51 protein-coding genes (1 of these 51 running past the window's edge) are annotated in these 57,671 nt (G+C 40.7%); 16 read left to right on the plus strand and 35 right to left on the minus strand.

Going from position 1 to position 57,671, the window contains the following annotated elements; genetic code table 11:
• Window positions 1-329: 329 nt before the first annotated feature.
• From RIC88_RS14980 to RIC88_RS15000, 5 genes are all read right to left on the minus strand, one after another.
• Window positions 330-1,220 (minus strand): hypothetical protein, encoded by an 891-nt coding sequence (locus RIC88_RS14980; protein ID WP_350218370.1) that lies wholly within the window; start codon window positions 1,218-1,220, stop codon window positions 330-332.
• Between the two features lie 50 nt (window positions 1,221-1,270).
• Window positions 1,271-2,392: a molecular chaperone DnaJ gene (gene dnaJ, locus RIC88_RS14985; protein WP_350218371.1), complete on the minus strand. Its 1,122-nt coding sequence runs from the start codon at window positions 2,390-2,392 to the stop codon at window positions 1,271-1,273.
• A gap of 1 nt (window position 2,393) precedes the next feature.
• Complete coding sequence (locus RIC88_RS14990) at window positions 2,394-2,984, minus strand: nucleotide exchange factor GrpE (protein ID WP_350218372.1); 591 nt, start codon at window positions 2,982-2,984, stop codon at window positions 2,394-2,396.
• Between the two features lie 71 nt (window positions 2,985-3,055).
• Window positions 3,056-4,042 (minus strand): GTPase ObgE, encoded by a 987-nt coding sequence (obgE, locus tag RIC88_RS14995; protein ID WP_350218373.1) that lies wholly within the window; start codon window positions 4,040-4,042, stop codon window positions 3,056-3,058.
• A 5-nt stretch (window positions 4,043-4,047) separates the two neighbouring features.
• Window positions 4,048-4,623, minus strand: a complete 576-nt coding sequence (locus RIC88_RS15000) for an adenylate kinase (protein WP_350218374.1) — start codon at window positions 4,621-4,623, stop codon at window positions 4,048-4,050.
• A gap of 91 nt (window positions 4,624-4,714) precedes the next feature.
• Here RIC88_RS15000 and RIC88_RS15005 point away from each other — a divergent pair, with 91 nt between their 5' ends.
• A complete protein-coding gene (locus RIC88_RS15005; RefSeq protein WP_350218375.1) occupies window positions 4,715-5,164 on the plus strand; it encodes a hypothetical protein in 450 nt (149 codons plus the stop codon).
• Here the strand turns inward: RIC88_RS15005 and sdaAA are convergent, their stop codons facing one another.
• Window positions 5,165-6,073 carry an L-serine ammonia-lyase, iron-sulfur-dependent, subunit alpha gene (sdaAA, locus tag RIC88_RS15010; protein ID WP_350218376.1) on the minus strand — a complete coding sequence of 303 codons (909 nt, stop codon included), beginning with the start codon at window positions 6,071-6,073 and terminating at the stop codon, window positions 5,165-5,167.
• A 79-nt stretch (window positions 6,074-6,152) separates the two neighbouring features.
• On the opposite strand from sdaAA, the gene hemE reads away from it, so the two are divergent.
• A complete protein-coding gene (hemE, locus tag RIC88_RS15015) occupies window positions 6,153-7,175 on the plus strand; it encodes a uroporphyrinogen decarboxylase (RefSeq protein ID WP_350218482.1) in 1,023 nt (340 codons plus the stop codon).
• Here hemE and RIC88_RS15020 read toward each other — a convergent pair.
• The 7 genes from RIC88_RS15020 to RIC88_RS15050 form a co-directional block, all read right to left on the minus strand.
• On the minus strand, window positions 7,169-9,508 hold the full coding sequence (locus tag RIC88_RS15020; protein WP_350218377.1) for a response regulator: 2,340 nt from the start codon (window positions 9,506-9,508) through the stop codon (window positions 7,169-7,171). The genes hemE and RIC88_RS15020 overlap by 7 nt on opposite strands.
• Before the next feature lie 17 nt (window positions 9,509-9,525).
• The gene (locus tag RIC88_RS15025) at window positions 9,526-10,524 is read right to left on the minus strand and encodes a bifunctional heptose 7-phosphate kinase/heptose 1-phosphate adenyltransferase (protein ID WP_350218378.1); all 999 of its coding nucleotides are present in this window, start codon (window positions 10,522-10,524) and stop codon (window positions 9,526-9,528) included.
• 2 nt (window positions 10,525-10,526) lie between these two features.
• Window positions 10,527-11,723 carry a pyridoxal phosphate-dependent aminotransferase gene (locus tag RIC88_RS15030; RefSeq protein ID WP_350218379.1) on the minus strand — a complete coding sequence of 399 codons (1,197 nt, stop codon included), beginning with the start codon at window positions 11,721-11,723 and terminating at the stop codon, window positions 10,527-10,529.
• 89 nt (window positions 11,724-11,812) lie between these two features.
• Window positions 11,813-13,021, minus strand: coding sequence for a type IX secretion system outer membrane channel protein PorV (gene porV / locus RIC88_RS15035; RefSeq protein WP_350218380.1), 1,209 nt, complete (start codon window positions 13,019-13,021; stop codon window positions 11,813-11,815).
• Between the two features lie 98 nt (window positions 13,022-13,119).
• Window positions 13,120-16,455 (minus strand): type IX secretion system sortase PorU, encoded by a 3,336-nt coding sequence (porU, locus tag RIC88_RS15040; protein ID WP_350218381.1) that lies wholly within the window; start codon window positions 16,453-16,455, stop codon window positions 13,120-13,122.
• A 34-nt stretch (window positions 16,456-16,489) separates the two neighbouring features.
• On the minus strand, window positions 16,490-17,146 hold the full coding sequence (gene pssA / locus RIC88_RS15045; protein ID WP_350218382.1) for a CDP-diacylglycerol--serine O-phosphatidyltransferase: 657 nt from the start codon (window positions 17,144-17,146) through the stop codon (window positions 16,490-16,492).
• Between the two features lies 1 nt (window position 17,147).
• The gene (locus RIC88_RS15050) at window positions 17,148-17,786 is read right to left on the minus strand and encodes an MBL fold metallo-hydrolase (RefSeq protein ID WP_350218383.1); all 639 of its coding nucleotides are present in this window, start codon (window positions 17,784-17,786) and stop codon (window positions 17,148-17,150) included.
• 36 nt (window positions 17,787-17,822) lie between these two features.
• Here RIC88_RS15050 and RIC88_RS15055 point away from each other — a divergent pair, with 36 nt between their 5' ends.
• The 3 genes from RIC88_RS15055 to RIC88_RS15065 are packed head-to-tail and all read left to right on the plus strand — an operon-like array spanning window position 17,823 to window position 22,960.
• Window positions 17,823-18,869, plus strand: a complete 1,047-nt coding sequence (locus RIC88_RS15055; RefSeq protein WP_350218384.1) for an NAD(P)/FAD-dependent oxidoreductase — start codon at window positions 17,823-17,825, stop codon at window positions 18,867-18,869.
• Window positions 18,850-22,062: a translocation protein TolB gene (locus RIC88_RS15060; protein WP_350218385.1), complete on the plus strand. Its 3,213-nt coding sequence runs from the start codon at window positions 18,850-18,852 to the stop codon at window positions 22,060-22,062. Before RIC88_RS15055 ends, RIC88_RS15060 begins: the two co-directional genes overlap by 20 nt.
• Before the next feature lie 22 nt (window positions 22,063-22,084).
• On the plus strand, window positions 22,085-22,960 hold the full coding sequence (locus RIC88_RS15065; RefSeq protein ID WP_350218386.1) for a YicC/YloC family endoribonuclease: 876 nt from the start codon (window positions 22,085-22,087) through the stop codon (window positions 22,958-22,960).
• A gap of 43 nt (window positions 22,961-23,003) precedes the next feature.
• On the opposite strand, the gene RIC88_RS15070 is transcribed toward RIC88_RS15065, so the two are convergent.
• Complete coding sequence (locus RIC88_RS15070) at window positions 23,004-23,522, minus strand: DUF2911 domain-containing protein (RefSeq protein ID WP_350218387.1); 519 nt, start codon at window positions 23,520-23,522, stop codon at window positions 23,004-23,006.
• Between the two features lie 224 nt (window positions 23,523-23,746).
• On the opposite strand from RIC88_RS15070, the gene RIC88_RS15075 reads away from it, so the two are divergent.
• Window positions 23,747-24,328 (plus strand): hypothetical protein, encoded by a 582-nt coding sequence (locus RIC88_RS15075; protein ID WP_350218388.1) that lies wholly within the window; start codon window positions 23,747-23,749, stop codon window positions 24,326-24,328.
• Complete coding sequence (locus tag RIC88_RS15080; RefSeq protein ID WP_350218389.1) at window positions 24,325-24,651, plus strand: nucleotide pyrophosphohydrolase; 327 nt, start codon at window positions 24,325-24,327, stop codon at window positions 24,649-24,651. Before RIC88_RS15075 ends, RIC88_RS15080 begins: the two co-directional genes overlap by 4 nt.
• A gap of 524 nt (window positions 24,652-25,175) precedes the next feature.
• On the opposite strand, the gene RIC88_RS15085 is transcribed toward RIC88_RS15080, so the two are convergent.
• The 12 genes from RIC88_RS15085 to RIC88_RS15140 form a co-directional block, all read right to left on the minus strand.
• Window positions 25,176-25,397, minus strand: a complete 222-nt coding sequence (locus RIC88_RS15085) for a hypothetical protein (protein ID WP_350218390.1) — start codon at window positions 25,395-25,397, stop codon at window positions 25,176-25,178.
• Window positions 25,394-26,209, minus strand: a complete 816-nt coding sequence (locus RIC88_RS15090; protein WP_350218391.1) for a hypothetical protein — start codon at window positions 26,207-26,209, stop codon at window positions 25,394-25,396. The genes RIC88_RS15085 and RIC88_RS15090 overlap by 4 nt, the downstream gene beginning before the upstream one ends.
• A gap of 4 nt (window positions 26,210-26,213) precedes the next feature.
• Entirely contained in the window at window positions 26,214-26,915 is a 702-nt protein-coding gene (locus RIC88_RS15095) for a 2-phosphosulfolactate phosphatase (RefSeq protein ID WP_350218392.1), read from the minus strand.
• 74 nt (window positions 26,916-26,989) lie between these two features.
• The gene (gene gcvT, locus RIC88_RS15100; RefSeq protein ID WP_350218393.1) at window positions 26,990-28,072 is read right to left on the minus strand and encodes a glycine cleavage system aminomethyltransferase GcvT; all 1,083 of its coding nucleotides are present in this window, start codon (window positions 28,070-28,072) and stop codon (window positions 26,990-26,992) included.
• 5 nt (window positions 28,073-28,077) lie between these two features.
• A complete protein-coding gene (locus RIC88_RS15105) occupies window positions 28,078-28,854 on the minus strand; it encodes an exodeoxyribonuclease III (RefSeq protein ID WP_350218394.1) in 777 nt (258 codons plus the stop codon).
• Between the two features lie 50 nt (window positions 28,855-28,904).
• Window positions 28,905-29,237: a tRNA-binding protein gene (locus tag RIC88_RS15110; protein ID WP_350218395.1), complete on the minus strand. Its 333-nt coding sequence runs from the start codon at window positions 29,235-29,237 to the stop codon at window positions 28,905-28,907.
• Entirely contained in the window at window positions 29,234-29,869 is a 636-nt protein-coding gene (locus tag RIC88_RS15115; RefSeq protein ID WP_350218396.1) for a hypothetical protein, read from the minus strand. The genes RIC88_RS15110 and RIC88_RS15115 overlap by 4 nt, the downstream gene beginning before the upstream one ends.
• Before the next feature lie 61 nt (window positions 29,870-29,930).
• A complete protein-coding gene (locus tag RIC88_RS15120; protein WP_350218397.1) occupies window positions 29,931-30,803 on the minus strand; it encodes a sigma-70 family RNA polymerase sigma factor in 873 nt (290 codons plus the stop codon).
• A gap of 184 nt (window positions 30,804-30,987) precedes the next feature.
• Window positions 30,988-31,377 carry a hypothetical protein gene (locus tag RIC88_RS15125; protein ID WP_350218398.1) on the minus strand — a complete coding sequence of 130 codons (390 nt, stop codon included), beginning with the start codon at window positions 31,375-31,377 and terminating at the stop codon, window positions 30,988-30,990.
• A complete protein-coding gene (locus tag RIC88_RS15130; RefSeq protein ID WP_350218399.1) occupies window positions 31,374-32,258 on the minus strand; it encodes a M28 family metallopeptidase in 885 nt (294 codons plus the stop codon). Before RIC88_RS15130 ends, RIC88_RS15125 begins: the two co-directional genes overlap by 4 nt.
• The gene (locus RIC88_RS15135) at window positions 32,255-34,885 is read right to left on the minus strand and encodes an ABC transporter permease (protein ID WP_350218400.1); all 2,631 of its coding nucleotides are present in this window, start codon (window positions 34,883-34,885) and stop codon (window positions 32,255-32,257) included. Before RIC88_RS15135 ends, RIC88_RS15130 begins: the two co-directional genes overlap by 4 nt.
• 1 nt (window position 34,886) lies before the next feature.
• Window positions 34,887-35,216, minus strand: coding sequence for a PadR family transcriptional regulator (locus tag RIC88_RS15140; RefSeq protein ID WP_350218401.1), 330 nt, complete (start codon window positions 35,214-35,216; stop codon window positions 34,887-34,889).
• Window positions 35,217-35,413: 197 nt separating this feature from the next.
• Here RIC88_RS15140 and RIC88_RS15145 point away from each other — a divergent pair, with 197 nt between their 5' ends.
• Window positions 35,414-35,758, plus strand: coding sequence for a PadR family transcriptional regulator (locus RIC88_RS15145; protein ID WP_350218402.1), 345 nt, complete (start codon window positions 35,414-35,416; stop codon window positions 35,756-35,758).
• Window positions 35,755-38,361: an ABC transporter permease gene (locus RIC88_RS15150; RefSeq protein ID WP_350218403.1), complete on the plus strand. Its 2,607-nt coding sequence runs from the start codon at window positions 35,755-35,757 to the stop codon at window positions 38,359-38,361. The genes RIC88_RS15145 and RIC88_RS15150 overlap by 4 nt, the downstream gene beginning before the upstream one ends.
• Window positions 38,362-38,716: 355 nt before the next feature.
• On the opposite strand, the gene RIC88_RS15155 is transcribed toward RIC88_RS15150, so the two are convergent.
• Together RIC88_RS15155 and RIC88_RS15160 are read right to left on the minus strand one after the other, a co-directional pair.
• Complete coding sequence (locus RIC88_RS15155; protein ID WP_350218404.1) at window positions 38,717-41,470, minus strand: tetratricopeptide repeat protein; 2,754 nt, start codon at window positions 41,468-41,470, stop codon at window positions 38,717-38,719.
• A gap of 784 nt (window positions 41,471-42,254) precedes the next feature.
• A complete protein-coding gene (locus tag RIC88_RS15160) occupies window positions 42,255-42,899 on the minus strand; it encodes a DUF6503 family protein (RefSeq protein WP_350218405.1) in 645 nt (214 codons plus the stop codon).
• A gap of 178 nt (window positions 42,900-43,077) precedes the next feature.
• On the opposite strand from RIC88_RS15160, the gene RIC88_RS15165 reads away from it, so the two are divergent.
• The 3 genes from RIC88_RS15165 (at window position 43,078) to RIC88_RS15175 (ending at window position 46,559) form a co-directional block, all read left to right on the plus strand.
• A complete protein-coding gene (locus RIC88_RS15165) occupies window positions 43,078-43,437 on the plus strand; it encodes a hypothetical protein (RefSeq protein WP_350218406.1) in 360 nt (119 codons plus the stop codon).
• Between the two features lie 198 nt (window positions 43,438-43,635).
• The gene (locus RIC88_RS15170) at window positions 43,636-43,962 is read left to right on the plus strand and encodes a PadR family transcriptional regulator (RefSeq protein WP_350218407.1); all 327 of its coding nucleotides are present in this window, start codon (window positions 43,636-43,638) and stop codon (window positions 43,960-43,962) included.
• On the plus strand, window positions 43,959-46,559 hold the full coding sequence (locus RIC88_RS15175; RefSeq protein ID WP_350218408.1) for an ABC transporter permease: 2,601 nt from the start codon (window positions 43,959-43,961) through the stop codon (window positions 46,557-46,559). The genes RIC88_RS15170 and RIC88_RS15175 overlap by 4 nt, the downstream gene beginning before the upstream one ends.
• A gap of 17 nt (window positions 46,560-46,576) precedes the next feature.
• On the opposite strand, the gene RIC88_RS15180 is transcribed toward RIC88_RS15175, so the two are convergent.
• Window positions 46,577-47,818, minus strand: coding sequence for a TCR/Tet family MFS transporter (locus RIC88_RS15180; protein ID WP_350218409.1), 1,242 nt, complete (start codon window positions 47,816-47,818; stop codon window positions 46,577-46,579).
• A gap of 55 nt (window positions 47,819-47,873) precedes the next feature.
• Complete coding sequence (locus tag RIC88_RS15185; protein ID WP_350218410.1) at window positions 47,874-49,184, minus strand: MATE family efflux transporter; 1,311 nt, start codon at window positions 49,182-49,184, stop codon at window positions 47,874-47,876.
• Between the two features lie 323 nt (window positions 49,185-49,507).
• Here RIC88_RS15185 and RIC88_RS15190 point away from each other — a divergent pair, with 323 nt between their 5' ends.
• Together RIC88_RS15190 and RIC88_RS15195 are read left to right on the plus strand one after the other, a co-directional pair.
• The gene (locus tag RIC88_RS15190) at window positions 49,508-50,065 is read left to right on the plus strand and encodes a hypothetical protein (RefSeq protein WP_350218411.1); all 558 of its coding nucleotides are present in this window, start codon (window positions 49,508-49,510) and stop codon (window positions 50,063-50,065) included.
• Window positions 50,066-50,083: 18 nt separating this feature from the next.
• Complete coding sequence (locus tag RIC88_RS15195) at window positions 50,084-51,985, plus strand: ATP-binding protein (RefSeq protein ID WP_350218412.1); 1,902 nt, start codon at window positions 50,084-50,086, stop codon at window positions 51,983-51,985.
• On the opposite strand, the gene RIC88_RS15200 is transcribed toward RIC88_RS15195, so the two are convergent.
• From RIC88_RS15200 to RIC88_RS15220, 5 genes are all read right to left on the minus strand, one after another.
• Window positions 51,982-52,530 carry an NUDIX domain-containing protein gene (locus RIC88_RS15200; RefSeq protein WP_350218413.1) on the minus strand — a complete coding sequence of 183 codons (549 nt, stop codon included), beginning with the start codon at window positions 52,528-52,530 and terminating at the stop codon, window positions 51,982-51,984. The two genes, RIC88_RS15195 and RIC88_RS15200, sit on opposite strands and share 4 nt — an antisense overlap.
• A complete protein-coding gene (locus RIC88_RS15205; RefSeq protein ID WP_350218414.1) occupies window positions 52,527-52,925 on the minus strand; it encodes a hypothetical protein in 399 nt (132 codons plus the stop codon). The genes RIC88_RS15200 and RIC88_RS15205 overlap by 4 nt, the downstream gene beginning before the upstream one ends.
• 69 nt (window positions 52,926-52,994) lie before the next feature.
• Window positions 52,995-53,222, minus strand: a complete 228-nt coding sequence (brnA, locus tag RIC88_RS15210; protein WP_350218415.1) for a type II toxin-antitoxin system BrnA family antitoxin — start codon at window positions 53,220-53,222, stop codon at window positions 52,995-52,997.
• Window positions 53,209-53,472 carry a BrnT family toxin gene (locus RIC88_RS15215; RefSeq protein WP_350218416.1) on the minus strand — a complete coding sequence of 88 codons (264 nt, stop codon included), beginning with the start codon at window positions 53,470-53,472 and terminating at the stop codon, window positions 53,209-53,211. The genes brnA and RIC88_RS15215 overlap by 14 nt, the downstream gene beginning before the upstream one ends.
• A 35-nt stretch (window positions 53,473-53,507) precedes the next feature.
• On the minus strand, window positions 53,508-54,446 hold the full coding sequence (locus RIC88_RS15220; protein WP_350218417.1) for a hypothetical protein: 939 nt from the start codon (window positions 54,444-54,446) through the stop codon (window positions 53,508-53,510).
• Window positions 54,447-54,507: 61 nt separating this feature from the next.
• Between RIC88_RS15220 and RIC88_RS15225 the strand changes: the two genes are divergently transcribed.
• Both RIC88_RS15225 and RIC88_RS15230 read left to right on the plus strand, forming a co-directional pair.
• Window positions 54,508-56,397: an ABC-F family ATP-binding cassette domain-containing protein gene (locus RIC88_RS15225; RefSeq protein ID WP_350218418.1), complete on the plus strand. Its 1,890-nt coding sequence runs from the start codon at window positions 54,508-54,510 to the stop codon at window positions 56,395-56,397.
• Window positions 56,398-56,619: 222 nt separating this feature from the next.
• Window positions 56,620-57,671: the beginning of a TonB-dependent receptor gene (locus tag RIC88_RS15230; protein WP_350218419.1), read on the plus strand. 1,171 nt of this gene lie beyond the right edge of the window; the window shows 1,052 of its 2,223 coding nt (coding positions 1-1,052); the start codon lies at window positions 56,620-56,622; its stop codon lies beyond the right edge, outside the window.

A 57,671-nucleotide genomic window follows, 5' to 3' on the forward strand; every position in this document is an offset into this window, starting at 1 on the left:
GGCTGATAGTGGGTTGGAAGCCGTGGAATCTCTTCGAATAAGAAAGACTCCACGCCTTTTTTCCCTCGCACTTCCAACTAAAAAAGGCTCTGAGTGACCTTAGGGTAGGTTTTTTATTGGTTTTATATCGAACTGAGGTTAGAGTTAAGCTCAGATAAAGGGCTTGATTACTAAGGGACTTCCTTTAGATTATCAGTTTCTCATCATAGACTCCCTGCGGGAGTGACTTGCTTCAGTAAAGTTGAGAATAAACCACTAACGTCACAGGGGAAATTGGAAAGACTCAAGGTTCTCTGTTGAAAACTCAATTATCTCTGTGGTAAAAAAGATTAATCGGTATATCTGAATCGTACCATACCCATCGCAACATCTATATCAAAGGATAGCAGATTTTCAGCATTCGCTGAGTAGCTCATATTCACAAACACATTTTTTTCCACTTCTTCAAATCCATCGGCAATTTTTACGGCACAAAGTGGTGAGTCTCTGATTTGAATTCTGACAGGCGTACCATCGCGAGGTAGCAAAATCTCCAGATTCCCAGCACCTACTGATGCATCCACACTGCATTTCTCATTCATCTGCTGATCGAAATCCAGTAGTACATTTCCGAAACCTATTTTCGTAATTACCTTCTTAGCTCGCGTGAGTTCCATTCGTTTGGCTACAATGGATCCAAAATCTGCTTTCACGAAGAAAGTATCCATCTGAATGGGATTCATGTTGCCATCATCATAGCCAACCACAATATCAGCACTACCTGACTTAATTTTTAGTCTTTGGACGGAAGATCCTGTAAGATTAACATCCGCATTTCCAAACCCGTAGATCAGGTTTAGACGATAAATCTTCTTGGCACCTAAGTTGACCTTCCAGAAATCATTGTCTTTGTCGCTTCGGGAAACCGCCATAGAAAAGCTGTCTCCAAACCCGGAAGAGTTATACTCATCCAATACTAGTTTCGAATAGCAGGTGTTGTTTTTGATTTTGCTGGCAAACGAAGGATTGATCTTTTCAAGATCCGGACTACCATAAATAGTTAGAGGGTTGCGATCTGTATCTGATTGTTTAAGTAAACAATTTGCAGCTGTAGCTTTAAGATAAAAGTCAACGGTATCAAACTCCGGTGACTCCTTTATTGTATAGAATTTTGAAAGCTGTGCAAACGCACTCAGACTCATTAGCAGGGACGTGCCTGCTATCATTACCAACCGCAACATGGATTGTTATTACGCAAAGGCTATCGGGATGTTACGTTTCTTCGATCGAATCAGAAAAATTCTTTCATCCGCTCGAAAAAGCTTTTATCTGACTTGCTGGGATCAGGCTGGAAGTTTGGAGAATCTCTTAGCGCTTCCAGCGCTTCTTTTTCCTCAGAGCTTAGCTTTTTAGGTGTCCATACATTCACATGAACGAGCTGATCTCCCTGGCCATATCCTTCCACAGATTTTATCCCTTTACCACGCAAGCGAAGAATTTTTCCACTTTGCGTTCCCGGATCAATCTTAATTTTCACTTTACCGTCTATTGTAGGAACTTCAATTGAAGTTCCTAGTGCCGCATCAATGAAGTTGATATACAGATCGTAAATGACATTGTTGCCATCTCTTTTCAGCGTATCATCTTCTACCTCCTCAACCAATATTAAAAGGTCTCCCGGTATACCACCAGCTACTTCATTTCCTTTTCCGGACATGGACAATTGCATACCGTCGGTAACACCGGCAGGAATCTTAATTGGAATAACTTCTTCCTGTCTTTTTAAACCAGAGCTGTCTACACCGGTCGCTCGGCTTTCTACCGTTTGACCACTGCCTCCACAAGAAGGACATGTAGATGTACTCATCATCTGGCCGAGCATCGTATTCATCACCTTTCGAACCTGACCAGTACCGTTACAGCTAGAGCATGTCTGGAATTTGGTGTCCGGATCAACAACAAGACGATTTACCTTAATTTTTTTCTCAACCCCATGAGCTACCTCTTCGAGGGTCAGCTTCAACTTAATCCGAAGGTTCGTTCCTTTTCTGGTTCTTCTACCACCACGGCCACCACCGCCAAAAAAGCTATCGAAAGGGCTTCCGCCACCACCGCCGAAGATATCGCCAAATTGAGAGAATATGTCCTCCATATTCATACCTCCGCCACTGAAGCCGCCACTGGCTCCACCTACGCCTTGATGACCAAAGCGATCATATCGTTGACGCTTCTCGTCATTGTTCAAAACCTCATAGGCTTCCGCAGCTTCTTTGAACTTCTCCTCTGCTTCCTTATCATCCGGATTTTTGTCAGGGTGATACTTGATGGCAATCTTTCGGTATGCCTTTTTCAGTTCATCCTTACTTGCCGAACGATCAACTCCTAATATTTCGTAATAGTCTCTCTTTGCCATGTTATTGCTTCGCTCCTACAACCACTTTTGCAAATCTCACCACGGATTCTCCGAGGGTATATCCCGGCTCTACCACATCTACAATCTTGCCTTCCAGGTCTTTCTCTGCCGGAATTTGAGTGATCGCCTCATGCATTTCATCATCAAACTCATCACCTTTCTTAACCTCCATTTTCTTAAGGCCTCTATTTTCTAGCGATTTATTGAGCTTGTTTTGGATTAATATCATCCCCTCTCGCAATGCTTTGATATCCTCACTTGAGTCTGATGCCGCCATTGCTCGCTCAAAATCATCCAATACAGGAATGAGGTCTGCCATTAGATCTTTATTAGCAGTGCTTATTAGACCTAGTTTTTCTTTTGAGGTTCTTCTTCTGAAATTTTCGAATTCAGAGTACAGTCGTAGGTATTTATCTTTCGCTTCTCCTAATTGCTCTTCGAGAGTGGGTTCTACAGATTCATCAGAAGTTTCTTTTTCAGACTCTTCCTGATTACTTTCCTCGTCCTTTACTTCACTATCCTTTACCTGAGCGTCCTGCTCCTCTACCACTTCTTCTTGTTCTTTATTCACTTTTTCTTTTGTTTCCTTCATTCTTTCAACATGCTTAAAGACGATCTGAGATTGACAATTTCTTTGCCAATGACCTGTGGTGTGCCAATATGTCAGTCAGTTAACGTGCTCCAGATTTTATCCTTCAACTCCTGAATGCCAAATCCTGTTACACTGGAAATGAATAAGGTCTCAATTTCCGGCAACTCATTCTTCATTTCCTGCATCAATTCATCATCCAGTAAATCAGATTTAGATACAGCTAATAACCTATCCTTATCCATTAATTCAGGATTGTGCTTTTGAAGTTCGCCCATCAGGATATCAAATTCCTTTCGTATATCAGCAGCATCGGCAGGGATTAGAAACAACAAAATAGAGTTTCTTTCGATGTGCCTGAGAAAGCGATTTCCCAGTCCTTTGCCTTCTGCGGCTCCCTCTATGATTCCGGGGATATCCGCCATTACAAACGACTTGTAGTCACGATAGGGCACTACCCCCAGATTTGGAACCAACGTGGTGAAAGGATAATCCGCAATTTCCGGTTTAGCTTCAGAAACCACTGATAGCAGAGTTGATTTACCCGCATTCGGAAAGCCAACTAGCCCAACATCTGCCAGAATTTTTAACTCAAGGATAATCCAGGCTTCTTTTCCTTCAATACCTGGCTGAGCATACCTTGGTGTTTGATTGGTCGGAGTTTTATAGTGAACATTTCCTCTACCACCCATTCCACCGGGAAGAAGTATTTTTTCTTCCCCTTCCTCTAAAATTTCAAGCAATTTCTGGTTGGTTTCCGGGTCCCTGGCTATAGTACCGATCGGCACCTCCAGAATGATGTCTTCTCCGTCTTTGCCGAATTTTCTATTTCCTTCTCCACGTCCTCCATTGTTTGCTGTGATATGTTTTCTGTATTTCAAATGCAGCAAGGTCCACAGCTGGCTATTTCCACGCAGGATGATGTTCCCGCCATGACCTCCGTCACCTCCGTCCGGACCACCTTTAGGAACATGTTTCTCTCTTCGGAAATGTACGGAACCAGCTCCGCCATCACCCGATTTGGCGTAGAATTTTACGTAATCAATGAAGTTGGAATCCATGGCCTTTATACCGCAAGAGCGGAGACCGTTTTGTCAATTTCCTTGGAGATATTTTCAATGTCTCCTATGCCATTAACCGTAACCAGTCGGTCTTGACTCTTATAAAAAGGCAATACATGTACTGTCTTATTGAAATATTCACTAATTCTTTTGTCAAGCTTGTCAGAGGCATCATCCACTCGGTTTTCGAGCTGTTTTCTTTTCGCAATTCGTTGGCGAACTTCGTCTTCCGTAACCTTCAGTTCGATTACCGCATGGATACTGGAATCCAAAGATTCCATCAGATTATCCAAAGCTATTGCCTGATCCACTGTTCGTGGAAAACCGTCGAATAAAAAGCCACTAGCCTCAGGATTTTTTTCAACCTCTTCCTTGAGCATTGCAATGGTAATGTCATCTGAAACCAGCTCGCCATTATTGATAATTTCTTTTACCCTCTGGCCGAGTTCAGTATCGTTTTTTGTATGCCATCTGAAAAGATCGCCGGTCGAGATATGATACAGGTTGTATTTCTCGATAAGTCTTTCACTCTGAGTACCCTTCCCCGCCCCCGGAGGACCAAATAAAATAATATTAAGCATACCTTCAATTTGTAAAAAGCGACAAAGATAAGGGCAAAAATGTTTCGAGCAGTCAGAATTTAAACTAGTATCTGTAAGTTAGCCAACTATTATGGCCACAGCTCTAAAATACTTTACTGTTTACTTCCTGAGTGGGTTAAAATTTGTTTTCGGACCTACGTTTGGGGTGGCTAATGACCTCCCGGTAATAGCTATTATCATTCTAACTGCTTTGGGTATGATGACAACCATCTACCTGTTTACTTTTTTTGGGGATGAGATAAGAGGTTTTATTGGAAGGTTTCGTAAAAACAAAAAGGTATTCTCAAAGAAAAGTCGTCGGTTCGTAAGGATCTGGAGGAAATTTGGTCTTAAAGGCATGTGCCTGCTCACACCACTGATTCTCACCCCTCCGGGTGGTGGTCTGCTTGTGAACTTACTTGGATCAAAGAAAAAATTAATTTTGAAATGGATGTGGATCAGTGCCCTCCTTTGGAGCACCATTATCACATTGGTTATTAAGTATGCCTTCTGGCTTATCGAAGATTTTATTCCGTCCTAATCATTCCGGGTCCGGCTCGTCATCCATGACTTCTATGTCCTGAATTAATACTCGCTTTGAAATAGCTCTTCCTGTTGGAGTTGCCGCCAAGCCTCCCTCAGCAGTTTCTTTATAACGTGCTTCCATGCTTTGACCAACCTCTCCCATCGCATCCACACATTCATCTACAGGGATCACCGGGCTAACATCAGCAATGGCTATCTGAGCGGATGAGTTGGCAATTGCAGCTGCACTTGCATTTCTAACAACACATGGTATCTCGACCAAACCGGCAACCGGATCACAAACCAAACCAAGCATACATTGTATGGTGATAGCTACCGCATTAAACACTTGATCAATATTTCCTCCTAAACAATATGTGATCCCCGCTGAAGCCATTGCTGCTGCAGCCCCCGTTTCGGCCTGACATCCACCAACTGCTCCGGCGATGGAGGCTCTTTTTTCTAATATGAGTGCAACACCCGCTCCAATCAAGAGCGCTTCATAAATCTTTCGATCCTCAATGTGATGAATTTCCTGAAGTGTAACAAGCGTTCCAGGAAGGATTCCGCTTGCTCCCGCAGTTGGTGCTGCCACGACCCGACCCATGCAAGAGTTCACTTCTTTTGCTGCAAGTGCTCTGGCTACTAATTTTTGAAATTCCAGCGATAAAACTGTCGTTGGAAAATTCATCACTTTCTTAGCTCCGTTATTGATCATCCCTGAGTAGGAACTCATTTCCTCGCTTAGTCCGGATTGAACGGCTTCTTTCATTACCTGATATGCCTGATCAATACCAGACCAGATATCTTCTTCTTTCTTGCCTTTTTGATTGATCTCAAAATCAAGAACCGGCTGGTAGAGCGGCATATTATTATCCTCACACTCCTTTTTCCAAGCCTCGAAACTGTTAAATAAAACTGCCATACTCAAAGATACTACTTGTTTGAGCCAATAACTGAAGCTTTTCTACTTGAGTTTCCTTATCGTGCCTATTTTTGCGGCCATGTTGAAAAATGACCTTATTCTAAGAGCAGCCAGAGGTGAGCAGACGGAACGTACTCCAGTGTGGTTGATGAGACAAGCGGGACGAATTCTTCCTGAGTACAGAGCTGTCAGAAATAGCCTCTCCGGGTTTAAGGAGTTGGTAGAAACACCTGAGTTAGCTGCAGAGGTCACTATTCAACCGGTAGATATTTTGGGCGTAGATGCCGCCATCATTTTTTCGGATATTTTGGTTATTCCTGAAGCCATGGGACTTACCTATGAAATGGTGGAGAAAAAGGGGCCTCACTTTCCGAAAACGATAGAAAAAGCCAGCGATTTAGACAAATTGAGAGTTGCTGATTCTAATGACCTCAGCTATGTTTATGAGGCTCTCAAAATCACCAAGAAGGAACTTGCTGGTAAAGTACCATTAATTGGATTCGCAGGAGCTCCGTGGACGATATTTTCTTACATGATTGAAGGTGGTGGGAGTAAGACATTTTCAAAAGCGAGAAGACTACTCTACTCCGATCCTGCAATGGCGGAAAGATTGCTGGATATGATCACCCAATCCACCATTGGCTATCTGAAAAAGCAAGTGGAAGCCGGAGCTGACATGCTTCAAATATTTGATTCCTGGGCAGGAGTACTACCTCCGGAGCATTATTCCAGATTCTCACTCAAATACATTTCACGAATTTGCGATTCAATCGATGAAGTTCCAATAACTGTTTTTGCTAAAGGTGCGTGGTGGGCTCTTCCGGAAATGGCTAACATGAATTGCAGAACTGTAGGTTTAGATTGGAACATGAACGCAGCAGACGCCAGAAAAATACTTACCACCAAAACCCTTCAGGGGAACCTAGATCCATGTGCTTTATATGGAAGTGAAGAGGCTATCAGGAAGGCGACTCAAAATATGCTTGATGATTTTGGTGATCACCCTCATATTGCAAATCTTGGGCATGGTGTTTATCCTGATACAGATCCGGGTAAAGTCAAGTACTTCATAGATTGTGTTAAAGAGCTATCTGCTCACTGATATTTGATATAGACTGCAATCTTTCTTCTTAGCTCACTGGGATCGAAAGGTTTGGTAATATAATCGTTCATTCCGGCAGCAATAACGTCTTGTCTTACTTTCAATAATGCGGATGCTGTCAGTGCTATAATTGGTGTTTTCTCGTCAAATGTTCTGATTTTACGGGTTGCTTTGTACCCATCCATAACCGGCATTTGAAGATCCATTAATACTAAATCGTACTTATTATTTTGCATCATGTCCACAGCTATTGCTCCATTATGAGCAACCTCCACCCTTAACTCCCACTTTTTCAGAAATTTCTCCGCTACCATAATATTCATTTGATTGTCTTCAACCAAAAGAATCTTCTTACCGGTGATAATATTTGTGTCTTCCTCCTCCTGAACTGCTTCGTCCACTTCCTCGTGCAATACTTTCTTGAAGCTCAAGTCAAACCAAAAAATAGTACCCGAACCGGGCTCGCTCTTAACATATATCTCCGAACCAACCATGTTCAAAATTTTACGAATAATAGCTAATCCTAACCCAGTCCCTCCATACTCCCGGGTGGTAGATGATCCCGCTTGAGTAAATCTTTCAAAAATCAGCTTCTGCTTATTATAAGGGATACCAATCCCGGAATCCAATACCTCTATCCTAAGTGTTTCAATTCGCTCATCCTCGCTTAGTAAAGTTGTTTTGAGCTTCACATAGCCCTTAGATGTAAACTTGAGTGCATTATTTATAAGGTTGTTCAGCACCTGATAAATTCTGGTCTGATCCGCATAGACCAAAGGATGCATTTTTTCATCAAGCTCAAGCACCAAACTAATTGCCTTTTCATTAGCCAGTGGCGTGTGCGCTTTAATAATCTTGGCTGCAAGTGTTTTAAGGTTTACTTCAGTAAATTCAAATTCAATTGCCCCGGATTCCAGTTTATTATAATCCAGGATGTCATTTATAAGAGCAGTAAGATGTTCCGCTGAAAACTGTAAAGACTCAAGGCTTTCTTTTTGGTCTTTTCGCGGATTCTCATTGATTAGAAAATGAGAAATACCAACTACAGCATTTAGCGGTGTTCGTATCTCATGTGAGATTGTACTTAAGAAATCTGTTTTTGCTTTTGATGCTGTTTCAGCTGCGTCTTTTGCCTTTTTCAAAGAATGAGCAAAACGATAAGACAGAATAAGTGACTGAAAAAAGAAAAACAGAATAAACCCAATGAATGTCAAAAAGGTATTTTCCTGTACTGGAGTCAGGTAAACAGATATGAGATACACTGCAACCATAAACACAATTCCGGTACTTGCAAATGCATATTGGGCTCCAGTTCTGTTCCGCTTGTAGGCTATCCAATAAACGTAAATGAGATAAAATATGGCTACAATTACAAGAATGAAAAAGGGTTCTACCAACTTGGTGAACACCAAGGTGGGAGCAAAAAGTGATAGCAATGAAAATAGGGCCGCCACGACTGAAAAGCCGAGCAGAATAGTCCGTTTACTATCTTCAGGGTACAGTAAATAGCTATAAATGGTAAATATCCCACAGGGTATAAAGAGTGCGAGATATTCGCTTCTTATGATCAAATTCCATGACATATTAGGATACAATGCATGTATGGCATATTCGCCACTTCCAATCATTCGGTAGCTGAAGGTCAAACAAAACAAGGCGAAAAATAGCACTGACCTTTCATGTTGACCGAACATAAACAGGCCAAGGAAAAATAATCCTCCCATGATCAGACTCCCACTCAAAAGGAAATCATAGCTGAAATCAAAGTCTCTTTTTGCATTAAGAACTCTTCTGTCTCCAATCATAATTGGCTCCCGAACGCCTCCTTTGGTGTGCCTGAAATTTGAGACTTGAAGCACGAGCTCAATGGTATTTCTAAATCGCGCGATTGGAATAACCTGTGGCATCCAGTCTGGTCTGGAGCTAGCTAGATTCTTTCCAACTTTGCCATTACTCCCAATTTCAAATCCGTCGTAGTAGAGTAGATAGGAATTGTATGATTCACCTAAAGAAATGGCCAGCTGAGGGGTTTTAGGCGGCAAAATGATTCTCACCCTGTATGTGGCATAGCCTTGAGCGCTTAATTCAGTGCCACCGGCAGTCACTCCTCCATTCCAAAGCTTCGGAAATTCATAATAATCTTTTTCGAAGAAGCTTATGGAGTCGGGCTTTACAAGTTCTTCCCAGAAAAACTCCCATTCTCCATTCAAAGTAACCGCATTGTCTTTGAGGTCAACTTTGGACAAATCAATAACCCCTTCAATAACTTCCTGGGAAAAGGAGCTCAATGGCATCCATAGGAAAAGGACTAGGGTAATTAGGGTCTTATTCATGGCTGACGACAGCCAAATTAAAGATATTTTTTGAGTATCGGATTTTCTTTCGCTTCCTTATACAATAATTCCTTATCAATTGGGACTGCTCCTGGCATTTCACAAACTATTCCTCCTGCAATGTTTGCCAATTCTGCGGTGAATTCCAACGGAAGTCCTAAGGTGAGACATAAACCAGAGACACTAATTACAGTGTCCCCTGCGCCCAACACCTCTACAATTTTCCTTTGGTGTGCATCCAATTTGCCTGATTCGGTACCAGAGTCATAAAAAAGACCATTTTTTGAAAGCGTTATAAAATAGTTGTCTGCTGCCACATTCGCTTTTAGCTGGCTAGCAGCATTTGCAAGCTCTGTTTCTTCCAGGGCGTTGAATTCGATATCCAGTCCATCCTTTAAGTCAGCCACATTTACCTTGAAAAGCGACACACCCTGATATTTGGTAAAGTTTCTGCGCTTGGGGTCAACCGCTATCGGAATGTTATTCTCTTTGGCCAACCTTATCGTTTCCTCTATCACTTCGGGGTTGATGGTTCCCTTGTCATAGTCCTCGAAAATTACAAGATCACATTCGTCAAGCAAATTCTTGATATGATGCAATAGCGATTTCTGATCCAGGTCAATAAGTGGATGCACATCTTCCCGATCTACCCTTATCAAATGCTGTAAATCGGAAGTAATACGAAGTTTGGTGGTAGTCACCCGATTTTGACTCCTGATTATGCCTTTATTAGGCATATTTTCATATTCGAGCAATCGTTCGAATTCTTCCCCATCAGGATCGTCTCCCACGACAGAACACAAAATTGGGGTCGCTCCCAGCGCTCTAATGTTCATGGCAACATTAGCTGCGCCCCCGAGACGCTTTTCCTGTTTTTCCAGTGTGACCACAGGCACAGGTGCTTCCTTTGATATTTTACTGGCTTTCCCCCTCATGTAGTGGTCGATCATTACATCGCCGACCACAAGAACTGTTTTGTCTTTAAAAGCCTCAAATATTTCTTCAATGGATTTCATTACTATGACAATTTAGCAAGAGACACAGTCATTTGAGCTATCGCCTTCTTCAGTTCTTCTTCTGAAGCGGCATAGGACAATCTCAAGCATTCAGGATCACCAAATGCCTCCCCAGTCACAAGCGAAACCTGAGCATCCTCTAGCAGGAACAAGCAGAGATCATTCACTGTGTCAATTTTTGTCTCACCAAATGATTTTCCTAAATAATATTTCACATTTGGGAAGAAGTAAAAAGCCCCTTGTGGCATATTGACTTCAAAGCCCGGAATTTCCTTTAATAAGTTATAGACTAAAGCCCTACGCTTTTCATAAGCTTTCGCCATATGCTGAGTTGGCTCCATAGAACCTTGGAGGGCCGTAAGCGCTGCTCTTTGCGCAATGGAGCAGTTTCCTGAAGTATACTGCCCCTGCATCTTGTTCGCAGCTTTCGCAATCCAGAGGGGTGCTCCAATATAGCCAACCCTCCATCCGGTCATTGCAAACCCTTTCGAAAATCCATTGACAGTTACCGTTCGCTCAAGCATACCATCTAAAGTCCCGATGCTTTCGTGCTTTGCCCCAAAATTTATTAGTTCATAGATCTCATCCGAGATCACAATGATATCTTTTCTATCGCGAAGTACTTCTGCTATTGCTCCGAGCTCTTCCCTATTAAAAACCGAGCCTGTCGGGTTACACGGTGAGGAAAAAATGATCGCTTTTGTCTTGTCTGTAATCGCTTCTTTGATTTGCTCAGCTGTTGCTTTAAAATCATTTTCTATGGTTCCGCTGACAAAAACCGGCTCACCTTCAGCCAGCAGAATCATAGCTGAATAGCTAACCCAATAAGGTGTTAGCACAATAACCTCATCTCCAGGATTAAGTATGGCCATAAACACATTGGCAATCGATTGTTTGGCTCCATTGGACACTACAATCTGATCCGCGCCGTATGAAAGGCCATTGTCTCGTTGGAATTTCTCAGAAATAGCTTTGCGCAAATCCAGATATCCGTTTACAGGAGGATATGCAAAGTAGTCTTCTGACCTGATCGCCTTTATCGCTCCTTCCTGAATATGCTCAGGAGTCTTGAAATCCGGTTCCCCCAGACTTAAGCTGATTACCTCGATACCTTTTTCCTTCATCTCTCGGGCTTTGGCCGCCATGGCCAGTGTGGCTGATTCAGGTATGCTTTTAATGCGATTGGAAAGTGCGGTCATTGGAATATTTTTTGGCAAAAATAGAAAGGAAGAGCCAACTCTACATGGTCAGCTCTTCCTTAAAAATATCTTAGAAAAAAGGGCTAATTTTAACCCTCTTCGTTTGCTGATTTATCCAGATTGAAAAGCAAGGAAATTCGCAAGGTGTCGGCTAATGGATGATTCTGCCCTTTTGGAATCAAGTAAGAAAAGTCAAATCCAAATATCTGGTACCTGAAACCAGCTCCTACCGTAAAGTACTTTCTATCTCCTTTATTCTTATGCTCAGAGAAGTATCCGGCTCTAGCAGCAAATATGTCCCTATACCAATATTCCGCACCTACCGAGTAGGTTAACTCCTGTATTTCTTCCTGAAAGCCTCTTGGTGCATCCCCGAACGAGCCAAATGTTCCCGATAAAAGCGGACGATCCGGATCCTTTCCTTTTGCAATGACCTTATTCCCATTACCATCGGTTACGAAATCGCCATTTTCATCCGTCTCGTAGATCGGTGGAGAAGGCACCATCAATTTATTAATATCAAAAGCCAGGGTAATTGTATTGTATGGATCTAAATTGGTTTTGAATGCTGATCCTAAACGCAAATTAGCGGGGATAAAGTTTTCGTTGCTCTCAGCACTATATGTGATCTTCTGTCCAATATTTGAAATATGTGCGCCCATAGATAATTCTGAGTTCCTCCCGGACAGCATAAATGGCTTTGTATAATACCATCCTAAGTCAACCGCGACCGACGTACCAGCCCGTGCCTCAGGAGCACCGGTAATATTTCCGGCCAGGTTTGACCAAATAAACCTTAGAGTGACCCCAACACTCATGTTTTCAGATAGCTTTCGTGAATAGGTCCCATCTAATGCTAATTCATTTGGATTCTCAATACCCTGAAAAAATGCCTGGTCATTGTACAACTGAATCTCACCTAAATCGAAGTATCTAAAAGATGCCCCAAAAGATTGAGTCTGATCAACTTTTTTATAGAAAGAGAGATAATTCAGCGACATATCATCAACAATGTTACCAAGCCATGGGGAGTATGAAAATGCAAAACCCATATCTGTCTCGATAAACGCCAGTTTAGCATTGTTCCAATGGATACTATTTGCATCCGGGGAGGTCGCTACGCCAACATCACCCATGGCTGACGCCCGGCTATCCGGTGCAAAACTTAGAAAAGGCACTGCTACTGTTATCGGATTCCTTAAGCTGTCCTGACCAGAAATAAACGATGACTGCCCGAAAGATTGGACAGAGGCAACAACAAGAAGGATTGCGAATATCTTCTTCTCAAGATGATTCATTCGAATGATTTTATAAAAGGATGCCAAACTTAACATTATCAGGTGAATACCAATTAAAATTTTAAATAAAACTGACGATTTCCAACACTAAAACTTGATCAATTAACAATAACGAGCTTTTGAGTAATTTCTTTCATTGTACCATCAAGTCCGCTTTGAATAATTAATCTGGAATAATAAACCCCCTGCCTCAGAGCTTCCCCAGCATTAGTCTGGGCGCTCCATGGAAGTTCGATATGGCGTTGACTATTCTCAAAAATCACATTTTGCTCACTCATTACTTTTCCGTGAGCATTATATATCAACAAAGAAATATGTAAATCTTCATCTTCCCGATCATGCTCAAACGAAAATGTTGTTGAGCCTGAGACAGGATTTGGATATACGATAGGGTTATACACAAAAAGCAAAGGTTCATCTGTAACCCGAAACGAAATTTCAGTCTCCGAAGCATTGTTATGGGTATCCCAAACTTTTAAAGTCGCTTTATAGATTCCTGGTGTTAAATCCTGGAAAGGGTAGGTAATTGTGCCACTTTTATACTCATCCGGATCGGCTGTATAAAAATCGTTGAGGTTTATAATATCATCACCCATTCTCAAAGTAATCCCCTGAACTACACCACTTCTTGTCGTTGTAATGCCACTTTCATCTTCCACTCTCGCAATCAACAATGGAGAATCACCCACCACCTCACCATTCTTAAAAGAAGGATCATTCATGTATGCGGTTAGAACAGGGGCTTCATTATCTGTTGATGGATTAGAAATTGTTCCTCCGATTACAAAATCGCGAGAAGAACCGCCCGCATCAATGTTGCTGATTTCATCCCAGGCATAGAAACTCATTTTCCCTTTTTGATATTGATAGGAAATATTCTTAGGTACTACAAATGATATGGAGAACCTCCCTTCCTCAACAATGGCTTCTCCTCTGAAAAGTGCGTTGCTTCTTAGCATATAAGTATAAGGTGTGCTTTCCTGTCCTTTGGTTTTAAAAGCCTGCTTCACATCATAGATGGCTACCACAAGTCTGCCATTAAAACCCGATTGCAACGCTCCTCCACTTTGGATTTCACCGGTAAAATCGACCTCCTCAAGTGCGCTTAATGTGTCAAGACTATTTCCTGCTTGATTGATTACAATATCGAGTTTCGGATAGGATGGCATCATCATCGGATCACCCAACAAAGTGAAATTTCGATTGACCGGCCCCTCAAGTCCTTCATTTTTTGTCAGCCGGATAACATCCCCAAGCCTTAAGTTTTGCCCTGACTCCTTCCTGAAAATGTTTTCATGAAAGGCTTGGTTTAAACTGAAGTTGGTGCTTGCAAAAACCGGCCTGCTGGTAGTTAGCAATGCAATTCCCCCACCTTGCTTCAAAAGGAGGAGCTCTTCTGCACCTGAAACTCCGATGGGATCATCATATCGTCCGAACTCGCATGTTGCAGTGACAAAAATTGGAAGTTTATTTCTGTTGGTGAGCTCTTCAATATCAGCTTTGGTCAAAATTTCTTCCTCCATCCATAAGCGTTCATTGCCGTGACCGATAAAATTTACTAGAAAGGTGCCGTTTTTAATTTTGGTTTTTAGCGCTGCGCTAGCCTGAGGGGATTTCTCAGAGGATCCTGATGCTTCCTGCACAAAAGAATCTAATAAAATCTTGTTGATATTGTATTGGGCATAAGTGGTATCAATAAGCTCGGACAAATCTTCAATGTGTCTGGCGTGTATATTTCCATCACCGTCATCCCCAACATAGGTCATTTCACCACGCCATTTCCCAAGCGTGTTTGGACTGGTAGAATAATAAATGATTTTATCGACCATCGTTTTGGCTTCTTCCGGTGTTTTTGCCGGAAGCCTTCCAACACCTATTTCCAGTGTATGATCTCCTGAATTGGACTCAATCCATTCCCCTTCATCATCCTCAAAGAAACCAAAGTAATCGTCTGAGGAATAGCTAAAAATAGGATGAAGGCTTTCCCGGGATTCATATGTTGGAACATAATTGGTATTGTTCGCCAGCCTGTCTTTATAGTCATAAGAGCAATCACCAAAAAGCAGGAGATACTTCAAACTGCCACCATTTTCATAAACATATCTTGCATAATCCCTTATTGCCGTCACATCTTGCCTCCCGGAAGAAAATTCATTAAACACTTCGTGTGTGGTGGCCACTTGAATATTCAAATCGTCATGATCTTTATGAAACTGAGCTAGTAGTTTTGCTTCTGTCTTGAAAAGAGGATTTGTTACTATGATACCATCAAAATTGGTTGAACCTCTTAAATCCTGATTTGGTACTGTTCCAAATATGAAAGGAGTATGAAAATCTGAGCCTTCAAATACCACAAACTCCTCTATTTGACTGCTTTGACCCTTAAAAACGGCCTTACCACCGATCACAGAAAACTGCTGCTCCTTAATGCCAGTTGGATCTGTGACATCCCAAATGGTTGCAGCTGATGCTCCAGCTACTTCATATTGTAAAAGTTCTCCCACATTGTCCAAATGTCTAAAATCCGTTTCGTTACCAAAGAGTCTGAGTTCTCTTGAAAAAGTCATGGTATAGAAATCTATGTAGCCTCTTTCGCCTGATGCATTCCCATCAAATTCAACCAATAGATCAAACGTTGAAATTTGAGGTATTTCGAATGTGTCGGTTTCTTGACGTGCCTTTATGCTGTAAGTCGTACCCGGTCCATCCGGCACAGCATCTATCGCTATTGATCCAATTATGTCAGAACCAGCTCTGATGTTGAAGGTAGCATCTTCATTGGATTGACTTACTACGCTAAAAGTAAGATCAATGCTTGAGTTCAATCCGTCGATTTGATGAGAAAAAGTTTCTGTTTCACCACTATTAATGGTCTCTCCGTACCACCGCCTTCCCGAAGAGATAAGATTTTTTTTATCTTCTTCAAATACAATGTGATCGGAAAAAGAAGTAATAGTAGCACTTGCTGAGCCATCCAGGCTTGTCTTTGAAGTAATTCGCTTGCCATTTGCACCATCAATCCTAATAAAGTAGAATGAGGTGTCGGAGTAAACATTATGCTCATATTCAAATCCTTCATTGGTCCAAACTTCTTTGTGAGGCCCTACTCCGTAAAAGAGGATATAATCGTTTTGATCAAAAGACCCGTCTCCTTCTCCTGTAATATATATAGCATTTTCAATTAAATCTTCCGGCCTTGATTTGCTGTTGAGTTGGGGTAGCACCCCTTTTACTCCGTTTCCATAAATTTTGATTTTCTGAGGATTTACCGACCCAGGCACACCTAATACATCCAGCGTGCTTCTATCTATTTTGTAAATTCCTGTTTCGGTGATCCCAACCTTATACCAACTTCCTTCTGAAAGCACAGATGATTGTGCCATCAATAATTGGATGCTGAAAAATGAGGCCAAAAAGAGAATTTTACTCTTCATCGATATGATAAACGCCTGCTTCACCTTAAAAATTCTATTTGTACTTACCTGTCACAAAGGAAATGACGGATACCATTATGTAAAGTGGGATCAAATAAGGCACAAATGTCCATTGAAAGACACCTAACAAAACGATAATTGATCCTATTAAAATCCATCTGGCTTCATTGCCTTTCCATCCTGGAGAGGAAAATTTTAGAGCGATCAGTCTCAAAGGAGATACAAGCAGTAATGAAGAAAACAGACAGATACTTATTAGGGTATATTCATAGAGCTCAAATGGAACGAAAATTAATGAAGTCAGCATAATAGCGTTTGCCGGGGTAGGCAACCCTTTGAAGTTATCCGACTGGGTTTCATCAACGTTAAATACAGCAAGCCTAACTGCTGAGAACACTGCTATGATCAATGCTATCCAGAAAAAATCTGAAATTTCCTGCAGCCATTGAAGCATGAAAAATGATGGCAATAAGCCAAATGAAACTAAATCTGCCAAGGAGTCGAGTTGTTTCCCGATTTCGGATTTCACTTTCAGCAAGCGGGCAGCAAATCCATCCAGAAAATCAAATAAGCCTGAAGCAATTACAAAATAAAAGGCTTCAGGTGCTCTTCCGGTCAAAGTGAAGTAGATTCCAACACATCCTATAACAAGGTTCAGACATGTAAGGAAATTTGGGATATGTTTTTTCATTTCATCCTTTTACAAACGGATTATACTGTTTTTCATGTCCGATGGTGGTGGAAGGGCCATGTCCGGGGAGTACCTCAACATCAGTTGGTAAAGTGTAAACCTTTTCCTGAATGTTTCGAAGAAGGTCATCGTGATTGCCCCCTGGAAGATCTGTTCGCCCGATGCTTTCCCTAAACAACACATCACCTCCGATAATAACCTTTTCCGCTTCTATATAAAATATGAGATGACCGGGCGAATGCCCCGGAACCTCAATCAATTTCATTACCACTTCATCGAGTACCAGGTCCTCACCTTCTTTGAGATAACTGTCCACTTCTGCATGTCTGTAGCCTGCCATACCCCACTGAGGTGCGTAAGCAGGTACCGAGTCAAAAACTTCTCTTTCATTTTTAGGGATTCTTAGCGGCACTTTGTACACAGCCTTCAATGCATCATTTCCCAGCACATGATCTATATGGCAGTGTGTATTAATAATTGCCTGAACCTTAAGATCATTGAGGTGAATATATTCTTTTAGCTCACTCAACTCATAATCTTCATAACATCCCGGATCAAAAATGAGACAATTTCCTTTTTCAGAGGATAGTACATAAGTATTCTCATAGAACGGATTGAATACGAAAGATTTTATCTGCATCTGTTTAGTTTTATGCCTTGAGAGTGCAAAAGTAAGGTGCGAAAAATAAAGGTTGATTATATCATTGTGGGGCAGGGACTTGCCGGCTCATGGTTAGCATTTGAAATGCTGTCAAGGGATTTGTCTGTTGCGATATTTGATGAGGATAAATTGGAAACCTCATCCAAAAAAGCCGCTGGAATTTACAATCCAATAACCGGTCGGCAAATGGTTAAAACATGGAGGGCTGATGAGTTTTTTAGTAAACTGGAAATCAACTATTCCTTGCTGGAAAAAAAACTAGGATCAAGATTCCTTCATCCTATCCCAATTTATCGCCCATTCAAAACAATCGAAGATCAAAATGATTGGGAGGGCAAGGCAGCTGATGAAATTTTTTTGAGTTACTTAAAAGAGTTTCGAACCAGTAGTATTGGATATCATGAAATACACGATCCTCTTGGTGGAATTGTTCTGAATAAGTCTGGTTACGTAGACATTCCAACTATGTTAATGGCTATGAAGGCCTTCCTGATGAATAAGGGAATATACCGCGCCGAGGTGTTTAATTATGATAAGATTGAGTTGAAACCAAAGTCAGTAACGTACGATAACCTGGAGGCCAAAAAAATCATTTTTTGTGAAGGATCTTTGCCAAAAAATCCATTTTGGGACCTACCATTTCGTCCGGTCAGGGGGGAGATAATTGATATTGAAATAGATGGGTTGGATGCTAAACATATCATCAATCAAGGTGTTTTTATGATTCCAAAGAATGATCGATTCACTGTTGGTTCTACTTACGATCATAATAATTTAACATTCGAGCCACAGGAATCAGGAATTAAATCATTGGAAGATCGGTTGAAAAAGTTGTTTGCAGGCGAATATAGAATCATTGAAAAAAGAGCTGGTGTGAGGCCAGCCACTCATGATAGAAAACCGTATATTGGTTTACACAGTGTGTATAAAACTTTAGGTATTTTTAATGGTTTTGGCACGAAAGGTGTTTCTTTAACACCTCATTTCGCAAAACATTTTATTGATGTTTTACAAGGTAAAAGTGAGCTAGACGAAGAAGTAAATGTTCAAAGGGCTATTTAAATATTTTTTTTCTGTTTTTATGGTGATCAGTACGGTCTATGGTCAGCACTACACCACTCCTTTTGGTCAAAACAGAATACAGTATAAAAAATTCGACTGGTACTATTACAGCACCAATAACTTTGATATTTACTACTATCCGGGCGGTCAGGAATATGCGCTGGAAGCCATTGACTTTCTGGAAGATGAATTCGTCGAGCTTACGGACAAACTGGGCTATGCACCGTACAGCAAAACCAAAATATTCATTTACAACTCCATACATGATTTGCAGCAAAGTAATGTGGGCATTGACGGAGCTGTATACACAATAGGTGGAAGGACGGAATTTGTGAAACTTCAGTTGGAAGTTGCTTATCCGGGGCAAGCCAATCAGTTCAAAGAAAACCTTATATATAAGCTCTCCAGCACGCTTATTAATGATATGATGTATGGTGGAAGTCTGGCCGAAATTTTTCAAAATAGCTACCTGCTAACGCTTCCTGACTGGTTTATTGATGGAGCAGCCCGTTACCTCGCCTATGGTTGGTCCAGGGAAATGGATGATTACCTGCGTGATTATATGGGTAGGAAGAAAATCAAAAAACTGAAGCGAATTGATGGTGAGTCAGCGGTAATCGTGGGACAAAGTATATGGAACTATATAGCGGTAAAGTATGGCGAAGGGAACATTTCGAACATTCTTAATCTGACCCGGATCATCCGAAAAGAGGAAAATAGTATCGCAAATACACTCGGTGTTTCTTTTAAAACATTTCTGGATAACTGGCAAAATTACTACCTTCTACAGCGTCTGGAAGTAGAGGAGAACTATCTCAAGGTTGATGAAGAAAGGTTACTTAAAGATATTAAAAACTCCAAAGAGCTGATTACAAGCAGTATTAGCTTCAACAAGGATGCGGACAAGGTAGGCTATGCTTTATTAAAAAACGGAAAATATCAGATATACGTAACAGACCTTGAAACAGGTGGTACCAAAAAAATAACAAGCGGAGGTTATCGAATCAACGGACAAGATGTGGATACACATCTACCACTTCTTGATTGGCAGGATGAATACACTTTAGGTGTCATCTTATTTAAAAGAGGCTTCCTATATCTCAATACTTTCAATGTAGCCACCGGTGAGAAGGGGCAGAAACCACTCAATAGATTCAGGCAAGTTGAAAGTTTCTCATTTAATGACAATGGAAGGTTAGCAGTTATTTCCGGCGATATCGATGGGCAAAATGATGTTTTCTTAATCGCAATGAATAGAAATGCCTTGCGGAGAATTACGCGCGACATTTATGATGATCTTGATCCTGTCTTTGTGCCGGGAACTGCGGCCATCGTGTTTAGCTCAAACCGGGCAAGTGACTCAGTTAATGTAACTGATGTACCACTGGAAACACTTGATGATAACTTCAACCTATTCGTATATGACCTGGATACTACAACTACTAACTTTTATAGGTTAACAAATACCTATGGGGAAGATCGAAAGCCATATGCCAAAAACATCAATGAGGTTTATTACCTGAGTGATCAACAGGGTATTTCCAACCTATACCTCTATAACCTTTATGATTCAATCACCACACAAATCACCAATTTTGATAAGAGTATTATTAGCTATGATCTTCATTTCAACCCGGATCGGCTGACCTATATAATGTTAGGAGAGGGTGAAAAAAGGGTTTACCTGGACACCATTACAAATCTTCGTACCAGTAAATTCACCACTGAAACCCCACGAAAAAGAAGAGAGAATGCAGTCCGCGTGGTTTCCAGAGTGCTGAGAAATGCAGAAAATAATAAGCCTGCAAAAGTTGAAGAAAAAGATGAAATAGATACGGATGATTTTGTGTTTGAAGATGAACTTGAAGAATCTGATAGCACTGCCACAGATGATCCTAACTGGATAGATACAGATAATTATGTTTTCGAAGATGAATCAGAAACTTCGTTTGCTCCGGAATCATTCTTTAGCAAATATCAAAGCTTTGAGCAGGAAAATGAGCGTGTCGGCCCAATTCCATACAACCCTAAATTCCAATTCAACAATGTAATAACCTCTTTCCTGTGGGATCCCTATCGAAACTTCATGATGTTCATGGAAACAGAGATCAACGACATCCTTGAAAACTACAAAATAAAAGGTGGGGCATTGATGAAAACGGACTTCAAACAAGGTGACCTTTTTGCGGAATTTCAATACCTCAAGTACTGGATGGACTTTAAGGTAAGGTTGGATCGAAAAACTTATATCCTGGAAAATCAAGACAACTCGTTCCGTCACAAGTACAAACTGAACCGCTTCAAACTAACAAGTGCTGTTCCAATAACACATACATTCAGGGTGGAAGCTTCTCCTTTTTTTACAGAAACATCTTTTACTAACCTCAATTATTTGAGCGTCACCGGTCAATCGAATGAACTGGCCAAAAATAGTCGTGAGCAATACGTTGGGGGTAGCTTTTCATTGATTTTTGACAATACTATCGAACGGTCATTCAACCTCTACCAGGGAACCAGGGCACTCTTTGAATATACCACCCATTTTCATACAGAAAATTCAAATATGAATTTCAGCAAGTTGAGGTTGGACATCAGACATTATCAAAAAATTCACCGTGAAATAACCTGGGCGAATCGTTTGTTGTATGGTAAGCAAATGGGGCCTGCAAGAAAAGATTACATGCTGGGCGGTATGGATAATTGGCTTTTTGCTTCTTCAGACATTCAAGGCGAGCAGGATCCACTGGCAATTACCAATAATCAGGACAATAGTGACATCCTATTTAATGAGTTTGTCACCAATCTACGAGGTTTGGATTACAATGAGGCGTATGGTTCGGATGTGCTAGTTTTCAATAGTGAACTCAGGGTTCCATTGTTCCAATACCTCACCAATGGCCCAATCAAATCTAACTTTTTGAGAAATTTCCAACTCATCAGCTTCGTTGATGTGGGCTCTGTCTGGACTGGTCCTCCACCATTCAAAGATGGTCGCCCAATTACCCGAAAATTTGAAGGCAATCCTTTCACCGGTGAAATTGTGAAATTTCAGAATCCGTGGCTAGGTGGATATGGCTATGGTTTAAGAACTGTCCTACTTGGCTACTACATCAAATTTGATGCTGCCAGGCCATATCTGGATGGAGAAATAGAAGATTATAGATTTTATTTCACCCTTGGTCTAGACTTTTAGTCCAAAGATTACCTTTGCAGCCATGCAACAATCCATGACAGGTTATGGTCGCGATGAACGCACCAGCCAGAACCTCCTGATCAAAACGGAGATAAAAGCCCTAAACAGCAAATTTTTAGACTTTTCCCCACGATTTCCAAAGGAGCTTTCTTCACTGGAAGGAGAAATCAGAAACAAAATCACCGATCAACTAAAGCGAGGAAAAGTAATGCTTTCTATAGAGCTTGAGATAGCCGGAGAGGGAGCCTTGGATGTAGAAGTTGATGAAATTCGGTTCAAAGCCTTTCACAACAAGTTTAAAGAGCTGGCAAAGGCTGTAAATGGAGAGGATAGCGATCTTGTTAAGTTGGCCATTCAAGCACCTGATGTAATTAAACAGCAGGAAATAGACCCTGAAGCACTTCCTAAAAAAGATATACTTGCGAGCCTGCAAGCCTCTATTGATCAATGTATTGATTTCAGAAAAAATGAAGGAAATGCATTAGCGGAAAAGCTATCCGAGTACATACAAAACATTCGTCAGGGATTGAAAAATGTGGAAGAAAATGATGGGAGCAGGTCCGAGAATATCCGAACAAGGATTCAGAAAAACCTGGATGAGATTAGAGATAAAGTACAAGTTGATGAAAATCGTTTTGAGCAGGAGTTGATCTTCTACATGGAGAGATTAGATATCTCAGAAGAAAAGGTGAGGTTAAAACAACATCTTGATTATTTTGATGAAGTCATCAGGAGTGAAGAGGCTGCCGGGAAAAAATTAGGATTTATTTCACAGGAGATTGGTCGGGAAATAAACACCATCGGGTCTAAAGCTAATCATGCGGAAATACAGCGTACCGTGGTGATGATGAAAGACGAGCTTGAGAAGGTCAAGGAGCAGAATTTGAATATTCTCTAAGTTAAAACTCTGTCAGGGTTTTGAACCCTGACAGAGCTATTTCTTATCGGATAGAAAATTCCACCTTTGTTTGATCCCAGGCAAGAATAACGTCACCGCTTTTTTCAATGTCAATAGTAAGCATTTCTACCACGGCATCTGTTGAAGTAGGCTTTACTTTCACTCGGAGTACGTCATCAGCTTCTTTGTATTCGTAAGCGCCCCAGCCATCCCATTTTTTATTGAATATGATGGTCCACTCATCTTCACCCGGAATAGTGAAAAGTCCATATTTCCCTGCCGCAAGAGTTTCACCTTCTACTTCCACGTCTTTGGAAACTTCAATCCAGGTAGATTCATTTGCGCCTGTTCTCCATACTTTACCGTACTCTTCCATACCTCCGAAAACATCACGTCCTCTTTTGGATGGACTGCTGTAATCAATGGTGATTTTCGTTCCGTTCACTTCCTGCGAAACTTGCACCGGAGGACTTTTTCTTTTGCTTTTATCCTTCTGAGCAGTTGCAGAAAAAGTCAGTAGCACGCTCATCGCTAAAAGAGAAAAAACTTTCAATGTTTTCATAGTTTATGCTTTTTTGGGTTAATGTTCTTATGGATTATCCAATTAAGAGTTGAATTTGTTTCCTTATCCACGGAAATGGAAGATTTTTGTTCATGGAAATTGTCAGTTTATTTTCTGATTTTTCTCAGTGTCACCATCGATACATCGACGAATTCAACCTATACATGGAAGAAGGTTCCAACAAAAAGCAGAATTGCTTAACTTTCTTTAAAAATCCTAACCTTATGAAATATGTACTGGGAGTTGCCGTAGTAGTCCTGCTGATTTTGGTTACCATCCTTTATCAATCAAAATCAGAAGTGAGCAAAGAATTTAGACCCCTGGTAAAGGCGGTCGATTATAAAGTAAGACACATTGACCAAAACCACCGGGTAAGCATTATCGAAGATGATTTCGTTTCGGCTGATTCAGTATACAAAGTGCGAGGGTACTTTAATGAAGGCCGGTTGATGAAACTGGTAGGCATCATCAAAACGCCACATTTTGAGCGTGATGATTATTTCTATTTTGAAAATGAAAAACCGATTTTCTCCGGACACATGATCAACTTCATGGATGACCGTTTGGCTGAAGAGTTTAAATACTATTATCAGGATGGGAGCATTGTGGAGAGTCTGTTCTGGAAGGATTATTACGAACCAGGCAAACGTTTTCCGCATGAAACTTTCAAAGAGTTTGATCCTAATATGGACAGCCTGATAAATGAGGAAAAAACACGAATGGCATTTTTCCTTTCTAAACTAGAGGAGGAAGGATTTGAACTCAAGCACATTAACGAAAATCTGGAAGCGAATAGCAATCGATGACCATAGAAGAAGCACAGGGTGTTGTAGACGAATGGATAAAAACAAAGGGAGTGCGCTACTTCAATGAGCTGACTAACATGGCGATGCTTACCGAAGAAGTGGGTGAGCTGGCCCGAATTATTGTACGAACGTACGGCGAACAATCCTTCAAAGAATCGGACAAAAACAGGGACCTGGGAGATGAGATGGCTGATGTGCTATGGGTACTCATCTGCCTGGCCAACCAAACAGGGGTAGATCTAACGGAGGCCCTTAAGAAAAATCTGGATAAAAAGAATTTACGGGATGGAACCAGACATCAGGAAAATGATAAGTTGAAATAAATGATTCTCGAGGACGATTCAAACTTTAAAAAGTCAAAGCGAGCAGTATCCATCACAGCCTCAATTGCTTTATTTATGATAATTACAGACCTTCCCTTAGAAGATGTGAATTTTGGGGTAGTAAAATTTAATCTGAAAGGATCGTTAGGGATATATTGGTTTCTTTTTGGGATTTTAGTTTATCAAATATTCATTTTCCGCTTGAGGTTTTTAGAGGAAAAGGAGAGAATAAGGTTGATGATGAAAAATCATGAATTAAACGCAGCTGATAGGTCTAGGCTTGAACCAATCTTCGCAAAAGAAAAATTTTATGACTTCAAAATTCCTTTTGGTTTCGCAATTCTAGTTGCATTCATCCTGCTCTTATTCCTTCTAATATGCAAGGTTGATCTTTTAAAGTAGCTTGAAACTATTGGATTTGTAAAATAAACTTTTCAGGATTTGTAATCACAGAAGAATTGTTTTCAGATTTCAAACTTGAAAAACAAGAACAACGGGATCAAGCACCCAATGATAGAATTACTTTACTCACCTTCTCCATCATAATATGCCTGAATCTTCTTTTTATCCTCTTCAGGAATGGAAGGATCTGCTAATAGCTGCCATGCTCTCTGACGTGTGTTAATATTGTATTTCAGAAGCACATTGTTTTCTTTCTCCTTTTTACGAATACGGCGAGCCATGATAAAGATGGCAGCCTGAATGATTGCTACAATGGCGAGAAGGATGTAAAGCCACAAGCTCATTGTGCAGTGATTTCTTCCAGAGTGACTAAGCCTGAGGAGGCGGTGTTGCTCTCATTGAGTTCTCGATCTTTCACTTTTATAGTGAATTCTCTTTTTTCATTTTGAAAAAAGAGTTTCCAAATGGAAGATCGCATCTTGTATATGATTCGCCAAGAATACTTGTCTCTTCTCCTCACATAAAAGATCTCGTTTTCAATTGGATTCAACAGGTTTGTACCAGAAATATCAAACATTCTTCCGTCAAATCCTACAGCACAATTCGTGTTTGGGTCAATCCCAAACATTTTATAAAAATCAATTTCTATCCCTTCGTTATTTAGAAATCCCATTAAAATATTATGATAATTTTCGTTTTTCCATCCCAAAAAAGTCGGATTTCCATAATCATCTGTTATCGCATAATTCTCACATGAATAATCTGGGTATCCATCTAAATCTAATTCTCTTGCATGATCTACTTCTAAGATTAGTGTATAATGGTGATCTTCAGGATGCTGTCCATAGAAAGCAGGGATAATCGAAAATGGCGGATTAAATGGGCTATCTCTATCAATTAAATTTTCATTTACATCAACTACCACATCATACTCATGATAAGGGAATCCCCTATTTTCATCTCCTAAACCAATATCTCCTTCTCTATCCCAAATGATAAAGGAGATTTCTAGGACATCTCCTCTTTCATCACTCTCGCCGAAACTCAAATCCTCAAACTCAACATAAGGCGACTGGTCAAAAGGATATACTGCTTCTTCTTTATTACATGAAGAAAATAGAATGATTATAGAAAGCGTAACAAGTACCTTTTTCATGTTACTAAAATACCAGTTCTCCGTCTACCAATTTAGGAACCACGTTGTATTTGCTCTCTTCCATGCAAAACTCCAGATCTTCTTCAATTCCGAATCCTTTGAGTCGCTCCGCATGACTTGACTGTAGCGCAAGTCCTAACACATTTTCATGATTGGCAATGAATAAGTGATGTGCTACCAAAGCAGAATCACCAACCGGCTTCATTTCTTCTGCGCACTCATCAATCAGCGCTCCTGCAAACAATGTATCCTCCAGGTTTGGTGTCCCCTTCCACCCGGCACAATGAATCACCACATCTTTCTTTTTCTGCAAAATATGTTGCGTCACTGCATCCATGTTTAAAAATGCTCCAATGATGATTTCATCCGCTTCTACCGACTTGATGATAGCTTGTGAACCATTCGTGGTAGAGATCGCTACCTTTTTTCCTTTCAACTCCTCACTTTGATATTCAAAAGGAGAATTCCCCATATCAAAGCCATCTACCTTTACTCCTCCTCGTTCGCCGGCCATGATAAAACCTTCCTTTCCAAGGGCTTTGCATTCATCAATCTCTGCAACAGGCTTAATGGCTTCCACTCCACTAGCTAGCCCTGTCACAATACAGGAGGTAGCTCGAAATATATCTACAACTACCACCAATTTGCCTTTAAGGGCATGCTGATGGATCAGGTCTGGAGTTAAACAAACTTCGATTGTATTCATAATCTAAATCTAATGTCACTCTGAACTTGTTTCAGAGTCTGAATAGATGCTGAAATAAATTCAGCATGACTTATTTATTTCAAAAAAGGTGGTCTCACAACCTTAGCTTTCACAAGCTTATCCCGGATGATGACATTGATTTCCGTGTCAGGCTTACCGTACTCAACAGTCACATATCCCATCCCAATACCTACATTCAATGAAGGAGCCATGGTTCCGGAAGTAACTTTCCCTATAATGTTACCATCCAGATCAGCCAGCTCATAATCGTGACGAGGAATGCCCCGATCAATCATTTCGAAACCTACAAGCTTTCGGGTTACTCCTGCCTCTTTTTGGGCTTTGAGATTCTCTGCATTTACAAAATCCTTGGTGAATTTGGTTACCCAACCAAGTCCCGCCTCCAGTGGAGAAGTCTCATCGGTAATGTCATTTCCGTACAGACAGAACCCTTTTTCCAGCCTCAGCGTATCTCTTGCACCTAGACCGATCGGCTTGATACCGAACTCTGCACCTGCTTCAAATACTTTATTCCATACCTCTTCTGCATCTGCCTTGTTGATGTAAAGCTCAAAACCTCCTGAACCAGTGTAGCCTGTAGCAGAAATGATCATTTCTTTGCCAGCCAGTTTATCCTGAACGAATGTGTAAAACTTCACTTCCAAAAGATTTACATCTGTAAGCTTTTGTAGCGTATCCACAGCTTTTGGCCCCTGAACCGCTAAAAGTACAATATCGTCAGAGATGTCTTCCATATCCACCCCCCACTTATCCTGACTCTTTATCCAGTTCCAGTCTTTCTCAATGTTGGATGCGTTCACTACAAGCATGTATTCTTCTTCAGCCATCCGGTAAACTAAAAGGTCATCCACAATACCGCCTTTGTCATTAGGCAAACATGAATACTGCGCCTGGCCGTCTACTATTTTGGAAGCATCATTGCTGGTCACCCATTGAATCAAATCCAAAGCGTGTGGTCCACGAAGCATAAACTCACCCATATGCGACACATCAAACACACCCACAGCTTCTCGTACTGTCAGGTGTTCTTCTTTGTCAGATGAGTAACGGACAGGCATGTTGTATCCTGCAAATGGCACCATCTTGCCACCTAGTTTTTCGTGCAGGTCATTTAAAGGAATTTTTTTCGTTTCCATGCTTCTTAGCTATTAAGTTTTAATCCGACCGGACAATGATCCGATCCCATGTATTCATTATAAATGTGGGCTTCTGCTACCTGATCTTTTAGCTTCTCGCTCACTAAAAAATAGTCAATTCTCCAACCTACATTCCGCTCTCTGGCCCGGTACTTATAGTTCCACCAGGAATATTTTACTTCATCAGGATATTTCATTCTGAAGGTATCGATGTACCCTTCATTGAGCAAAGCCTCCAAGCCATCGATCTCTACCTGGGTATGACCTGACTGCCTGTTGTAATTTTCTTTACTACGCTCCAAATCTATCTCAGTATGTGCCACGTTTAGGTCGCCACAAATGATCACCGGCTTTTTCTCTTCCAGGCTAATAATGTATTCTTTGAATGCCTCATCCCAGGTTTCACGATAATCCAATCGTTTCATTCCCTCACCGGAATTGGGTGTGTAAACAGTTACAACAAAGAAACTTTCAAATTCTGCTGCAATCACACGACCTTCTAGATCATGCTCCTCTATGCCCATATCATAAAACACTTCCAAAGGTTTTTCTTTGGAGAGTATGGCAGTTCCTGAGTAGCCTTTTCTGGCTTTTGAAGAGTTTACGACGACCTGATATTCCGGTAATAATTGCAGTGCGGTTTTTACATCTTCCGGCTGTCCCTTGGTTTCCTGTAAACACAAAACATCCGGATTCATTTCCTTCACATCCTTAATAAAATCTTTTTTGATCATGGCTCGGATGCCGTTGACATTCCAGGAAACAAGGTGAGTTTGGGACATTTATTTTTTTGATTTTTTATAAGTGCGCAAAGAAAGGCAACACCCATTCATTATCCAACCTTACAGCCATTCATGGTCTCACGCTGCGGGCGTAACAACACCACCTCCTCATTTTCATTGTAAACGCCCATCACCAGACATTCGCTAATGAAAGGACCTATCTGTTTCGGAGGGAAGTTTACTACAGCGATCACCTGTTCACCTTTGAGGTACTTTCTGTTGTACAATTTGGTGATCTGGGCTGAGCTCTTTTTAATTCCTATTTCCGGACCAAAATCGATCGTGAGAATGTAGGCAGGTTTGATGGCTTCAGGAAATTCCTCTGCCTTCTTAATAGTCCCCACACGCATATCTATTTTTTCAAAATCGCTCCAGTTAATCATAGTAGTTTGTACAGCTTTTTAAGGTTTTTATTTAATCGTTTGACATGATGTTCATTGGTAATATCATTTCTTCGTTCTTCCAATGTTTCAATAAGTGAATTCAGGTGTTTTTTGTTCAAAACTTCAATGATCCGTTCCGCATATTGTCCCAGCTGATTGGAAGGGGCTTTTATTAATTGTTCCTGAATCAATAGAAACATATCTTCCTGAAATTGATCATCTCTGTAAAGTGAGATCATGATTCGAAAGCCATGATCTCTTGTTACCACAGTCCCACCATCCATTGTATCAATGATTTTCGGAAGTGCATCAAATATTTTTTTGCGCTGCAGGTGTGCGATGTGAGCCAGGGCAATCATACTTCCAAAAACGACCCTGTTGATAGGTCTGGTCAACTGACGAATTAAAAAATCTACATGCCCTGCCAGCAATTTTGGTGATAATTCCCCTACATAAGCCAAAGCAAGAATTGCGTCTGATTGCGCTCTTTGCTTAGGCCTGGTTTCAATGAAAGAAACCAATTCTTCAACTTCCTTTTCGCCACCGGCATCTACAATCTGCTTAGCCACCCGCTTGTTGGGTTCCTGATCGTTCCGATCCAGCGCAAATGCAAGTTGTTCCTGAATTGGCATATCAAATTTTGGCAAAAAAAAACCGCCAGCTGGCGGTTTAAATTTATGCTTTTCCCAAATTTTAGCTTGCACAGAATTCTTTCAATCTTCTGTTTTTGCCCGGCTCTCTCAATTTCTGAAGTGCCTTCTCTCTGATTTGTCTTACCCTTTCACGAGTTAAGCCCATCGCATCACCAATCTCTTCCAATGTGAATGGATTATCACATCCGATACCGAAGCTCATCATCACTACTTCTCTTTCACGAGCAGTAAGTGTAGAAAGTGCGCGCATGGTCTCTACTTTCAAAGAATCATTGAAAACAAGATTTCCATCTGTAGGTCCAGTAGTCTGGTTCTCAAGAACATCAAGTAACGACCCGCTCTCATCTTCACCGAAAGGTGCATCCATGGACATTTGTTTTACCTCAGCTCCTAGTGTATTTCTCACTTCGCTAGGCTTCATATCGAGGATATCAGCCAATTCTTCTTCAGTCGGCTCACGCTCAAACTGCTGCTCCAACTCTGCGTAGGCTCTTCTGATCTGATTGATTGCACCAGACTTGTTCATTGGCAAACGAACAATTCTAGACTGCTCAGCCAACGCTTGCATAATGGACTGACGAATCCACCATACCGCATATGAAATGAATTTAAATCCTTTTGTCTCGTCAAATTTCTTTGCTGCTTTGATCAAACCAAGGTTTCCCTCATTGATCAAGTCATTTAATGGTAAACTTCTGTTTTGGTACTGCTTGGCTACAGATACCACGAACCTTAAGTTTGCTTTTACCAGCTTTTCCAATGCCAAATCATCTCCCTCCTTGATACGCTTGGCCAGCGTCACCTCCTCGTCCGGAGTAATCATTGGAACATTACTTACCTCAGTAAAATATTTCTCCAGGGTGTGGCTTTCTCTCCTGTTGGTAATTGACTGGGTAATCTTTAACTGTCGCATATTATCTCTTTAAAAACTAATTTGTTATGGGTATAAAAAAGCAATCTGCAAAGATAGCCTTGCTGAGACTGATTTTGCAATAAATAACTTTTTAATATACGATAATTCAACCTTAAATCGTATGCGATAGTTTCGGGTTTCGAGAAATAAGGTAAAAAATCACTAAGTCTAGTAATTCTCAAACTCAATCCAGAGAATAGTTTTTTGCCTTCTTCAATGTGTAAATGCCAGTGAGTAAGACAGCAAGGCTGATAATATTTCCAATAATAGAAAACTGCTCCTGAATATGAGCTTCTGTAAGAGGTGCAATGGTAAACAGTACCGCGAATAGTAATCGTGTAAATCCCCAAAGAATCATCAGGATGCCAAAAAAACCAATAATTCGCCCTGCTATTCTGTTTGGCTTGTATAAGGCAAAACCAAGCAGCAAAAGGAAAAATATGCTCAGAAAGAAGGGAATAGGGCTACCAATGGATAGGTAAACACTTCCTTTGATCAGGAATAAAACGCAGATAATTGACAAGGTGATCAATAAAAACGGTTGCCTCTTGAATGATTCTTTTAATGTTTTCATTGGCTGATGATTTCTTTGATTACTTCCGAAACGAACAGGGTGCATTTAGCCAGGTAATCAAAATTTACAGTTTCAAAAGTATCTTCCGGTGTATCCTTAAATGGAGAAGAGTCTCGTTTTCCGTATGCTTCATTTACTCCTATTGCCGGAAAACCTACTTGCCTAAATGAGTGATGATCTGTAGAGTTGATACTGGTAACATAGAGTGGAATTTCAAGCCTGGATGCAACGTCGTAATATGCCTTTTCTAATTCCGGAGTTGGCAACTCGAGTTCCATTTCTCCATCACCATCTTCATCCCAGCCAACCATATCGAATGTGTGAACTGAATGAATATTTAGCTCCTCAGATTTCAGGTATTTGGCAAATGCCTTACTCCCTACTAATTCTTCCTCTTCCTGATCGAAGAAAACAAGTATGATGTTTTTTGAGCGATTCTGTTCCGACTGCATTTTTTTAACCACACTGTAAATCAATGTAACACCTGTGCCATTGTCGATTGCACCCGGACATCCTACTTCCGTATCGAAATGAGCTCCCAGAACCACATATTCATCGCTTTCAATAGTAGCAGGAAGAATGGTGTAAATGTTGGCGCCTTTGAAAGGTGAAAACAGTAAGTCTATCAATGGATTGAGGTTTGGCATTCTGTATGAATGCCTCTGAGGTTTAAGTCCAATGGATTTAATTTGGCTTTCCAAATAGACTCGAGCGACCTCTCTTTCCTCAGCAGAACTTCTTGCATTCAGCGATTTCCCATTCCATTCTATTGCTCCAGAAAATTCGCCAATGAATTTCTGCTGTTCTGCAATCAGTGTTTCAGACTGCCCATAGGAGGAATGAACATGAATCAAGCCAATTAATATTAGTGTCCGGATCATTCGTACCGAATCGATTGTACAGGATTAGCTTTCGCGATTCTATAAATCCTGGCCAAAACTGTTGTAAACGAAATGATGAGGACAAGTACAAATGCAATCACAAACAGATCCACACTCATATTGATTCTGTAGGCAAAATCAGCCAGCCAATCACCAAATAGCCACCAGGATACCGGTGCTGCAATCACCAATGAAATGATTAGTAAGATTAAATAGTCTTTCAGTATCAGGGTGGTAATGTTTTGAACATTCGCTCCCATTACCTTTCGGATACCTATTTCTTTGGTTTTTCGCTCAACAGTGAAATTGATTAACCCAAATAACCCAAAAGCAGAGATAATTATTGAAACAATGGATGCTATGAGAACGATAGTAGCACGACTCTCCTCAGCCTGATAATATCGTTTCCATTGTTCATCTAAAAAGTTTATTTCTGCAGGGGTTTCCGGGTCGAACGTAGCATTGACTTCCTCAATGTGCGAAATAGTTTCTTGTACGTTTGATTTGTATCGAATAGTAAAATAGTCGATGGATCGGATATGATTATTCCAACTGGTGAGCACCACTGGTCCTATCGGTAAATACAAGGACTCGAAATGAAAGTCTTCGATAAGACCAATGATTTCCATTTGCACTGAATCATCTTGACTCATTATCCAAATACTCTTACCAATCGGGTCCTCCAAATTTAGCATAGCAGCCGTTTCTGAATTGATAATAATGTCGAGGCTGTCAGACTGGTCATTCCCGGAGAAATTTCTCCCCTCGCTCAATTCCATTTGATATGTATCGATCCATCGGTGATCAATCCCGTAATGGCTTGCTTCAATAGCATTGTCAGTAAGGTTAGTCGCCAACTTGGCTGTAGGTAAGTTTTTCCACTCACCGGGCACGCGCGAAGAAGTGGAAACATTAATAACGTCCGCATGCTGTTGAATTCCATTGATTATTTCTCGGAAGTTCCTTCTTGCATTTCCGGAGTTAATATCCAAAACGATCAGGTTTTTGTTTTCGAAACCCAGATCTTTCGTTTGAACATAATTTAGCTGGCGATAGATAACGATAGAGCCAATGATCAAAAAGATTGACAAGGCGTACTGAACACTAACCAACCCTTTGCGAAGTAAGTCTCCCTTACCGGAAAAGGCATTCTTTAGAACCAATAGTGACCGCTTTAACTTTGAATAGTAAAGTGCTGGAAGCATGGCTGATACCAGCCATATTATCAGAATTGAACCAATGTGGTACGGGACAAAATCCAAGGTGAACAACAATCCTACAGAGAAATCTTTATTCGCAATTTCCCTAAAAAAAGGAAAGAGTACTACCACCAAAAGCAGCGAAATTGCATAAGCGATCAAGACAGTTAGAAGCGTTTCGAAGAAAAGCTGAACAAGTAAGTGTTTATTATTAGCACCATTGATCTTTCTCATACTTGCTTCCAGTGTTCGCTTAAGCGCCTGTACTGAGGATAAGTTGATGTAATTGAGAGCAGCAATTAATATGACCAGTATTCCCATGATCATTATCATGCTCACAAATTCCTGGTCACTATATGGAATAGCGATTTGAGGCGTCATCCCTCCACGCTCAATGTCATTGGATTCAAGGTGAATGCCCTGAATGTTTTGTAATTGAAGCCCCTTAATTTCATGACCATTTGTCAAATATTTTGTTAAAAAGTTTTCTTGAAAATCTGTGATCTCATTTGGTGTAGCGCCCTCTTTCAGCAGTACCCAGGTCATCGCCAATCGGCCATCCCAGGAATTAACAAATCTCTGCCAACCCTCGCTCCATTGAGCATAATTAGCGATGTAAATATTGCTAAACTGGTAGGTTGAGTTTTTAGGCATTTCTTTTATTACAGCAAGTACTTCGGTTGGACCAAAATTGGTATCATCAATGACTTCTCCAACTACATCAGTTTTCCCGAAAAGTCTCATGGCCAAACCCTCAGTAATCACCATAGCCGCCGTGCCATTGAAGGCCTTCATCGGGTTGCCATTCACAATGTCAAAATCCAAAATTTTAAATAGACTGCTGGTTGCTATTGCCCAGTCACGTTCAGCAATACGCTTATCTCCCTTCACTAGCACCTGCGAGCCCATGTATGTTAAGTGTGCAGTCTCTTCAACCGAAGGAAATTCATTTTTTAATGCTTCAGCTAAAGGACCAGGAGTTGATAGGTAATTATGCATTCCATCATCTTCCTGTACCTCGCTTATGACCCTGTAAATCCGATCCTTTTTGCTGTGAAAGCTGTCAATGTTTTGCTCATCGTAAACGAACATCAGGATAAAAAACAAGATGGATAAGCCAAGTGATAACCCCAGAATATTTACAGCATAATGTACTGTTTCCTTCCTGAATCGGCGGAAATAGATTTTAGTATAGTTCTTAAACATGTTCATAGTCCAATTATTTGAGAGTTGAGTTTTTTTAAGATTGATCCATCGAAATGTTCTGATCACATTCCATATAAATAAGACGCTCGCCTTCCGTGTTGAGGATGATGCTCTCATATAATAGAGCTCAAAGAGATCTCCTTCGATCTCATCGAGGTATTCTTCTCTGCAGTACCAGCGCAGAAAACCAACGGCCCATTTTGGAGGTTGCATCCCTGCCATATCAGATTCTTACAAATTGCAGTTGTGGTATTTTCTGATAGATGCTTGTTCGCAGGTCATGCGACGCATCCAATACTTTTTTACCAAGGGCAGTTACGATGTAGAATTTCTTCCGTCTGCCCCCACGTTCTTCGGTAATGCCCCCGAAACGAGAGTCGACAAAGCCTTTCTTTTCCAATCGCTTCAATGCGACATGAATCGCGCTGATGTTGATTTTCTTTTTGGTTTCCTCGGTTAGAAATTCATGAATGGAGACGCCATACGCCTGATCATGCTGAGCAGCAACCGTGAGCAATACCAGCTCTTCAAATTCACCTAATTGATATTCCATGGATTGAAATTTTGCCTTCCGCGTTGAGATTCCGGTATTGTCGTTCCTCCAAACCGGAATGACGGAAGGTTGATTGAAATATTTACTTAACAAACGTGAATGTAATATATAAGTTTCACATTTGTTAAGTAAATAATGAGTTGATAATGTTTAATCCTCAAAAACATATTTTCTACATATACGTATTTAATCCTCTTATGAAAGGAACACATCTTGGAGAGTTTGAAGAACTGGTGCTTTTGGCCGTTTGCACGACCCATCCGGACACTTACGGTAATACTGTAAAAGATGAAATCAATCAAACAGCGAAGCGGAACATCAACTTGAGCACAGCCCATGGAGCTTTGACCAGACTGGAAGACAAAGGACTGGTGAAAAGCTACATGGGTGAGGCTACCTCAGTGAGAGGTGGTAAGCGAAAACGAATTTTCGAAATCACAGCATTGGGATTGAAAAAGCTGGAAGAAGCAAAAAATCTTCGAGCAAAATTCTGGGATAAAATCCCTGAAAAAGTGCTGCAAACGCAATTCATCACCACATGAATGAGCTACCAAGTAGTGTGAAATTTTTGTGTCGTGCACTCTTTAATGAAAGGGTGAGGGAAGAAATAATTGGTGACCTGACTGAGGAGATGGAAAGCTTCTCAACTAAACACGGAAAGTTCAGAACCAAGCTTCATCTCATCATAACCACGCTTCTTTTCACTCGCTATAAATACACCTGGAAAAACATTAATCAACTCAATACCTCTACTATGTTTATCAAACACACACTAAGACCGGCCTGGAGAAATCTCAAAAAAGATAAGATGAGTGCCGTTTTGAATGGCGTTGGTCTCACCATCGGATTCACACTTAGTTTGATCATTGCACTCATGGTCATCAGAGAGTTGAGTTACGATCAGTGGCATCAAAAGTCTGATCTTATATTCAAGGTAACTCATGATGAACGTAGTACAGGTAGAAGTGATCGCCATTTAGCAACAGTAGGACCCCCGGTTGGCCCTGCATTGGTGGAAGCGTATGACGAAATTGAAAACTACATGCGTGTGAGAGACACGCCCACACAACCGGTAAAAGTTGGTAACAAAAATTTCTATGAAGACGGGATCTTCTACATTGACAGCACCTTGTTCAATATGTTCGATTACTCACTTGCCGAAGGTGACGAAAGAACCGCTCTAAAGAACACCAATTCCGTGGTTTTATCAGCTGATATGGCTGAAAAATACTTTGGCTCTTCGTCGGCGGTTGGTCAGCGTATTGAGATTTCAGAAACTCCTTACATCGTAACTGGAGTAATGAACCCAAGCCCATCCACCAGTCATTTCACATTTGATTTTATCATTCCATTTCATGCTTTTAAGGTTCCTTTTGGCTATCCGGTCACCCTGAATTCCTGGGGTTGGATCTCTTTTCATACCTACATTGAATTAAAAGATCCATCAGAAAAAGAAGCGTTGGAAGAACAGTTGGTCGACTTTATCAAAGTGCATTGGCCTGAAGAGCAGCACAATTTATTTCGTTTTGTGTTACAACCACTGGAGGACATCTATTTAGGAGAGATCAAAAATGATATCGTGGCATCAGGTAGTTGGAACAATATTTACGCACTCAGCATCACAGGAGCACTCCTTCTCTTCCTGATCATTTTCAATTACACCAACCTATCTGTGGCGCAATCACTCACCCGGACGAAAGAGGTGGGCGTTCGTAAAGCACTTGGAGCGAGTAAACGAATGGTGGTTTTTCAATTCGCCATTGAGTCGATTATTCTTTCTCTCCTTTCCTTCATCATTTCCATTGCTCTTATTCTTCCAGCTATCAATTTTCTGGAATCGTACCTGGGCATCAATATCTATGCATTGGAAGTTTGGCAGTCGAACCAGTGGCTCGCTATTGCCGCGACCATTTTAGTTGTCATTGTTGGCGCAATGGGTGGAGCTTATCCGGCATTTATTATGTCTAAAACTAAAGCCATCGCTGCGCTGGCAAGAACGATCTCAGGAGGTCAATTGGGCATCAACTTGCGAAAGGTGCTTGTGACCATGCAGTTTATCATCACCATAGGCCTGCTGGCCGGAAGCATTATTATCTATCAGCAAATCTCCTACATTCAGGAGAAGGATCTGGGGTATGATAAATCTGCCTTAGCGGTACTTCGGGTACCCGGTCAGTCGCTTCTACAGAAAGCCGACGTGTTGAAAAATCAGTTGAACTCCATACAGAGAGTGTCTGGAGTCGCCATCGGTGGGGGAAGAATGGATGGTGACAATGGGAATGTGCCGGTGAAAACACCTGACATGGAGGAATCAAAACCCATATTTATCGATGGGGTTGACTATGGCTATTTTGAAATGTTGGGGATTCCAATGGTTGCAGGTAGAGAATTTGACAAATCGTATCCTACCGATAGTGCAGGAGCGGTCATCATAAACGAGAAAGCGGTTGGGTATATGGGCTACTCGTCACCGGAAGAAGCGATTGGACGACCGATTCAGGTTGGGCAGATTCGTACGGGTAATATCGTTGGTGTAGTTGCCGATTATCATTTCTCCTCATTACACAACGATATTGGTCCTTTGGCCATCATGTATCCTAGAACCTTGCAAGAAGATGTGTATATAAGAGTGGAACCTGGGAATATGCTCGAACTGGTTAAAGACATTGAAGCTAAATGGAGCAGCATTTTTCCTGATCTCCCATTTGATTTGATCTTCTTAGAAAACCATCTCAATTCATTGTATCAGGAAGATGTGGCATTCGCCAAGATGTTTCAAGCCTTGACCATTGTTACCTTAATAATTGCTTGTTTGGGCCTTTATGGATTGATATCACTGATAGCCACACAGAAAACCAAAGAGATCAGCGTGAGAAAAGTGTTGGGAGCCAACCTGAAAGACCTGATGGGGAATCTGTTCAGACCATTCGCACTGCGAATTGTAATTGCCATGTTGATCGTTTCTCCGATTGCCTATGTGCTGCTCTCCGGGTGGCTGGATAACTATGCCTATAAAATCGACATTAGCTGGTGGCTGTTTTTAGCAGCAGGCTTGGTGGTCTTAATCACAGCTTTAGTAGCTACCGTCTTGCACTCTTTGAAAGTGTATCGGATCAATCCAGCCAGGACGTTGAAGGATGAGTGACATAATCCCCTCCTTGGAGCGGTCAGACGCCTCTGGGTTTGGGGTGAGTGAAGCTCTTTAAATGAATAATTGGAACCTAGTCCGGAGTTTAATAAAGCTTCATTAGTCACTCCCGGGGAGTCTATGAATATTGAAAAATTGCTTTTAATGGACGATAGATTCCCTGCGGGAATGACCTTTAGAAGTTGGGTTGCATTCTTGTTGGTGACAACACTGTGACAACACCAACAAGTGCGAAAATCCCCCTCCTAGTGAGGGGTTTGGGGTGGGTTTCAATTTTTAATTTTGATCTTGGAGCAATCACTAATTATGTAAAACCCCATACTCAATGGATGGGTTTGGGATTGTGGGTTAGTTAGTTACAAACCTCTTTAAACTTGTTCTCAGCTTCTTCATGACCAATATCAATAGCTCGCTTAAAATCCTTGCATGCATCAAATTGATTATGTTGAAGTTCATGTAATAAGCCTCTTTGGTAAAAAATTTCAGAGTCATCCGGGTAAATCTCTATACTCCTAGTAAAATCTTCTATCGCCTCTGAATATTTGTCAACTCCAATTTTAGCGTAGGCTCTATTATCAAAATAAACTGCATCACGATTGAGTAAAATGGCTTTGTTGTAGTAATAGATTGCACCATCAAAATCATCCATGTAATAATAGCACAAACCTAAAAAATTGAATACAGAATGGTCTTGGTCATTTTCTTTCACAACTCCTTCTAAGATTTCAGCAGCGTCTTCAAAATCTCCTAGATTGTAAAGGGTTTGACCCATGTTCTTCCGATATAAAAGATTTTCTGGGTCTATTTCCAAAACTTTATCCATGTAGACCTTTGCCGAGTCATAATTTCCCAACCCATAGAATCCTACAGCTATACGATTATAAGTAGATGCTGTATCCGCTCCCATAGATACAGCTTGCTTTAGACTTTTTCTTGCTAGCTCAAATTCTCCAACCTCATTACCAATTATTCCATGATTTAAGAAAATATAGCTTTTGGACTTATCGAATTCTGCTGCCAAACTCATGTAAACGAATGAACTATCCTTTAGACCTGACTTATAAAAAGAAAGCCCTTTGTGATAGTAAGCTAAACCAAAAGTGGAATCTCTTTCGATGGCAGTAGAAAAATCTTTTAATGAATTCTTGTAATCTTCCAGGTAGTATTTTGCCAAACCAAGCGTATTGTAGTATTTGGCATTATTAGGATTTAATTCAATCGCTTTTTGAGCATCTGATACAGCAGTATAGTAATCATTCAATGCTAAGTGCGTTCTAGCTCTCTCGTGGAAATAGCTTGACCTGCTCGAGTTTAAAGATATTGCCTCATCATATTGCTCCTTAGCTAGTTGAAATTGGTTGTCATTGTAAAGTTTAATGCCCTCTTCATAATAATCTTTAGCACTTTTCTTAGTCCTGATCTTGTGTCTTAATTCATTTGGGATGTTGTAAATGTTCTCATCAACATCACTATCTAAAATAACTTTATCAATATCAAAACGACCATCTTGTTTACCATCAAGTTTGAAATAAATGGAAGGGAAATACAATCGATCAAACCATTTGTAATTGAAAAATAATTCTACCATACCATCAATTTCTTGTCTTATTAAATCCTCAGAATCTTTTGATATATAAAATGCTCTCACCTCTTCAGCATTGGAAAGCAAAAAACGATAAGCATCTATACTATCAAGTTTTGCCTCTCTCACCTCTTTGATCGTAAATCCATCCTCCAATGTTTGACCCAGCGATCCTGTGAACTTGCTTAAAGAATTTCTATCAGAATTATTTTCTTCTACAGAATCGATCTCTAGAACATCCTCGAAAGGGTTATATTCCCATTTTATGATACCATTATTTCCCATTTTAAAAAACTGGGATTGGACTTCAAACTCAGTATATAATTGACTGGAATTTGAAGCAATCATCTTTAAAGGAAAAGTTAATTTAGCCATAGTCACGCTCCCTGTAAAGTGCATGTTTTGAAAATCGACTATATCCGATTCTTTCAGACGAGAAGCAACTCTTTCTAATAATTCTTTACTATCAATTTTAGATGTATTACCAATCAACATACTTCCATACTTAGCAGCATATTCAGCGATTGCATTTTCAGTATCTGATTTTTCAGTATTGGAAAAATCTGATGATCTACGTAAACCTAAAGTGGCATTAAAGTTCCCATTGATTTGTGTATCACCAACTAATTCTCCGCTAACCATTTTTAATAGAAAATCTCCTTTGGATTGATTTATGATTCCCTGAATAATCTCTCCTTCTGATAAGAATAAGCTATCACCATTAATGGTACCACTAAGGTTGTATTTGGAATTATAATAGCTTGGGTAGTGGATAGCACCTGAGACTTTACAATTCTTAACATCAGATATTTCTAACACTGTAAGCATTGTAGAACCATCAGAAAAAGTTAAATCACCATACCACTTTCCAGTCCACTCACTTGCCTCACATTCATTTTTATTGTTTGGCATCTTATGTGTTGGAATTATGCCATCAAAAAATGAATCTGATAAATCCATCTCTTCAACTGAAACAGCCGTTCCAGTTATAGTAAGCTCATGTAGTTCTATGACGTACTTCAATGGGAAAGCACCTGCCAAGTCAGTATAAACATCCCAATTACCGAACTTATGCTCTTTAAATAGCCTACTCTTAATCTTTAGCTCATCAGCATAATAGTAGGTCTGATTTGCACTGGTTGTATTTATCACTATTGACTTGCAACCCCATGAAAGTATATCTAGCTCTTCCTCTGTCAACCTTGCCTCTTTGACTTCACTATCAGCAGTTCTAACATCAACCGATACCACCGAATCTCCATTAGGATAATAGGTTATCAGCTTATGGTCAAATGGAAAATAAACCATTTTAGATGACATCATTCCATTAGTTAGAGACGCATATCTACTTTGACTCACATAATACTCATGAGTGTCACCCATATATTGAGTCAGAGCATCTGAAGGTACTTGTTCACTATTGCTTTGATACGTTTGCTTATAGACGATTTTACCTTCAAACTGACCTTGTACTGAACCAATAAAAGAAACTAGAATTATTAACTGAAAGACGTATTTGATCATGAATTAAAATTTGTCGCTAAAATAACTGGATATGAAATCCCCCACCCCCTAAAAAACCAAAAATCCCATACACAATGGATGGGTTTAATAGATTTCTATCATAAAGCACAAGCGGACTTGCTTGCGCTAGTTAGGGAAGTAATTTCCGGGCTATTGGGGGGTTAAAAGATGTTTTGCATTGACTAGAGATTTCCTATAGAATGACGAAAGATACCTCTATGAATCTTTTTCTTTTTCCTTGATGAAAAACAAAAAATCAAGGCTGTAAATCCTTCGCTGAAAAATTGAATTGTTCTCGTAAGCAAAATCAAACTCTCCGCCATCTGGCGGATCAAACAGTGATTTTGCATATAGTTCTTCCTGAATTCAATTTTTCTACGTTCATGATTTAAGGCCCTTTGATCGCTGCAGCAGCGAAATGCTAAAATCATTTGTGGGATTTGTAGGGGGTGCTGGATTGATTTTAACGAGATACTTTTGCTCGCGTTTTGAAGCGGTCCGACGATTCGGTTGAATGGAAAAATGAAAATTTAGCCATTCCTCTGCCTTCTAAATTCCTCTAGCATTAAATCCATTTCTGATGGATTTAAATAATAGTAAAGTTCAATTAAGTAATAGGTGGTAGTTGAGGTAATAATTAAGCCGACGATCAAATTCCTCCAAAATCTAAAATCATATTCGAAATGAGTTCACTCTTCCTTTAAACTTCTTTCCCTCAAGAAAAGCCAAACGGTAAATGATCCTGTTATAAGAAAAATAAGTAAAAGTGGTTTCCCTCTTCCCATCATTCCACCCTCTCCAAAATATCCGTCCCTAAATACTCCATCTCTGGTAGTCGATACCAGCTCCTTTTTTGAGGAATTTTGATTCCTTTTACCATGATTTCATCTTCGAGCGTGATGAGTTCTCCTTTTCCGGCTGCTTCGTCTTTGTAAAACTTGTACTGTAGCATCCGCCCGGAGAAATTATCGATGTAGAAATACCAGGTATCTTCCTCATATGCTACACGAAGCACCTTACACAAGGTATCGCCTACTTTTTCATCTTCTGAGAGTGTAATCTCCGGTGTAGATTTATCGTACAGCTTCATCGGCAATCCCCATAGGTATAGGTAATAATTCCGAAGAACGAGTGCTCGCGCTTTGTCTTTATCACCCTTGAGTACTTCGGCTACTTCCCCATTCACTTCATACACCTCCTCATCATTCCGGTTAATTTTTATATAACTCTGAGCATTATCCAGTTCAATGATCGTGGATCGATTCGGACCGGAAGGACGAGTTTCCTTAAACTGCAAAGTTGCTTTTATCGAAGACCAATTGTCCTGAGGATCGTGGTATGAAACAGCCTTGGCCAGTACTTGTTCTGCAGAAGTTTGTGCACTGAGAAGTAGCGGACATACAAAAATGAAGGTGAGTAGTTTTCGCATAGTTTCAGTAGATTGAAAATGAGATTTAAAACAAATGGGAATTTATTCAAATTACCGCAAACAGTCTTTTCCTGTCATTTCGAGCGAAGTGAGAAATCCATCCTTGTTCAGACATATATTTTGATACAGATTTCTCCTTTCAGTCGAAATAACAACCTTTGAAATTATTTAAAATATTATGAATAAACCTGCGAAAACTGTTTGGTTTTTTGGGATCTACTTGATTGTGGAAGGCCTCTTCCTCATGTTGGCTCCTGCTTCAATCTTATCCGCCATTGGTATCCCTGATCCTGAAAGTGTTTGGAGAATCGTACTTGGATTTGTGGTGGCAGTGTTAGGCTATTACTACATCCGAAATGCTAAAGAGAACCTCACTCCATTCTTCGGGTTCACTGTTCAGGTGAGAATCATTCAGTTTGTCTTCTTCATCTGGCTCTATGTCTTTGAGCGCGGCACACTTGCCTTAGTCGGCTTTTCATTTATCGAGTTTGTAGCCGGTATGTGGACTTGGAGGGTGTTGAAAGTGGCTGGCCAATAAGATGAATAGATTCTGAAGCAAGTGCGGACGGCTAGTCTCAGAATGACCAAGAAAAGAAAATCTATTTAAATACAGAGCGTCACCCTGAACTTGTTTCAGGGTCTTTTCCACCCCCTACCCCCGCCAGCGGGGGATAATTTATTTTTTAAACAAAAATTAATTTAATTCGTATCCATATTTTAAACAAAAATTAATTTAATGAGTCTGCAACTTGGAACGCTTGAAGAAATGATCCTGATCATCCTCCTGATGAAGGATGAAACATACGGAGTAGAAATTGCCAAAGAATACAAGAATCAAATTGGGCAGTCCATTTCTCTTCCGGCAATACATGTCGTTCTTAAGCGTCTGGAAAAGAAAGGATTTGTGAGTTCACGAATGGGAGAATCTACTCCGGAGCGCGGTGGCAAAGGCAAACGTATGTACCAGGCAACAAATAAGGGCTATGAGGTTGCTCAGGAGATACAGCATGCTCGCACCAAAATATGGAGTACCATTCCTAAACTATATTTTAGCGTCGCATGAGTGATGAAAAAAATCCACCAAAATGGGCTTTGCGACTTCTCGAATTCTTTCTGCGACCGGACTATGCTGATGAAATTCAAGGGGATATCACAGAGGCCTATTATTGGAGAATGGAAGAAGAAAGCCCCTTCAAAGCTCGCTTCAAATTCATCCTGGAAGTTTTCAAGTCGCTCAAGCCAACCAATCTCAAATCATTTTACCATTTATCTCTCAATACTATGATTTTCAGAAACTACCTCAAAGTCGCTTTTAGATCTCTTCTCAAAAGAAAGTCTACTTCGTTCATCAACATCTTCGGACTTTCGGTTGGTGTGGCAACATTTATTTTCATTTTTCTCTACACCAATCAGATCCTCACATTTGACGATCACCATGAAAACAAAGACCAGATATTCATGGTGTATAAGGAGCGAATAACCCCAGATGGCACACAAGAAACTTATGACACATGGGTACCAATGAAAGATCGACTAACAGAGAGTTATGAGCAAATCGAGGCGTCAGCCAGAATCTATAATTCAGAAGCCCGGATAAAAAAGAGCAATCAATACATCGAGGAAGACATTATTTACACTGACGCTTCTCTTTTTGAAGTATTTACATTTCCACTCCTTCATGGCAACCCGAAGGATATTTTCCCAAACAAAAACTCTATTGTGTTAAGTGTGGAAATGGCTAAAAAATACTTTGATAAGGAAAATGCAATTGATGAAGAGTTGGAGATTTTTCTTCCTGACGAGGATACCACTTTTCGCTTCAGGGTTTCTGCGGTTATAGACAATCTTCCCACAAACCTCACACACCAGCCGGATTTGATGATTGAAATGGAAGCACTTCCATTTTATGGAGACTTTGCCAATGAATGGGGAAATTCCTTCCTGGATACATACATAATGTTGAAAAATGGCGGAGATGACGCTCAACTTGAATCAGCATTCCCGGAACTCGTAGAATCCATTTTCGGAAAGGAAACAAGGGAAAACACCAACTTCAAATTGCTACCGATGGCAGATTTTTATGATACGTTCATTGGGAATAAAGCCAACGCACGCACCCTCCTTTGGATCGGAATTGGCATCCTTTTCATTGCCATCGTCAACTTCATGAACCTATCTACCGCGCAGGCTTCCAAGCGAGCAAAGGAAATTGGTTTGAGAAAAGTATTGGGGGCATTTCAGGGACAGCTTAGGACACAGTTCATAACTGAAGCATTCGTCATGTCGCTCTTCGCAACAATTATTGGGGTGGGACTGGTTCTTTTACTCATCCCAAGTTTTAATGCATTTTTTGATGTCTCCATCACACTTCAAATTTTCAGCTTATCTGAAATTTTCATGATGGTGCTCACGCTGGCGATTGCACTCGGCCTGTTGAGTGGAAGCTACCCGGCGTTTTACCTTTCATCCATCGGTGCTATCGAAGTTTTACGTCAGCGGCTCGGATTTGGCGGAACGAAATTCAGAAATGCCCTCGTGATTGTACAGTTTTCAATCGCACTTTTTCTGATTGCATCTACGCTGATTGTTCGCAATCAAATCAACTACATGACCCAAAAGGAAATGGGGTTTGATAGTGAGGGTGTGCTTGCTATTGGGGCTTCTCCAAGTGACTTTACCGATAGCGAGGTAGGAACGAATAAGATCAATACATTCAAAACTGAATTGGCCAGCAAATCATACGTGAAAGAAATCACAAAGAGCAGGCACGTACCTACATTTTGGAGCGGCAGTTTCACTTTCGTTCGACCAGATGAATGGACAGGCGATCCGCTAAGAATGCGATGGACTTTAATGGATGCCAATTTTTTCAATGTGTATGGTATTGCAATAAAACATGGCAGCAATTTTCTGCCTGACACAGAAGGTGACCAGCGTTCATCGGTGATCCTTAATGAAGCTGCCATGAAAGCATTCCAGTTTGACCCAAACGAACAAAATGTCGTTAGAGTTGGAGAAACACGTTTAAATGTGGTAGGTGTCGTTGAAGACTTTCATTTTGAAACCTTGCAAAATGAAGTAGCTCCAACGCTCATGTTACACCGGACAGCTGAAAGTGGTGCACATAGAAACATCAGCATAAAAATGGACATGTCCAATTTAGTAGAACGTATTGAAGAAATTGAAGCAATGTGGAATGAACTTGGATCCACACGTGAGTTCACCTATGCATTTATGGATGACCGAATGGAAGTTCTCTACGAAGATGAAGAGCGATACCTGGGCATGGTCACCATGTTTTCGGTGATTTCTATTGTAGTGGCTTGTCTCGGATTATATGGACTTACGCTGTTCATCATTGAGAAAAAGCGTAAAGAAATAAGTATTCGAAAAGTACTTGGCGCTGAAGTGAATACCGTTCTGAGATTGATCTTTGGTGAGTTTACTAAATGGGTGGCCATCGCATTTATCATCAGTGTACCAATAGCTATCTATTTCGCAGATGATTGGCTCCAATCCTATTATTATCGAATTGAAATATCCTGGTTTACATTTGGTCTTGCGCTATTGATTGTGTTGGCCTTAGTAATATTAACTGTCGGCTATCAATCGCTGAAAGCAGCCTCAGCCAATCCGGTTAAGTACCTGAAAGACGAGTAGCCCGAAAAATTCGAGAGTTATTTAATGATCTGCTGAGCAGCTAGCGTTTTTTGCCTCAGCTTCACAAGTGAAGTTCTCGCTATGAAAATACTAAGGATGGCAATGAAAGTACCAACAATAAAAGGAGCACCCGGAAAATAGATTTCATTTTCCTGATTGGTGTAATATCTGAAAATGCCTGTCATCAGCAATGGTCCAACGATTGAAGTGAGTGTCATGACACTGGTAATTCCTCCTTGAAGTTCGCCTTGCGCGTTTTTTGGCACTTCGCTTGTCATGATTGACTGAAGGGATGGTCCTGCCAGCCCTCCAAAAGCGTACGGAATGATTACCAGATAAACCATCCATCCATACGGTACCAGACCCATCATTAGTAGCCCGAGCGCATTGAATACGAATCCAGTATATACAGCATTTACTTCACCAATTTTCTTGACTATAGGACCCACCAGACCTCCCTGGACAATGGAAACCATGATTCCCACAAACCCTAAAGACAACCCTATATCCAATGGAGTCCATCCAAACTTCTCATCCGTAAAATACGCCCAGTTGGTATGAGTGGCATGAGCTGCAACATAGATGAAGAAGAGGCTGATCATCAATCCAACAATTTTCTTATAGCTAAAAATTTGCTTGAGCGTGCCGAAGGGGTTTGCACGCCTCCAGGTAAATGCCCGTCGATCTTCATGAGGCAATGATTCCGGAATCGCCACCAAACCATAGAACATATTCAGGAACGCCAGACCTGCTGCGATCATAAATGGAATACGCGTTCCAATTTCTCCTAGAAACCCGCCAAGTGTTGGGCCAATGACAAAGCCCAGACCAAAGGCAGCTCCTATCATTCCGAAGTTCTTGGCCTTGTTTTCCGGTGTACTGATATCCGCGATATAGGCATTCGCCACCGTGATGCTGCTCCCGCAAATACCGGAGATCATGCGGGCGATGTATAGCCAAATCAAATTAGGAGCAAAAACGATTATCAGATAATCAAGTCCTAGCCCAAATAATGCCATTAACAAAAGAGGTCTTCTGCCAAACTGATCGCTAAGCCCACCCAGAACCGGGGCAAAGAAGAATTGCATAATGGCATATGTGGCGATTAATGTCCCTCCAATGAATGAGCTTTCACTGGTATTTAATCCAGACACCTCCATGAGGAGTTGTGGCAAGACCGGAATGATCAAGCCAATCCCGATGATGTCAATCAGAACGGTTGCAAAAATGAAAATGAGGGCGGCTTGCTTTTTTCTCACTTGTGGGTCTTTAATTGGTGATCAAATATCGAAGAATAATTAGCACGATTTCTGTCTATACAAATTTGATTTTCTTGGAAAGTCTATTAAATCGCCACATGTTAAACATCCCAGCAATGGTCAACCCCAATGACAGGGCATACCACACTCCATTTACACCCCAATCTAAAATAAAAGCAAAAACATACCCGGTCGGTATCGCAATCAGCCAATAGGAAACAAATGTGATGATGGTAGGGATTTTCACGTCCTGTAGTCCCCTTAAAACTCCAAGTCCGACTGCTTGAACTCCGTCTGAAATTTGGAAAGCAGCGGCAATAATTAGCAGCACGGAGGCCATTTGCTGAACAGCTTCGTTTTCAATGTACAATGCAGGAAGTTGATTTCTGAAGAGAATAAAAATCATCGCACAGGTACCCATAAAAATGGTAACCAGACCAAAGGAAGAGAACCCGGCAATCCGCAAATTACGTCTGTCTTTTAACCCCATTTGATTCCCTATTCGGATTGTGGAAGCAGCTGCCAAACCAGTTGCAGCCATGTAGCTTATGGCAGCCAAATTCAAGGCAATGTTATGGGCGGCTAAAGCTTCCGCACTAATCCAGCCCACCATGATCGCGGCAGTAGCAAAAGCCCCGACTTCAAATACATACTGCATCCCGGACGGCACACCAATCCGGAGCAATTCCTTGATCCCTTCCCATTTAAATTTCCACTCGAAACCTGTGCATTTTTTCCGAATCCACCATATCATTAAAGCAAACATGAGTACCCTCGCCATCAAGGTAGCAATACCAGCTCCGTTCAGGCCTAAAGCAGGAGCACCAAGCTTTCCATAAATCAGCATATAGTTGAAAAAGACGTTCAGCAGATTGGCAAATACCGAAACAATCATCGGGCTAAATGTGTCAGACAAACCTTCAGCATATTGTCGAAAGGTTTGGAAGATCATCAAAGGAATAAGTGACCCACACATGATCACCAGGTACGGACCAGCAGCCTTAGCTACCGGAACTTCTTGTCCGAAATATTGCAGGAAATGACTTGCGAAATAGCCAAGGGCAAAGAGGATAAGACCTAAGCCAAGATTCATAAAAAATCCATCTTGCAAATACCTCAACAACTTGCTGCTGTTTTTAACATCAGCGGCAGCTACTTTGGGTGTTATGGCATAGCTTACTCCGATTCCAAATAGCATCAGAATATGATAAATGGTACCAGCAAACGTTGCAGCAGCCAATGGAATCACTCCCAGTCTACCCACCATGATACTATCAGCTACACCCACCATGATATGACCCAGTTGGCCAATAATTACCGGCAGAGAAAGGACAATATTTTTTCGCAGATGTTCCTTAAGTGTCATGACATTATTGAATCAGGCCGCAAGGTAGTATCTTCAGTAATCAACCAACAACAATGGCGAGCTTCGATGACCAATTGTCTATTCAAAATATGAAAAACTTTCATTTTGAAGCGATACTAATTACCAATGTCCATTGCTCAGTAGGTTGGAGTGGTAAAGATGGTCTCAACAGGTCGGAAAAAGTCCAATGACGATTTAAGTATCTGTAAATCAATGGTCATTCTATCGTAAAAATCAATGAGTTCATCTAATGATTGGCGGAAAACATTATCATTTGATAAATGTTGTAATAATTTGTATATCCTAAATTTCAACCACCTAACATGAAATCACTTAGACTAAAACCCCTTGTACTCATATTTTCTCTTTCATTCATTGCTTGCCAGGAGGATACATTTAATCAAAGTAACGAATCAATTGATGAAGATATGATCGATGCAACTTTACTTGCTGAAGAATATCTGGAATCTGAAAAAGGCAGATTTAATGATTCTGACAAAGCCATCACCGTTTTAAGATATAGGAATGGTAAGTTGTATTTTGATACAAATACCGATGATCATAAAGGATACCAGGAAGTTGAAGAAACGTCAGTTACTGCTAATGTTGAACCTGGAGATTACATTTTCTGGTTTGCCGGAGGGGGACTCTCTGAGGTTGATGACATAGATTTTGACGAACAGGCTGAAGAAGTTTTAGGTGACTTGCCTGTTGATTTTATTCCACAGAAGATGTGGGTAGTAAGGGTTCCTACTGAGCTCGATTCCCCACAAATGTTGAAGTATGATATCGTTTACGTTCCTCGTGAATCCGGTATTCAAGTAAGATTAGATCCTAAAATAGCTGTGGGTGGTCAGTCCAACGATGATTCTGGAGATTAATATGGTTGCTAACCAATTATGAACAGTCATAATCACTTCCTATCCCTGTCCTTTATTCTAGTACTTGTCTTATCAAGTTTTTCTCAGAATCAGATAAAAGCAGACAGCATTCAAAAAGAAATTGAAAAAGGAATATTAACTCCAAGGGAGGAGATGGAGGCATATTACCGCTTATCAACTCACACTATTGCCCCGGATGAAAGACTAGCGCATGCTGAATATTTGCTAACGTTAGCAGAAAAAGCAAATAGTCATGAATACCGCATAAAAGCTTTCATGCACATAGGGATTGCTCATAGATTTATGAGTAATTTAGAAAGAGCACTTGAGTATCTTTTTAAAGGTGCGGACGAAGCAGCAGGCAAGCAGCAATTCAAAAATATTTTAGCTGAAATTTATGCTGAAATATCCACCTGCTATACGCAAAATGGAGATTCAGAAAATGCCCTTTTCTATGGATCCAAAACAATAAAGATGCTAAGGGAATTGGGGAAAAAACAGCCCCTTGCTTTGAGCTTGTTGAATTTCGGATACGATTATTATTTAATTGGTAATTACGACTCTGCCATGGCCTACTACAATGAGTCTGAGCCCATATTAGAAAATCTGGGTTTTGAGCTGGGTGTTGCATACATCATTGGGAATCGAGCTTTGGTTTATTGGAAGCAGGGAGATCGTGAAAAAGCAAAAGAGGATTTATTTAAGGCCATTGAGATGCTAAAACCAATGGGCGATAAATACGGAATGGCCGATTACTATAATCAACTTGGTAATATTTACCTGGAAGAAAACGATGAAGAAGAAGCAATCAAACACACGTTGATTGGTTTGGACATGGCAAAGAGTGTTGGTTTAAAAGAACAAGTAAGAGATGCCTCAGGGCTTTTATTCCAATTACAACACAAAAGAGGTAACCTGGAAGATGCCATTCAATATCAGACTCAATACCACGCATACAAAGACAGCATTCAAAACTTAGAAACCACCCAGAGATTGGGTGATTTAAAAACAGAGTATGAAGTAGGCAGGAAGCAAACGGAGGTTGACTTATTACTCGAACAAAAAAGGAATAATCGAATCATAATGATCACAGGTGGTATTTTGCTTGTCGCATTTATTTGCCTTGCTATCATTGTCTATTCTTATTTCAAAGCAAAAAACAGACTCAGCATTCAACTTGAAAAACAGAAAGACGATCTTGAAGTATTAAATCAAACAAAAGATAAATTCTTTTCCATCATTTCCCATGACTTAAGAGGCCCGGTCAACACGTTGAATGGATTAGTGACTGTCTCTCAATTGTACCTTCAGGAGGGGAAGGGAGATAAAGTAGCCGGAATGGTTGACAAGATGAGCGAGTCTGTTGATCGCTTAACCAAACTCCTGGATACACTCCTAAATTGGGCACTACAGCAAAGAGGCCATTTTCCATATGTCCCGGAACGATTGAACCTCAATGATCTTATGGATGATGTCATGGATATGTTTAGGGATACGGCTATCTCAAAAAACATCAAACTAAAATTTGATTCAGACGAAACACACCAACTTTTGGTTGATCGGAATACTGCTTCAACAATCCTAAGAAACCTGGTTAATAATGCGATCAAGTTTACCAGATTTGGAGGCTTTGTTAATGTCAAAGCTGAGAAAGACGCTCAGAAAAAGTTCTGTAAAATTGCAGTCGTTGACAATGGTGTTGGTATCCCTGAAGACAAGCTCGAAAGTCTCTTTAATCTTGATGAAACAAAATCAACAAAAGGTACCTCAGGCGAAACAGGATTAGGGCTGGGTCTGCAACTGGTTTATGAATTTGTTCAACTGAACAACGGAAAGCTTGAAGTTAAAAGTAAGCCGGATGAAGGAACAACATTTACCATTTACCTTCCGCTTGCAACTGACCTCACTTCAGGGAATTAAAGATTAAGAAGTCTGGCCAATCGGTAAATAGCTGCTACACTCAGGCTATCCGTAATTTCACCCCGATCACACATCGCTATTGCTTCTTTGAATGGTAGTTTCCAGATTTTCAAGTCTTCGGATTCCTCAAACTTCGTTTCACCCTCAGTCAAATCTTCCGCCACGTAAGCAAAACCAACCTCATCAGTAACAGAGTTTGATGTGTGAATTTTACAAATCTCAGTCCATTTAGAGGCAGTTAGACCAGTTTCCTCCTTTAACTCACGTTTGGCTGAAACAAGTTTTGGAATATCCAGTGGGCCTCCTCCCATCGGAATTTCCCAGGAATATTCGTCCAATGTATATCGATACTGCCCTACTAACCAGGTATTATGATTTTCATCTAAAGGAATGATGCCAAGTGCCCAGTTTTTATAATGCACTTTTCCGTAGATGCTTTGACCACCTCCCGGATTCGTCACATCATATTCGGTTAAAGTGATCCAGGGGTTCGAGTAGATTTCTTTAGAAGAATGGGTGATCCAGGGATTTTTGTTTTTACTCATATTCTAGATCTTAATGATTCAACCAATTCTTCCTTCTTAGCAGCCTTAAGATCGACTGAGTTTAGTTTAACAACCTTGCCATTTTTTAATTGAATTCTTATTTTAAATGAATAACCTTCAGGTTCGGAAACAGAAGCTACTTTATCCAACTCAAATTTTTTATGACCAAAAATGGAATTGTAAATTGTCACTTTACCCTTATCAATCTGAATCCAGATTGGATTTATAACCAACCTAACAAGAAAAATTACCAACAGAACTACCAGTAAAAAATTAATAAAATCAATGCTCCTTATATTCTCTAAATCAATGCTCATTAATGCATTAATTAGTGGGATTGATAGGATAATTGGCACCAAAAATTCTAATTTATTCCGCTTGATGATTAAATCCATTTTTCAAAAATACACAGACCCTGAAACAAGTTCAGGGTGACTTTTCTATTGATTAAGTCATGTTGAATTTTATCCTATTTTTTCCAATTTGTCTGCCAGCCACATTTTAATCAATGATTGACGAGTAACCCCAATCCTTTTTGATTCTCGATCCAACGAATTAATCATCCATTGTGGGAAATCCACATTAACACGTTTTTGTTTCTGATTGAATCGTTCTCCTTTGGAAAGGTCGAAATATTGAAGAATATCTTCCTCACCATCATCAAATTTCTTGTCTAATTCACTCGCTTTCATAAACCAATATCTCCTTTCTTCGGGATTTCCTAACCGATATTATTCTAATAATTCCTTCTCGCCAAGTCATAACTGCTGTCCAATACTTATTTTTAATCTTACCTATAACTAAAAACCGTTCTTCATCACTTCTATCAGAAGGGAACCTGATTGCTTTCTCATCCATCCACAATTCCTGAGCCTCTTCAAAGTCAATACCATGCTTTTCCTTGTTCAAGGCACTTTTTTCAGCATCAAACTCAAAAACCATACCATAAAGGTATATTAATTATACCTAAATAACCATTAATTGGTTGAGAGACCCAACTCCTTCCTCAGCTCCCGATCCTTATTGCTGTTCTTTCCCCAATACGCAGACTTTATCGAATTAATCCGTTTGGCTTTTGTTGTTAGTAACTCCTGCTCACCAAATCCACTCATGTAGGTTTCCTCCCAGCCTAATATGGTAAAAGGAAAATCCGGCTCATAGTAGATGGATAGCTCTCTGTTTTCGTATTCCAGCGTGTAGATATGATGCGGTTCATCAGAAAATTCTGAGGTATGAACTTCCAATTTTGATGCCTTTGCATATGGATACCATGGATCAACATGCCTTAGTCTCATATAAAACGTGCCTGGTAAAACATCAATTTCTCCTGTTGGAAGAGAAGATGGATTTAATCGAATTCTTGTCCATATTTCATCCTCAAGGAGACCATCATTAGGAATAGATACATCTAAATCGCCTTCTGATTCAAAATAGGAGAATCCACGCAAGCGGTAATCATTCTCTTGAAGGTTAAGCTGCATGAAGGTATGCCCACACCATTCCTGAGATGAAGTGGTCACCTTGATAGGGTCAGGATATTGATCATACGAAACCGGCGTGAATGTGCTCATCATCATAGAGTACGGATAGATACCGGTCAAAAATTTCTTTGTCATATTAAGCTTCATTACACTTACATTATCAGCACTCTCATCTCGCCAATCATCCAGCTTTACTTGCTTGCTCTTTGAGAAAGGTTCAGTCACAAAAACCATCACAGCTTCGCCTTTATGGATTTCTCCATACCTGGCTTGTTCTAATTTATAGCTTGTGATCTCAGCTTCACCTGCATACCAGTAGCCACTAAAGTTGCCGGGCTTTTCAGCTATTTTCTTTTCTGCTTTCCTGTCTTGCGAATTTGACGGAGCGCATGCGATAAGTGATAGGATCAATACGGAAAATATTAATTGCTTCATAACCTATATAAAACCAAAGACCGGTGATTTGTTCCAATGTAGGAGTAGCTACTTTTGCTGAATGAACTATCTATCGGTTGAGGAGCTAAGTAAGAGCTATGATGAAAAGAAGCTTTTCGAAAACATCACGTTTGGTTTAGATCAGGGACAAAAAGCAGCCCTGGTAGGCGTGAATGGTACAGGTAAATCCACGCTTATGAAGGTGATTGCCGGTTTTGAAGCGCCGGACAAAGGCATTGTTTCTTTTCGTAAAGGGCTCACTGTTTCGATGCTCCTTCAGCATCCGGAGTTTAATGAAGAAGATACGATTCTTGAGTCTGTTTTTTCAGAAGACAAGGAAGAACTCAATGTCATTCGTGATTACGAACTGGCGATGTATAAAACCGAAACAGACCCTGCAAATGCCCCTGACTTAAGTCCCATCCTTGAAAAGATGGATACGCTCAATGCCTGGGAATATGAGCATCAGATTAAAGGACTGCTTGGTAAACTGGGTATTCACAACCTCGATCAAAAAATGAAAGACCTGTCCGGTGGACAGAAAAAGCGAGTTGCCATTGCTCAGGCACTGGTCGTAGATCCAGACGTGCTGATTCTGGATGAGCCTACCAACCACCTGGATTTGGAACTAATAGAGTGGCTGGAAAACTATTTGGCTACTGCCAACCTTACCCTTCTGATGGTTACTCACGACCGCTATTTCCTCGATCGGGTGACGAATGAAATCCTGGAAATCGAGCATGGTAAAATCTATCGATACAAGGGGAACTACAGCCAATTTCTGGAAAAGAAATCCGAGCGAATGGAGATGGAAGCTTCTTCCATCGATAAGGCTAAAAATCTTTTTAAGACCGAACTGGAATGGATGCGTCGACAGCCAAAAGCAAGGGGCACCAAAGCAAAGTATCGGGTCGAGGCTTTTCAGGATGTGAAAGCCAAAGCACATAGCGCCGTTCAAACCTCGAAGATGGAAGTGAATCTGAAAGGGGAGCGCCAGGGGAAAAAGATTCTGGAGCTTCATCACATTTCCAAATCTTTTGAAGGTCTAACCCTGATTAAGGACTTTAGTTATGTCTTTAAGCGCCGAGAAAAGATTGGCGTCATTGGGCCAAACGGAGTGGGTAAATCCACTTTTCTGAATATCCTTTCTCAAAAGCTAAAGCAAGATTCAGGTGAAATAGAGATTGGTCAAACTACTAAGTTTGGATATTACACGCAGGATGAGACCATCTTCGATCCAAATAAGAAAGTGCTGGACATTGTCAAGGAAGTTGCTGAATACATCGAGTTAGACAATGGAAGCCAGGTATCTGCTTCACAACTTTTGAATCAGTTTATGTTTCCACCCAAGATGCAGCACAACTTCGTCGGTAAACTCAGTGGTGGAGAGAAACGAAGACTTCAACTATTACGCGTACTGATGGCTAATCCAAATTTCCTGATCTTGGATGAGCCTACGAATGACCTGGACATCACCACACTGAATGTACTGGAAGATTACCTGCAAAATTTTGCCGGTTGTCTCATGATCGTCTCTCACGATCGTTACTTCATGGATCGGTTAGTCGATCACTTGTTTGTCTTTGAAGGCAATGGAAAAATTCGGGACTTCCCAGGCAACTACACCGACTATCGGGAGAAGGAAGGAGTGCCTGTTGCGGAAATAAAAGGTTCAAATCAAGGAAGTCAAAAGGATCGGTCTGACGGTTCTAAACCGTCTGACCAAACTGAAAAACCAAAGGGCAGAAAGCTTAGCTACAACGAACAGCGAGAGCTTGATCAGTTGGACAAAGACATCCCAAAGCTGGAGGCTAAAAAAGCAGAACTTCAGGAATCACTGCTGAATGAAACCGAATATGACAAGCTGCAAACCCTCAGCAATGAAATCAAGGTTATTGAAGGGGAGTTGGAGGAGAAAGAAATGCGGTGGTTGGAGTTGAGTGAAGTCTAAGATTTCTGATTTTAGATTCATGATTTAAGCATTTACACCTACCTTTGCGCCCACAAACAAGGGGTGCCGATCCCGTTTGCAAAAACGAGACAAGGCTGAGATCATACCCATAACCTGATCCGGATAATGCCGGCGTAGGGAAAGGCTTAACAGCCAGTATGATAACCAATGGTGGGAAGTCCCCGCTTCCCGGATGGTTAAATGTTTTAATTTTTTATCAACATGAGAGCTTTATTATTGTCGGCAGCACTGCTGCTGGCGGGTTTTGCGTACTCGCAAGACAGTTTGAAAAAACAGGAGTTGGATGATGTGATTGTATATGCTACCCGAGCAAATGAAAACACGCCAACTACTTATTCGGAGATTTCTAAAGACGAAATCAAAAATGTAAACCTGGGACAGGATCTGCCCATTCTTTTGAATCTATCACCGTCTCTGGTCACTACATCTGATGCTGGGGCAGGTGTTGGCTATACTGGCTTGCGAATTCGGGGTAGTGATGCTACTCGTATCAATGTAACGATCAATGGCATCCCGGTAAATGACTCAGAGTCGCATGGGGTGTTTTGGGTGAATATGCCTGATTTTGCATCATCGGTAGACAACATCCAGATACAAAGAGGTGTAGGGACATCCACCAATGGTGCTGCAGCCTTCGGTGCTTCGGTAAACCTCCAAACAAACGTACCATCGCAGGATGCTTATGCTGAAGTGAACAACAGTTTTGGTTCATTCAATACTCGAAAGCATACCCTGATGTACAATACCGGATTGTTAAACAACAAGTGGTCCTTCGAATCTCGATTGTCCAAAATTGCCTCAGATGGATACATCGATCGTGCAGAATCTGATCTGCAATCATATTTCTTATCGGGAGGTTATTATGGTGACAAAACGATCATCAAAGCATTGGTTTTTGGTGGTCATGAAATTACCTATCAAAGTTGGTGGGGGACACCACAGGCTGTTTTGGATAATGATCGGGAAGGCATTGAAGAAGTTATTTCCAACAATGGTTACACTTTAGAGCAAGCTGAAAACATTCGAACAGCAGGGCGAACGTTTAACTACTATCTGTATGAGAATGAAGTAGATAATTATAAGCAAGATCATTACCAGCTTCATTTCTCGCATCAACTAAATAATGCTTTAACATTCAATGTCGCCGGTCACTATACCTATGGTCGCGGATACTTTGAGCAATTCAGAAATGACGATGATTTCTCTGACTATGGATTGGAAAATGTGGAATTGGGTGATACAACAATTACCTC

The sequence above is a fragment of the Ekhidna sp. genome (genome assembly GCF_040220215.1).
In the GTDB taxonomy this organism is placed as follows: Bacteria; Bacteroidota; Bacteroidia; order Cytophagales; family Cyclobacteriaceae; genus Ekhidna.

Bases quoted from the DNA above. Each gene is read 5' to 3' on its own strand.
- RIC88_RS15150 (WP_350218403.1), top strand. From the start codon at position 35,755: ATGAATGAGCTACCAAGTAGTGTGAAATTTTTGTGTCGTGCACTCTTT.
- RIC88_RS15080 (WP_350218389.1), top strand. From the start codon at position 24,325: ATGACCATAGAAGAAGCACAGGGTGTTGTAGACGAATGGATAAAAACA.
- RIC88_RS15065 (WP_350218386.1), top strand. From the start codon at position 22,085: ATGCAACAATCCATGACAGGTTATGGTCGCGATGAACGCACCAGCCAG.
- RIC88_RS15085 (WP_350218390.1), bottom strand. From the start codon at position 25,397: ATGAGCTTGTGGCTTTACATCCTTCTCGCCATTGTAGCAATCATTCAG.
- RIC88_RS15170 (WP_350218407.1), top strand. From the start codon at position 43,636: ATGAGTCTGCAACTTGGAACGCTTGAAGAAATGATCCTGATCATCCTC.
- RIC88_RS15005 (WP_350218375.1), top strand. From the start codon at position 4,715: ATGGCCACAGCTCTAAAATACTTTACTGTTTACTTCCTGAGTGGGTTA.
- RIC88_RS15185 (WP_350218410.1), bottom strand. From the start codon at position 49,184: ATGACACTTAAGGAACATCTGCGAAAAAATATTGTCCTTTCTCTGCCG.
- RIC88_RS15135 (WP_350218400.1), bottom strand. From the start codon at position 34,885: ATGGCAGGGATGCAACCTCCAAAATGGGCCGTTGGTTTTCTGCGCTGG.
- RIC88_RS15050 (WP_350218383.1), bottom strand. From the start codon at position 17,786: ATGCAGATAAAATCTTTCGTATTCAATCCGTTCTATGAGAATACTTAT.
- RIC88_RS15205 (WP_350218414.1), bottom strand. From the start codon at position 52,925: ATGGATTTAATCATCAAGCGGAATAAATTAGAATTTTTGGTGCCAATT.
- RIC88_RS15220 (WP_350218417.1), bottom strand. From the start codon at position 54,446: ATGAAGCAATTAATATTTTCCGTATTGATCCTATCACTTATCGCATGC.
- RIC88_RS15095 (WP_350218392.1), bottom strand. From the start codon at position 26,915: ATGAATACAATCGAAGTTTGTTTAACTCCAGACCTGATCCATCAGCAT.
- RIC88_RS15020 (WP_350218377.1), bottom strand. From the start codon at position 9,508: ATGAATAAGACCCTAATTACCCTAGTCCTTTTCCTATGGATGCCATTG.
- brnA (WP_350218415.1), bottom strand. From the start codon at position 53,222: ATGAAAGCGAGTGAATTAGACAAGAAATTTGATGATGGTGAGGAAGAT.
- gcvT (WP_350218393.1), bottom strand. From the start codon at position 28,072: ATGGAAACGAAAAAAATTCCTTTAAATGACCTGCACGAAAAACTAGGT.
- RIC88_RS15000 (WP_350218374.1), bottom strand. From the start codon at position 4,623: ATGCTTAATATTATTTTATTTGGTCCTCCGGGGGCGGGGAAGGGTACT.
- RIC88_RS15140 (WP_350218401.1), bottom strand. From the start codon at position 35,216: ATGGAATATCAATTAGGTGAATTTGAAGAGCTGGTATTGCTCACGGTT.
- RIC88_RS15160 (WP_350218405.1), bottom strand. From the start codon at position 42,899: ATGCGAAAACTACTCACCTTCATTTTTGTATGTCCGCTACTTCTCAGT.
- RIC88_RS15125 (WP_350218398.1), bottom strand. From the start codon at position 31,377: ATGAAAACATTAAAAGAATCATTCAAGAGGCAACCGTTTTTATTGATC.
- RIC88_RS15190 (WP_350218411.1), top strand. From the start codon at position 49,508: ATGAAATCACTTAGACTAAAACCCCTTGTACTCATATTTTCTCTTTCA.
- dnaJ (WP_350218371.1), bottom strand. From the start codon at position 2,392: ATGGCAAAGAGAGACTATTACGAAATATTAGGAGTTGATCGTTCGGCA.
- pssA (WP_350218382.1), bottom strand. From the start codon at position 17,146: ATGAAAAAACATATCCCAAATTTCCTTACATGTCTGAACCTTGTTATA.
- RIC88_RS15120 (WP_350218397.1), bottom strand. From the start codon at position 30,803: ATGCGACAGTTAAAGATTACCCAGTCAATTACCAACAGGAGAGAAAGC.
- RIC88_RS15070 (WP_350218387.1), bottom strand. From the start codon at position 23,522: ATGAAAACATTGAAAGTTTTTTCTCTTTTAGCGATGAGCGTGCTACTG.
- porV (WP_350218380.1), bottom strand. From the start codon at position 13,021: ATGAATCATCTTGAGAAGAAGATATTCGCAATCCTTCTTGTTGTTGCC.
- RIC88_RS15215 (WP_350218416.1), bottom strand. From the start codon at position 53,472: ATGGTTTTTGAGTTTGATGCTGAAAAAAGTGCCTTGAACAAGGAAAAG.
- RIC88_RS14980 (WP_350218370.1), bottom strand. From the start codon at position 1,220: ATGTTGCGGTTGGTAATGATAGCAGGCACGTCCCTGCTAATGAGTCTG.
- RIC88_RS15200 (WP_350218413.1), bottom strand. From the start codon at position 52,530: ATGAGTAAAAACAAAAATCCCTGGATCACCCATTCTTCTAAAGAAATC.
- obgE (WP_350218373.1), bottom strand. From the start codon at position 4,042: ATGGATTCCAACTTCATTGATTACGTAAAATTCTACGCCAAATCGGGT.
- RIC88_RS15115 (WP_350218396.1), bottom strand. From the start codon at position 29,869: ATGCCAATTCAGGAACAACTTGCATTTGCGCTGGATCGGAACGATCAG.
- RIC88_RS15105 (WP_350218394.1), bottom strand. From the start codon at position 28,854: ATGTCCCAAACTCACCTTGTTTCCTGGAATGTCAACGGCATCCGAGCC.
- RIC88_RS15225 (WP_350218418.1), top strand. From the start codon at position 54,508: ATGAACTATCTATCGGTTGAGGAGCTAAGTAAGAGCTATGATGAAAAG.
- RIC88_RS15155 (WP_350218404.1), bottom strand. From the start codon at position 41,470: ATGATCAAATACGTCTTTCAGTTAATAATTCTAGTTTCTTTTATTGGT.
- porU (WP_350218381.1), bottom strand. From the start codon at position 16,455: ATGAAGAGTAAAATTCTCTTTTTGGCCTCATTTTTCAGCATCCAATTA.
- sdaAA (WP_350218376.1), bottom strand. From the start codon at position 6,073: ATGGCAGTTTTATTTAACAGTTTCGAGGCTTGGAAAAAGGAGTGTGAG.
- hemE (WP_350218482.1), top strand. From the start codon at position 6,153: ATGTTGAAAAATGACCTTATTCTAAGAGCAGCCAGAGGTGAGCAGACG.
- RIC88_RS15060 (WP_350218385.1), top strand. From the start codon at position 18,850: ATGTTCAAAGGGCTATTTAAATATTTTTTTTCTGTTTTTATGGTGATC.
- RIC88_RS15175 (WP_350218408.1), top strand. From the start codon at position 43,959: ATGAGTGATGAAAAAAATCCACCAAAATGGGCTTTGCGACTTCTCGAA.
- RIC88_RS15075 (WP_350218388.1), top strand. From the start codon at position 23,747: ATGAAATATGTACTGGGAGTTGCCGTAGTAGTCCTGCTGATTTTGGTT.
- RIC88_RS15025 (WP_350218378.1), bottom strand. From the start codon at position 10,524: ATGAAATCCATTGAAGAAATATTTGAGGCTTTTAAAGACAAAACAGTT.
- RIC88_RS15090 (WP_350218391.1), bottom strand. From the start codon at position 26,209: ATGAAAAAGGTACTTGTTACGCTTTCTATAATCATTCTATTTTCTTCA.
- RIC88_RS15195 (WP_350218412.1), top strand. From the start codon at position 50,084: ATGAACAGTCATAATCACTTCCTATCCCTGTCCTTTATTCTAGTACTT.
- RIC88_RS15145 (WP_350218402.1), top strand. From the start codon at position 35,414: ATGAAAGGAACACATCTTGGAGAGTTTGAAGAACTGGTGCTTTTGGCC.
- RIC88_RS15110 (WP_350218395.1), bottom strand. From the start codon at position 29,237: ATGATTAACTGGAGCGATTTTGAAAAAATAGATATGCGTGTGGGGACT.
- RIC88_RS14990 (WP_350218372.1), bottom strand. From the start codon at position 2,984: ATGAAGGAAACAAAAGAAAAAGTGAATAAAGAACAAGAAGAAGTGGTA.
- RIC88_RS15130 (WP_350218399.1), bottom strand. From the start codon at position 32,258: ATGATCCGGACACTAATATTAATTGGCTTGATTCATGTTCATTCCTCC.
- RIC88_RS15165 (WP_350218406.1), top strand. From the start codon at position 43,078: ATGAATAAACCTGCGAAAACTGTTTGGTTTTTTGGGATCTACTTGATT.
- RIC88_RS15030 (WP_350218379.1), bottom strand. From the start codon at position 11,723: ATGACCGCACTTTCCAATCGCATTAAAAGCATACCTGAATCAGCCACA.